Source organism: Roseibium sp. MB-4 (genome assembly GCF_053005265.1).
Window position 1 is genome coordinate 113,736 of the sequence record NZ_JBRKQB010000005.1, and the last position, 56,277, is coordinate 170,012.

Consider the following 56,277-nt stretch of genomic DNA (forward strand, 5'->3'; position numbering starts at 1 on the left):
ATTAATTTGACCTGTGAATTAAATGAGGTGGTTTTTATGAACTCAGCTGCCAGCCTGGATCAGTGAGCTCACATCAATGATTGTTCCTGATGGATCGCTCAAGATCATCCGGCGTTGTCCATATTGCATGTCGCGCGGCGCTTCGATGATGTTGGCACCCAACTCCAATGCTCTGTTGTGAACCGCATCGCAATCATCAACGACAAACGTCAAGATGATGCCTGCGGGTTGATGTCGAGCGGCCTCCGGCACAATCTCATGGCTTGTGAGAAGTATGCCGAGCTCCAAGCCCGTTTGATCAGGGGCCTCCAGGTTTACAAACCAGTCAGAAGAGAACTTCGCCGCGTAACCAAAGAGCTTCTGATAAAAGGCCGCGGTGACCGCGACCTCTTCTGTCAGGATGTTTGTGAAAGCACGTTGCATTTCAATCTCCCGAAGCGATGTAGATCAGCTCTCCAAAGCCTTGACGCCCGGCAGTTCCTTGCCTTCAAGCCACTCAAGGAATGCACCGCCTGCGGTCGATACATAAGAGAAATCGCTTGCAGCTCCTGCATGATTGAGGGCTGCCACCGTATCACCGCCACCGGCAACAGAATTCAGTTTGCCGGATTTGGTGTTCTCGGCAGCGTGTTTGGCAGCCTCCACAGTCGCAATATCAAACGGGGCGATTTCAAAAGCACCGAGGGGGCCATTCCAGACGAGGGTCTTGGCAGCGTCGATTTTCGACTTCACCACCTCAACGGACGCCGCGCCAACATCTAGGATCATGCCATCCGCTGGTATAGCGTCCACCGACACGGTTTCGTTGTTCGCGCCTGCCTTGAACTCCTTGGCGACAACGGCATCGACTGGCAGCACGATTTCGCAGCCAGCGGTCTCCGCAGCAGCCATAATCTTCTTTGCCGTGTCCGCGAGGTCATGTTCGCACAGCGACTTGCCGACATTTACGCCTTTGGCTGCCAGGAAAGTGTTGGCCATACCACCGCCAATCACCAGCATGTCCACTTTGGCAACGAGGTTCTCCAGAAGGTCGATTTTGGACGACACCTTAGCCCCGCCTACAACAGCCAGAACAGGGCGGACGGGTTCACCAAGCGCGGAGCCGAGTGCTACTAGCTCTGCCTGCATCGTGCGGCCTGCATATGCCGGAAGCAGCTGGGCGATGCCTTCCGTCGAACCATGCGCCCGGTGAGCGGCGGAAAACGCATCATTCACATAGATGTCGCCAATGGCGGCGAGCGCTTTTGCAAACTCCGGATCGTTCTTTTCTTCGCCTTTGTGGAAACGTGTGTTTTCCATCATAAGAACCTGGCCGTTTTGCATGACCGCAACCGCGCCGGCCGCCGAGGGGCCGATGCAGTCTTCCGCGAAGCCAACGGTCTTGCCAAGCAAATCAGAAACGGCTCGTGTGACCGGCGCAAGGGACATTTCCTTGACCTTTTCACCTTTCGGTCGGCCAAAATGCGCGAGCAGAATGACCTTGGCGCCTTTCTCGGAGAGTTCTTTGATTGTCGGTAGAACCCGTTCGATACGGGTTGTGTCGGTGACTTTGTAATTGTCCATCGGAACATTGAGGTCAACGCGAACAAGGACACGTTTGCCTGCAAGATCGGTGATGTCGTCGAGTGTCTTGAAAGTCATGAGATCCACCTAGTTGTCAGGGGCGGGTTGAACTGGTTGTAACAGCGATACCGATCCCGAAAAGGGTCAAGAGAACGCCGAAGGACCGTTCCATCCAGAGTTTTGCGCGGATGAATTGCTGGCGCACTGGCGGCAGCGTGAAGAAGAAAGTGACGAGCACGAACCAAAGGAATACGCCGCTTGCCATGATCACGCCATAGCTGACCTTGGTCCAAAGCGCTGTTTCCGGGGAGGTGACCTGCAGAAAGACGCTGAGAGCGAACATTGTCGCCTTGGGATTGGTCACGTTGGTGAAGAAACCCCAGCGCAGAGCCTTTAGCGGGGGCATACCAGCAAGCGCGCTGTCTGCCGGCATTTCCCTTGAAGCTGTCCGGTACATGGTGATACCTAGAAACACCAGATATGCTGCGCCGATGAGCTTGAGTGCATTAAAGAGAAAAATGGACTGCGAGACGATGAGGCCAATTCCGGCGAGGGCGTAGGTAACGTGAACGCCTAAGGCGAGGGCGATGCCAAGTGCGGTCATGATACCGGCCAAACGACCACCGATGAGCGCGTTGCGAAGAACAACGGCGAAGTCGGGGCCGGGAACAATGGCAACAACAATCGTCAGTGAAATTACAGTGAAAAGCTCGAGCAAGCGTGCCCCCAAGGTTGGATGTTTTAAGCAAACAAAAAGCGGATGCAGGAGACCTGCATCCGCCTATATGTCATAGCAGATGGCTGCCCATCCAGACCATGTTTTAAATCAGTTTTGCCATGGCGATGGCCGTGTCCGCCATCCGGTTGGAGAAGCCCCACTCGTTGTCATACCAGGACAGCACCGACACCATTGTCCCGTCCATGACCTTGGTCTGATCCATATGGAAGATCGACGAGTGCGGGTCGTGGTTGAAGTCGATGGAGACGTTCTTGTCTTCAGTGTAGCCGAGCACGCCTTTGAGTGCTCCGCCCGCTGCCGCTTTGACTGCAGCATTGATTTCTTCAACAGTAGTGTCGCGTTTGGCGATGAACTTGAGGTCAACCACAGAAACATTTGGGGTTGGAACGCGCATTGCGAAGCCGTCCAGCTTACCGTTCAGTTCTGGCAAGACGAGACCGACAGCTTTCGCTGCACCGGTTGATGTCGGGATCATGGACATGGCTGCAGCGCGGGCGCGGTAAAGATCCTTATGCATCGTATCCAATGTCGGCTGGTCACCGGTGTAGGAGTGAATGGTCGTCATCATGCCTTTTTCGATGCCGACGGAATCGTGCAGGACCTTGGCGACCGGTGCCAGACAGTTGGTGGTGCAGGATGCGTTGGAAACGACAAGGTCTTCAGCCGTCAGCGTGTCATGGTTGACGCCGTAAACAACCGTCTTGTCGGCGCCAGACGCCGGTGCAGATACGAGGACGCGCTTTGCGCCAGCATCGAGGTGTGCGGCAGCCTTGTCCTTCGAATTGAAAATGCCTGTGCATTCCATGGCGATGTCGACACCCAGTTCTCCCCAGGGAAGATCTTTCGGGTCGCGGATCGCGGTGACCTTGATCGGTTTGCCGCCGTCGATGGAAATCGTGTCACCGTCAACTGTGACCGTTGCCGGAAATTTGCCGTGGACGGAATCGTAGCGCAGCAGGTGAGCGTTGGTCTCGACCGGGCCGAGATCGTTGATGCCGACGACCTCAACGTCAGTGCGGCCAGATTCGACAATGGCGCGCAGAACGTTGCGGCCGATACGGCCAAAGCCGTTGATTGCTACCTTGGTTACCATAGTTTTCTCCCGCATTTGGGGCCAGTTTAGGCCCTGCGCCTATCCAAAGGCTACTATATCTAATCGATTTAAAGGCAAAATAAACGCCAAAAAAATCCCGGCAGGCTGCGGAGACGCTGCGCTGCCGGGAAACGTTACATCAAGCGTTGAGCTTTTCCTTGGCCGCAGCAACTACAGCATCCTTCGTGATGCCGAAGTGCTCGTACAATTCCTTGTAAGGCGCGCTGGCACCAAACCCGGTCATGCCAATGAACAGACCGTCATTGCCGATAAACCGGTCCCACCCCATACGGATGCCGGCCTCGACGGCAATCTTGACCGGACTGGAGCCGATGACGGCCTCTTTGTAATCTGCAGACTGTGCTTCGAAGAGCTCGAAGCTCGGCACGGAAACAACGCGAGCGGCAACACCTGAGTCCACCAGTTCCTTGTGGGCGTCGACGGCGATTTCGACTTCAGAGCCTGAAGCAAAGATCGTGACCGCAGCGTCATCTTCGCTTTCGATCAGAACGTAGGCGCCGTTTGCGCTCAGGTTCTTCTCTTCATAAGTTTTGCGCTGAGATGGCAGGTTTTGGCGTGTCAGGGCAAGAACGGACGGTCCATCCTTGTTCTCCAGCGACAATTGCCAGCATTCCAGTGTCTCGGTGATATCAGCGGGACGGAAGAACGTTAGGTTCGGGATCGCCCGAAGGGCTGCGAAGTGTTCAACCGGCTGGTGGGTCGGGCCGTCTTCACCCAGACCGATGGAGTCGTGCGTCATGACGTGAATGACGCGCTGGTTCATCAATGCTGCGAGGCGGATCGACGGACGGCAGTAGTCGGAGAAAATAAGGAACCCGCCGGAATAGGGGATCAGGCCGCCATGCAGGGCCATGCCGTTCATCGCGGCTGCCATGCCGTGTTCGCGAATGCCGTAGTGGATGTAGCGGCCTGAGAAGTCCTCCGGGGTGACCGGGTTGGTCTGGGCCGTTTTGGTGTTGTTGGACCCGGTCAGATCGGCAGAACCACCGATTGTTTCCGGGATAACGCCGTTGATGATTCCAAGAACAGCCTCGGACGCTTTGCGCGTTGCCATTGTCGGCTGTTCTTCGGCAAGCTTTTTCTTGTAGTCTAGGACCGCCTGCTCAAATCCTGCCGGAAGATCACCGCGATTGCGGCGTTCAAATTCGGCGCGGGTTTCGGTGTCCGCATCGTTGAAGCGTTTCTGCCAATCCTTGTGAGCGTGGGCTGAACGAAGGCCGGCAATTCGCCAGGCGTCCAGAATATCGCTTGGAACCTCAAACGGCTCATGCGGCCAGTTCAGTGTTTCGCGGGTACCTGCGATTTCCTCGGAGCCGAGGGGAGCGCCGTGTACCTTGGCCGTACCGGCCTTTGTCGGGGCGCCGAAGCCGATGGTTGTTTTCGCTGCGATCAGTGTTGGTTTGTCGCTGGCCTGTGCCTGCCGGATTGCAGCCGCGATGCCATCAGGGTCGTGCCCGTCGACATTCAGCGTGTTCCATCCAGAAGCAGCAAAACGGGCAACCTGATCCGTGGAGTCCGTGATGCTGACGGCCCCGTCGATCGAGATGCCGTTGTCATCCCAGATCACGATCAATTTGTTCAGTTTCAGGTGACCTGCGAGCGACAGGGCCTCCTGGCTGATGCCTTCCATCAAGCAACCGTCGCCGGCCAGAACGTAGGTATAGTGATTGACGAGATCCTTGCCGAAACGCTCTTCTTGCAAGCGCTCCGCGATCGCCATACCGACGGCATTGCCGAGCCCCTGACCCAGTGGGCCTGTGGTCGTTTCGATACCCGCACCATGACCAAACTCCGGGTGACCGGCGGTCTTTGCACCAAGCTGACGGAAGTTTTTCAACTCTTCGAGCGGGAAGTCTTCATAGCCGAGCAGATATAGCAGGCTGTAGAGTAACATGGATCCGTGACCAGCAGAAAGCACAAACCGGTCACGGTCAGCCCAGTTCGGCGCGGTCGGATCAAATTTCAGAAATTCTGTAAATAGGACAGTGGCGATATCGGCCGCGCCCATTGGCAATCCAGGGTGTCCGGATTTGGCCTGTTCCACGGCATCAATGGCAAGAAAGCGGATTGCACTTGCCATGCGCTGGTGTTTTTCAAGATCGCTCATCGTTGTCCCGTCGCTTGCGTTAGAGCCCCTATCGCCAGCGTGGACCGTCCGGCGTGGAGTTGTGAGGTGCGTTGTTTCTTTAAAGGCAACTGTTGTCAGTTCCGATCAGGCGCCAGACAAATATCAGGAACGGTCAGCGAGTCAATAAAGCCCTGAATAGCGAAAGAGGGAATAAATTCCGCATTTGGGGGTTATCGAATTGAGGAAACTAACAATGGTGCCATTGACGGGAAGAATATGGTGCACCTAATCTCAGCTGCCGGAGCCAGATTTACCTTTTTTGATTTATCAGGTTGCCAGGGAAAGCGCGAAACCCGCTGGTTGTTTGCGGACGCTGCTTTTTTTATGCGAAAAGCTACGCTGAGGGTAACGCATAACACAAAGCGGCAAAAACCGCTCCAAGAGGGATTGAGGTGACGCTTTATATGGCGGAAGTCGATGTCATGGAAAAGACGAGCCTGTCCGATGCCGTAAAGCGCCTTGAATCCGCCCTCGGCCAGTTGGAGACTGCCGTCCAGCGCCGCTTGGATGCAGACCGTTCTCTCAATTCCCTTCAGGATGACCTTCAGCGCATGGGAGAGGACAGGTCTCAGTTGGCTGCCTCTTTGGACGAAAGTGAAGCGCGCGCGTCCCGGCTTGAAGATGCCAACAAAGATGTTTCCCGCCGGTTGGTAACGGCCATGGAAACGATCCGCAGCGTTTTGGACACCCACGGAGGCTGATGCGGTTTGGCTCAGATTAGCGTAACCATCAATGGCAAGTCCTTTCGGATGGCGTGTGATGATGGCGAAGAGCAACGGCTCGAAGGGTTGGCTGCGCGGTTCGATGGCTGGATTGGCGAGCTCAAATCGGCCTTTGGTGAGATCGGTGATCAGCGCCTGACTGTGATGGCCGGCATCATGGCAACCGATCAGTTGTCGGAACTGGAACGTAAAGTTACACGGCTGGAACAGGAGTTGGCGGCAGCCAAAGATCAGCAAGTGGCTGCCCTCAATAACATGAGCCAGAATGAACAGGATCTTTCGAGAGCCGTAAACACTGCTGCGGCGCGCATCGAAAGCCTTGCCGACGGACTTACGAAGAGCCTGCGAACGGCCAATGACTGAGCGGCCAAATCCGCCTTGTCCAAGACTTCGTTTGTGATCAACGCGGCGCCGCACTGGTAATTGCGCAGGCGTGCCTCTATATGCGGTAATCGTGGCTGCCCGATTTGTCAGGACACTTATCCCCGGGGCCTTACGCATTCCTTAGGGAGCTGTCCCTGCTTTGGGCCGTGGTCCGTTGCATACGGCGCCCACCTACTTTGTAGGTTCTCCGGGATTGCACATCCAACGGTCGGGTGGCTACGCAGTTTGAGCATGTCTCGTTCAAGCCGGGCCGGTCAAAACAGATGATGTGAGCGCCCATGACTTCAAATCTTTCACTCGCAGACGAAAAACATCAGCTCCGCAAGGAAGCTTTGGCGCGCCGCAAGGCTATGGCCGAGGTCGTGCGGATCGAGAAAAGCTTGGCGCTTGCCGATCACGTTTCTGATCTCCCGATCCCGGAGGGGGCAATTGTCGCAGGCTTTTGGCCGATCCGGGACGAGATTGATCCGCGTCCGCTGCTAGACCGTCTTCGTCAAAACGGCCATACCTTGTGTTTGCCGGTTGTCGCAGACCCTCATTTGATTTTCAGGAAGCTGGACCGGGGCTGTGCAATGGAAGATGCCGGATTTGGCACAATGGCACCTGGATCAGATGCAGAGGAGCTGCGCCCGGATGTTCTGTTGATGCCGCTTGCGGGGTTTGACCGGGACGGCAATCGGATCGGGTACGGCAAAGGCCATTATGACACCGCGATCTCTGCTCTTGAGAAATCAGGGCCGCTTCTTTGCATTGGCCTTGCGTTTGCCTTGCAGGAGGTGGAGCTTGTCCCGGCAGAAGAGCACGACAAACCCCTCGCCGGGATATTAACGGAAGACGGCTACCGATCGTTCTGCTAATGGATGGCCGTTTGGCAAAGTCGGCGTTCTGTGAGGTTTGATGCGTATTCTTTTTCTGGGGGATTTGGTAGGCCGTGTCGGCCGAACGGCAGTCATTGAACAACTGCCGGACCTGGTAGAAGAACAGCAGCTCGATTTTGTCATCGTCAACGGTGAAAACTCAGCATCCGGTTTCGGCATAACCGAAGCGATCCTGCAAGATGTTCTGGATGCTGGTGCAGATGTTGTGACTACCGGCAACCATGTGTGGGACCAGCGGGATACACTTGTCTACATCGAACGTCAGGACCGATTGCTGCGGCCGGTCAACTATCCGGCCGGGACGCCTGGCCGCGGTGCGCATCTTTTTACGGCGCGAAATGGCGCCCAGGTCATGGTCGCGAACGTCATGGGACGTGTCTATATGGATGCACTCGATGATCCGTTTGCGGCAATAGACAAGGTCGTCAGCGACTGTCCGCTTGGGGATGTCGCTGATGCCATTATTATTGATGTTCATGCGGAAGCCACCAGCGAGAAACAGGCGATGGGCCATTTCCTGGACGGCCGGGTCAGCCTGGTGGTTGGCACGCATACACATGTTCCGACGGCAGATCATCAGATTTTGGAAAACGGCACGGCCTACATGTCGGATGCCGGCATGTGCGGTGCATATGACAGCGTGCTGGGCATGGATAAGGAAGAGCCGGTCAATCGCTTTCAGCGCAAGATCCCTGGCTCCAGATTCACGCCGGCGACAGGTGCCGCGACCATTTGTGGCGTAGCGATCGAAACAGATGATCGGACCGGACTGGCCCAAGCGATTGCGCCGGTCAGAATTGGCGGGCGTCTTGAGCCGGTCCTGCCGCCATTCTGGGCCGCAAGCTAGTTCCGAATTTTCAGGAACTGGATTTTCCGCGCCAACTTGCATATAAGCGGCGCAGTTTTCGTTAAAAGCAAATCCGACTGAGAGCCGAGAAGAGCCATGGCAGGCCATTCAAAATTCAAGAACATCATGCACCGCAAGGGACGTCAGGACGCCGTTCGTTCCAAGATGTTCTCCAAACTGTCCAAGGAAATTACTGTCGCAGCGAAGATGGGAGACCCTGATCCGGACTCCAATCCGCGTTTGCGCCTGGCGGTGAACAACGCCAAAGCTCAGTCCATGCCGAAAGACAACATTCAGCGCGCGATTAACAAGTCGCAAGCTGGTGATGCTGAAAGTTATGACGAAATCCGCTATGAGGGTTACGGTCCGGCTGGAGTTGCTGTTGTCGTTGAAGCCCTGACAGATAACCGCAATCGGTCGGCGTCCAACATTCGCTCTTACTTCACCAAGTGTGGCGGGTCTCTTGGCGAAACCGGGTCTGTGTCTTTCATGTTCGACCGTGTTGGCGAGATCATCTACAAGCCGGAAGCTGGCGAGGCGGATGCTGTTCTTGAAGCGGCCATCGAAGCTGGTGCTGAAGACGTTCAATCCGATGAAAACGGACACACGATCTACACAGCATTTGAAGATCTGAACGATGTCGCAAAGGCATTGGAAGAGGCGCTGGGCGAAGCAGACTCCACAAAAATCATTTGGAAGCCGCAGAACCTGACGCCGGTAGATGCCGACAAGGCCCAAACGCTGATGAAACTGATCGACATGTTGGAAGACGATGATGACGTTCAGAACGTCTACACCAACTTCGATGTTGATGAAGAAACCATGGCAGAACTGGCTTCTTAAGGCCGTCGAAGCACCGATTGTCAAACCCCGGATTTTCCGGGGTTTTTCTTTTTGATCACTGACCCCAAAGCTCAGCGATATGTTCCAGATTTTTGAACTCACTCAAGCGGATCCGAAGTCTCTCCTTCAGCGCACCTTGAAACTGTCCGAGGAGACCGGCGAGTTGGCCGAGGCCGTGCTTTCAGTCACCGATGCGCCCGGAAGTGCCTATAAGGCGCATACCCTTCAGGATGTGCGAGAGGAAGCGGCCGATGCGGCATTGGTTGCCTTAAGTGTTTTGGCTCAAACGTGCGAAACTTCAGAAGAGTTTTCGGCAGAACTAGACCGTTTGATGCGAGAAAAGTCTGCCAAGTGGCAGGCGAAACTAACGGAGTAGGGGGTCTAGTAGTGGCAGGCTGGTAATGGCTGCAATGGCGATGAGCAGGTTTGCGATCCATCTGTATGTCCGCTGATTTGAACCGGTAAAGCCCTTGGACCCGAGATAAAGCGCTATTCCGTATACCGGTATGGCGAGGACGAGAAGCCGGGCGACCTCAACCGTGAAAAATCCATTCAGTATGTAGGCGACAAATGTTCCTATGCTTGCCAGCGGGAAAAACATAATGAGGTTGGCGCGGATGACTGGTGTGTCGTTCCTGCCAGAAAGCCAGAAAGCAGCAACTGGCGGTGCTGAGACCTGTGAGACACCGCCCAGAACTCCGGACACTGCTCCAACGCCAAATGAAACCTGAGGTGTTGGGTTTTTCTGATAGCGCCAACCGGACACCACGAGCGCCAGGGTGCCTGCGACGACAGCACTTATTATCCAACGCAAGGTCAATACATCCATAGTCGCCAGAAGCCACGCTCCGGCATGGACAAATAGGACAGATCCAATCACTGCAGGAAGCACCGTCGACCAGTCACACAAATGGATCGCCCGGCGGACCAGAGGTAAGGAGACGATGCTGTCGATAAAGAGGAATGTGGCGGCCGCCGTTGAGGGGAGCATCACACTTGCGGCGACCGGCATGAAAATCATTCCTGCGCCAAATCCTGCAAAGCCTCGGATATACCCGGCAACAAACAGGATCACCGCCAGAAAAACCAGCAACTGCGGGGAAAAAGACGCCAGAATGTTGAACATGCAATCTCGCAATTTGCGGAAAGGCGCTGTGGGAAATGTTCGTAAGCAGCGCTTTAGCTGGCGTCAATGGGCAAGTTTTGTTACCGATTTGTTCCATGACACATGCGATTCGATTGCTGGGCATTGACCCCGGCCTCCGGCGGACCGGGTGGGGCATGATCGAGGCGGCTGGAAACCGGCTCTCCTTCATTGCCTCAGGGACGGTGACTTCCGATAACAAGAAGAGCCTTGCAGAGCGCCTGGTCGAGTTGCATGACGGGTTGACCGCTGTTGTGCGTCAGCACAATCCGGCAGAGGCCGCCGTCGAGCACACCTTTGTCAACAAGGATGCAGGGGCAACTCTGAAGCTCGGTCAAGCGCGCGGCGTTGCGCTTCTTGTTCCTTCGCTGGCCGGGCTATCGGTCGCGGAATATGCTCCGAACCTGGTGAAGAAAACCGTGGTTGGGACCGGGCACGCGGAAAAAGAACAGATCCGGGCCATGGTGAAGGTCTTGATGCCACGGGCGACTTTCAATTCAGATGACGCAGCAGATGCACTTGCGATTGCCATCTGTCATGCCCAGCACCGGGCGAGCACAGCTGCGCAACTCAAAGCCTTGGGGGCTGCATGATCGGGAAACTGAAGGGAACAATCGACAGCTATGGAGAGGATCACGTGATCCTTGATGTTCATGGCGTCGGGTACCAGGTGCATTGCCCGTCCCGGATTTTGCAAGCGCTGCCGCGGGCTGGGGAAGCAGCCGTTCTGTTTATCGACACAATCGTGCGCGAAGACATGATCCGCCTTTACGGATTTGCAGCGGAATCCGAACGGGAATGGTTCCGCATCCTGATGACGGTGCAAGGTGTCGGCGCGAAGGTTGCGCTGGGAATACTCGGGATCTTGAAAGCGAGTGAAGTTGCCAATGCCATCGCGCTGGGCGACAAGGCTACAATCTCACGTGCGCCAGGTGTGGGTAAACGGGTTGCAGAACGGATCCTGAGCGAGTTGAAAGACAAGGCGCCCGGCCTTGCGAACATTGATCATGATACGATTGCTGTCTCTCAAACGGTAGCGGACAATGTGGCGGCTCGTCCGGTGGCAGAGGCCGTATCGGCCTTGACAAATCTTGGTTATGGGCAACCTCAAGCAAGTGCCGCTGTTGCCAAGGCGATGCAGTCTGCAGGCGAAGATGCGACAACGGAAATCTTGATACGTCTTGGGCTGAAGGAGCTCGCGGGATGATTGTTTTTACCTATGCCGTTATTGCGATTTCTTTCGTCGTGCTCGGGATCGGCGGGATCATGTATCTGGATCATCGGTTTTCTCTGACGGTTGGTGACCGGCCGTTTGCGATCAAGGGGCGCCGGATCGAGACCGATGATCCTTTTGTCCGGAAACAGTTCCGGAAATTCTATGCTATCCGAGTCGCCTACTCTCTGTTCCTACTCGTCTTGTTGTTCGTGGTGGTCAGCCATGTCGGATGACCAGCGCATCGTCTCTCCGGAAATCCGGGGCGATGAGATCGACAGCACAATGCGCCCGCAAGCGCTTGATGACTTCGTCGGTCAGGCGCAAGCCCGTGCGAATCTGAAGGTCTTCATTGGTGCGGCCAAGGCGCGTGGGGAAGCGTTGGACCACGTCTTGTTCGTCGGGCCTCCCGGGCTCGGCAAAACAACCCTTGCCCAGATCATGGCGCGCGAACTTGGCGTGAACTTCCGGGCGACTTCCGGCCCGGTCATTGCCAAGGCGGGTGACCTGGCAGCTCTGCTGACAAATCTGGAAGAGCGCGACGTTCTCTTTATTGACGAGATCCATCGACTCAATCCGGCCGTTGAGGAAGTCCTTTATCCTGCAATGGAAGACTATCAGCTGGATCTGATCATCGGAGAGGGGCCAGCCGCACGCTCAGTAAAGATTGATCTTGCGAAATTCACACTGGTTGCAGCCACCACACGTCTGGGACTTCTCACAACGCCTCTGCGCGACCGGTTTGGTATTCCGGTGCGTCTGGAGTTCTACACGGTGCCGGAGCTGGAGCACATCGTCAAACGCGGTGCATCCATCCTCGGGATCGGAATGGCCGAAGACGGCGCCCATGAGATCGCAAAACGGTCCCGCGGAACGCCCCGGATCGCGGGTCGCCTGCTGCGCCGGGTTCGGGACTTTGCAGTTTTTGAAGGTGCTGAGAAGGTCGACCGAGCCTTGGCGGACAAGGCCTTGCGGCAGCTGGAGGTCGATGGCGCCGGGCTCGATAGCCTGGATCGGCGTTATCTCAATCAGATCGCCGTCAACTTCGGCGGTGGCCCGGTTGGGATCGAGACCATCGCAGCCGCCTTATCGGAGCCGCGCGACGCGATTGAAGAAATCGTGGAACCCTACCTAATACAAAACGGATTTTTGCAGCGGACACCGCGTGGACGCATATTGACGCCAACCGCATTCTCGCATCTTGGTCTTGCCGTGCCGTCGCGGCCGGATGGGCCGCAAATGGGTTTGTTCCTCGATTCTGATCCGTGACCCTTAAACTGAGCGTTCTTCGAGGTTTCGGCAGACATTTGCACTGGAGCAAATGCTTCTAAAGATGTCTGCAGTTTTAACGGTAGGGATTTTTACTAGTTAACCAATAATTTCCGATTCTTTCCTAGGGTTCGCTCGAATTCTGGGGGGACCTATGCGTAAGCGGCTTTCAACTAAACTTGCTGTTATGTTCTTGGCCGGTGCACTCACAATGTGCATCGCGATTGTCACAGTTACATCGACGCTTTCGCGTGATGTGGCCAATGGTCAGGCGGATGCCGCTTTGCAAAGCGGAACAAAGGCGAAATTGAAAGTCGCTGAACTCGCCTTGGGTCAGGCAGCTGACAGCGCCAAGTTCTTTGCATCGCTCGAAGATGCCAAGAACAGCCTGATGAAAACGCTGGTTGGCTGGAAGAACCTCAAAGAAGGCCAGAACGCGATCCTGCGCGGGATCTACGTCACCAACAACCCGCATTCTCCGGAAGAGCGGCACTTGCTGATCGAGCCTGCGGAAGGGAACCAGTACACAAACAACCACAAAGTGGTGCACCCGATCTTCCAGGATCTGGTCAGCCAGGGCGTGTTCTCGGATGTAGCGCTGGCAACTCCGGATGGTGTAATTACCTATACTTATGCCAAAGGCGATGAGTTCGCGTTTCACATCGGCGATGCTGAGATCTCCGGGCACCCTGTACAAATCGCATTCAGCCCACTGTTCGATGCGGTGGCGAATGAGACGATCGAAGCGGGTCAGATCTTTACATCAGGGTTCATGACCGGCGAAGACGGCAAAGTTTCCATGATCATCGCTACACCGGTTTTCTATCTCGACCGTTTTTTTGGTGCCGCGGCCTTCTCTGTGAACATGGCAAACTTCGCAAACCTGGTCAGCGGATCTGGTGAACTTGAAGATGGCGAAAAGGTATTCCTGATTGACACTGCCGGGCAGTTGGTCGGTCTGGACGCGGCAGGGGCTGCTGAAGTTGTCCACGACAAGCAAACGGTCTATGCGGGCAATGAAACACTTGTTTTGGATGGAAACGACTATCGGTATGCGGAAGCTGACGCCTCATTCGCAAACATGCCTTACGGGATTGTGGATGCTGTTCTCCAGACCAAGCTGTCTGCTGCTGCCGACCGGATTACCTATGGCGCGGTCATCTCCGGGTTCTTGTGCCTGGTCCCAATCGTTGGTGTCATCTGGTGGGTAACAGGCCGGATGTTTGCCCCGCTCCAAGGACTATCTGCGGCAGCGCGGCAAATTGCAGACGGTGATCTTGAAGTCCCTGTGCATGCGACCGAACGCTCGGATGAGATCGGCGAGATGGCGCGCTGTATTGAAGTCTTCAAAGACAACTCGGTGGAGCGCGAGAGGTTGGCTGCTGAACGGAAAGTCGGCCACATTGCTCGCGAAAAGCGCGAGAAACATATCGATGCGTTGATCAATGGTTTCCGCGCAGAAGCCCAAGGCGTTCTAGAGTTGGTGGAGTCCAATATCGGCCGGGTTGAGGCCGTCACAGCAGAATTGCGCGAGCGATCTGGAGCTGCAGCAGACGAAGGACAAACCGCTGTGGTGTCGTCCGAAAACGCGTCTGCAAATGTGCAGGCCGTTGCCTCTGCAACAGAAGAGCTCAATGCTTCGATTTCAGAAATTTCCCGCCAGGTCGAAACCACGGCTGGCATCGTGGCTCAAACAACCACTGCTGCGCAGGTGTCTAACGGTAAAATTTCTGGGTTGGCTGAAGCTGCCAACCGGATTGGTGACGTTGTCTCCCTGATCTCCGAGATTGCCGAACAGACCAATCTGCTGGCACTCAATGCGACGATTGAGGCCGCACGCGCTGGTGAGGCGGGCCGCGGGTTTGCTGTTGTTGCTTCTGAAGTGAAGTCGCTTGCGGGGCAAACGGCCAAGGCGACTGAAGAGATTTCAACGCAGATTGCAGCCATTCAGGCGTCGACCACAGAGGCGGTCGCAGAAATCGCGCGTGTTTCGGAGTCCGTTGGAGAAGTCAATGAGTACACATCCACCATCCAGGATGCGGTACAGCAACAGGGCGCTGCGACGAACGAAATTTCCAGAAACGTCGCCGAAGCTGCCGACGGGACCCGTTCTGTTGCCACCACGGTTGCGTCCCTCAACGATGGTGTGACCGAGAATTCTCGAGCAGTTGACGATATGTTGTCCGCGACGATCGAGATGAAACAGCAGGCAGATCGCTTGAGAGGATCTGTCGAAAAATTCCTCAATGAGGTTGCAGCGGCCTGACCGTCTTCCTAAATCAATAGAGTCATGGGCTTTCCGGTTTTTAGATCGGAGAGCCCTTTTTGGATTTGTGGAGACTAAATGGTGAGTGATTGGCCGGATCTCGCAGGCCGTTTGGACCAAAGCGGTCACGTTCTGCCCGTACGCGTCTACTATGAGGACACCGATTTCACAGGGATCGTCTACCACGGTGCCTATGTCCGTTTCTTTGAGCGGGCCCGATCCGACTTTTTGAGGCTGATCGGTATTCACCACAGTGAGTTGGCAGAAGGGGACGATGGCACATCGCTGGCTTTTGCCGTGCGCACAATGACCTTGGATTTCCAGAAACCTGCGAAGATCGATGATGTCCTGGAAGTGCAGACGTCTCTAGCCGAGTATAAGGGCGCCAGGATCAAGCTTGATCAACTCATTTACAGAGGTGATGAACTGCTTGTGTCGGCGGCAGTGACCGTTGCTGTCATTTCATCTGAAGGTCGGCCGACTCGTCTTCCGTCAGCCCTTTCGGAGAAGCTGCTAAAACACAGGCCTTCTGAGCAAGACTGACTTGGCTGTTCGCGGGCAAACGCTGACGCATAATTGAGCGCGCCAGCGGCAAAAATAAGCGGTTCGATCGGGTCGCGTTAATCTTGCAGTAACCTTAATTGATTCTTTTAGAAAAGCGCGCAATTGCGCGCAATAAGTCCCAGTTTTGACAAAATCAAACGTCAGAGAAGCGGTCGGCGAATAGGGGCGAATTCCCCCGTGATCGGTGCAATCGGGGCGCCGGTACTCTGAATGCAACACGCATCATTCGGCCGAGAGGTCATCGGGTTTATGGAAACACTAGTCGAAACGACATTGGCGGCGCCGAAAGGCGACCTTTCTTTCTATGGCTTGTTCTGGCAAGCGCACATTGTCGTACAGATCGTAATGTTGGGACTGCTTGCTGCATCGGTTTGGTGCTGGGCAATCATTGTCGACAAGATCATGATTTTCGGAAAGACAAAACGGCAAATGAACCGGTTCGAAACCGTGTTCTGGTCGGGTCAGTCCTTGGAAGAGCTTTACGGAACGCTGCACAATCGTGTGAACCATTCCATGGCAGCGCTGTTTGTTGCGGCCATGCGGGAATGGAAGCGCAGTCATGAGGGCGCGCGCCCGGCGATTGGAAGCCTTCAGCAACGGATCGACCGCGTTATGGATGTCACAATCCAGCGCGAGCAGGAGCGGCTGGAAAACCGGTTGCTGATCCTAGCGACCGTTGGGTCATCTGCTCCGTTCATCGGACTGTTCGGAACCGTTTGGGGCATCATGACTGCATTCCAGGCGATCGCGGCGTCTGAGAGCACGAACCTTGCGGTCGTGGCTCCCGGTATCGCGGAAGCTCTATTTGCGACGGCTCTGGGTCTTCTGGCCGCCATTCCTGCGGTTATCGCATACAACAAATTCTCCTCGGATGTCGGCCGGGCGGTTGCTCGTATGGAAGGCTTTGCTGACGAGTTCTCCGCGATCTTGTCGCGGCAGATCGACGAGAGGGCCTGATCCATGGGCATGCAGGCCGGTGGTGGACAAGCAGGTGGCGGCCGCCGTGGACGGCGCCGGCGGCGCAGTCTTCCGATAAGTGAGATCAACGTCACACCCTTCGTCGATGTGATGCTGGTGCTGCTCATCATTTTCATGGTCGCAGCACCTTTGTTGACAGTCGGTGTGCCGATTGACCTGCCGGAGACACGTGCGAAGGCCCTTGAAGGGGACACCGAGCCGATAACGATTTCCATCAATTCGGCAGGCGAAATTTTTATTCAGGATACTCCGATCCTCATTGATGAGGTCGTTCCCAAATTGGAGGCGATTGCGGCCAACGGGTACGAAGAACGCATCTACGTGCGTGGAGATCAGGATGCTGATTACGGCACCATGATGAAACTCATGGGCCGGATCAACGCGGCTGGCTTTAAACGGCTCGGCCTTGTCACTCTGGAAGAACGGGACTCGTAACGCAGAATGCGCGCAGGTCTCATTGCGTCTTTGACCGGTCACTCGGTCTTTTTGGTCTGGGGCTTGATAGCCTTTCCGGACGCAAAGAGTTTTTCCGTTCCTCAAGTCGAAACGCTGCCGGTGGATCTCGTTCCAATCGAGGAATTTACGCAGCTTCGCTTAGGTGAGAAAACGGCTGAAGTTCGGGACGTTGCGGCGCTGCAGCCGAGCGATACACCGGCTGACGACACCCCGCAACCGAACGACAAACCTGGTGACAGTCAAGTTCAGCAGCCGTCGCCTCCCACGCCGGCGCCAGCGCCAACTCCGACGCCGCCTGAACCGGAACCAGTCGCAGAGCCTGAAGATGCCCCGGAACCTGCACCTGCGCCCGAACCGGTACCAGCTGCTGAGCCAGAGCCGGCTCCTGAACCGGAGCCTGTACCTCAGCAGGAAGCCGCACCGGCTGTACAGCCGATTCTGACAAGCGTTGCACCAAGGACAAAACCGGCACCGCCACGGCCGCAGCGACAGGAGCCAAGGGATGAATCTATCGTCAACGACGTTGCGGCCCTTCTCAACAAGGTGGAGCCAGCCGGCCAGGCCGGGGGACAACCTGATACGCCTGCATCGCTGGGAACACGGCAAGGCGCGCCGAACATCCGCATGACCCAATCGGAGTTGGATGCGTTACGCTCCCAAGTTGCCATGTGTTGGAGCCCTCCTGTTGGGGCAGTGGGTGCGGAAGATCTGAATGTGCGGGTTCGTTTCAACCTGTCGCAGAACGGCGAAGTGTCCAATGGTCCGGAAGTCATGAATTCCAATGCAAATCCGGCCTTCCGCGCAGCAGCAAGCAGTGCGGTCCGTGCTGTGATGCGCTGCCAGCCATACAGCCTGCCAATTGCGAAATATGATGCGTGGCAGGAAGTGATTATCAATTTTGACCCGAGAGAGATGCTCGGGGGCTAAGCCGATTTCGCAGTCGGAACCCAAAGGTGAAGGAGCTGTATTGCTCATGCGTCAGATTTGGAAACATTTTTTAGGGTTCGTCGGGTCCTCGGCCCGCGTCCGCGGTGGGTTTGTTGCACTCCTAGCAGTACTCAGTCCGATCCCGGCCGCTGCGCTGGTTGAAATCGACATCACTCAAGGGAATGTCGAACCGCTGCCAATTGCCTTGCCGCAGTTCTCTGCAGAAGGTGGCGACAGCAAACTGGCCGCCGACATGACCGCGGTGATTGCGGCGGATCTCAAACGGTCCGGTCTCTTTAATCCTCTCGATCCAGCGAGCTTCATACAGAAGAACATGAGCGTGAATTCCACCCCGCGCTTTGGGGATTGGCGTACGATCAGTGCACAGGCGCTTGTGACGGGAACCGTGACAAAGCAGGCGGATGGCCGCTTGCGCGCTGAATTCCGGCTTTGGGATGTCTTTGCGGCAGAGCAGATGCTTGGGCAACAGTTCTATACGACACCGGAAAACTGGCGGCGGCTCGCCCATATCATTGCGGATGCCGTTTACGAGCGTCTCACCGGCGAAAAAGGCTATTTTGACACGCGCATCGTGTTTGTCGACGAGACGGGGCCGAAAGACAAGCGCGTAAAACGCTTGGCACTGATGGATCAGGACGGCGCGAATGTTCGGTACCTCACCCGGGGTGATGATTTGGTTTTGACACCGCGTTTTTCGCCGACGAGCCAGGAAATCACCTACATGTCTTATGCAGGTGCGGATCCAAGTGTGTACCTCTTGAACATCGAGACCGGGCAGCGCGAGATCGTGGGCAATTTTCCGGGGATGACCTTTGCGCCGCGGTTTTCACCCGATGGACAGAGCGTGGTCATGAGCTTGCAGCAGGGTGGCAACGCAAACATCTTCAAAATGGATTTGCGGTCGCGGCAGACGACCCGCTTGACCAACACAGCCGCCATTGATACCAGCCCGTCTTTCTCTCCGGATAGCGGCCGTATCGTTTTTGAATCCGATCGGGGGGGCTCACAGCAGCTTTATGTAATGAGTGCAGCTGGCGGCCAGGCTCAGCGGATTTCCTTCGGCCCGGGGCGCTACTCGACACCGGTCTGGTCTCCACGGGGCGACCTGATTGCTTTTACCAAGCAGCACCAGGGCCGGTTCATGATCGGTGTGATGCGGCCTGACGGAAAAGGCGAGCGGATTCTGACAGAGGGATATCACAACGAAGGACCAGCCTGGGCTCCGAATGGCCGGGTTCTGGTGTTCTTCCGTGATACGCCGGGCGCAAACGGAGGTCCGCAGGTCTGGACCGTCGATTTGACCGGCTACAATGAACAAAGGCTGGAAACACCGGCATTTGCATCAGATCCGTCTTGGTCGCCATTGATCGACTGAGACAACGAATAACGAAGTGTTTACCAGCCTTATTGAGAGCGCATTAACCGACTTTGGCTAGAAAGCGTTTACCAAAATGTGGGGGCGCATTTGGAAAGCCGGTTTAGCGGGCTGGGGTAAGGAGACAGGAATGTTCAATATGGTGAGTGCCTCCAACGGGGCACGGTGGATTGCAGTCTGTTTTGCAGTCCTATTTGCCGCAGCGTGCGCGCAAACCAAGCCGGACGGGCTGGCGACCAACGTCAAGCCGGGGACCGGGCAGGATTTCGTGGTGAATGTCGGGGACCGGGTGTTCTTCGAAGAAGACCAATCTACCCTGAATTCGCAGGGGCAGGCCACGCTTGCCAACCAGGCAAAGTGGCTTCAACGGTACTCGCAGTACACGATTACCGTGGAAGGCCATGCTGATGAGCGCGGTACGCGCCAATACAACATCGCACTTGGTGCAAGGCGTGCGCAGGCCGCCCGCGATTACCTGGTATCCCAGGGTGTTTCTGCCTCCCGGATCAAAACGATTTCGTATGGCAAAGAACGGCCAGTTGCCGTTTGTAACGACAACAGCTGCTGGTCTCAGAACAGGCGGGCAGTGACCGTGCTGAACAACGCGACCAACTGATCAGTGTCCGAATAACGCTAAAAACGCCGGGCTCAGCCCGGCGTTTTTAATTGCCCGGAGCAAAAACACGCCCTTTCCCGGTTTGTTTGTCAAAATTTGGCCGAACTCGGAGCGCCATTTGCGTTAGAATTCAGCGTGCGGCCATACGGGTGAGAACCTCCCCCTGCCAATCAGATGGCTTTCCATTTATCGGTATTGGTATATGACAAGTGGCTGCACAGCGGAGGGACGAATGAAACAATTTTACAGGCTGGTATGCCCTGTATTGGCCGTAATGCTCATCTCAGTGGCAACGCCATCTCATGCGCAGCTTTTCGGAAAACGGAATGACGATTCCAGCGTCCGTATCGGACAGTTGGAAGAGCAAATTCGGGTCTTGACCGGTCAACTCGAGCAAATGGCGTTTCAAATGCGTGAATTGCAAGATCAAATGCGCCGGATGCAGGAAGACAACGAATACCGTTTTCAGCAACTTGAAGGTGGGACCCCCGGCAAACGGTCGGACGCTTCTCCTGGGCTGGCGCCGGATGGCACACCTCAGTCTGGAAGCCTGGTCGCACCCGGCGGCGGATTTGCAACCCTTCCTGCCGATGGCTCTGGAGACGGAGATTGGTCCCAATCGGGCGGATATGAAGCCGGTACAGGCGTTCCTTCGAACGGACCGATTGATTTATCGTCTCTGGCACAAGGTCAAGTCGTACCACCCGGAGCCGCTTCAGACTCCACACCCAGCCCTGAGTTTTCGACAGACGATGACCAGATTGCCGGTATCATTGGAAGTGGAGACCCGCGGACGGACTACGACCGCGCGTATTCCATGGCAGTGAATGGAGATTATGCTGCGGCTGAGGCCGGATTTCGCACATTCCTGGAAAGTTATCCAAACAATCAGCTGGCGGCCAATGCGCAGTATTGGCTCGGCGAAAGCCTCCTGGCCCAGCAGAACTATCGCGAGGCTGCGGACGCGTTTTTGAAAACCTACCGGGATCATCCCGGCAATTCAAAAAGCCCGGACAGTTTGCTGAAACTCGGAGTTTCGCTGCGCGGGCTCGGTGAAACCGATGTTGCTTGCGCGACGTTTTCCGAACTCTTGAGCAAATTTCCAAATGCTGCGCCGGCGGTTTTGTCACAAGCGCGGGATGAACGCCAAAGTGCCCAGTGTTCGTAACCAGCCGGATCCCTATTCCGGGCTTACTGACCGGGAAATTGACCAACTATTTCATTCATTAAACAATTTTTCAAAGATTGCTCTTGCTGTCTCTGGCGGTGGAGACTCAGTTTGCCTGCTGATTGCCTTTTGTGAATGGCGATCGAGACAAAACTGGGAAGGTGCTTGCGAGGTGGTCGTTGTTGATCACGAGCTGCGTCCAGAAAGCTCTCAAGAAGCGTGCTTTGTTCGGGAATTGAGCGAACAACATGGTTTGCACTGCCATATTTTAAAATGGACGGATAACAAACCGGGAACAGGTGTCCAAGAGGCGGCGCGCGACGCGCGATACCAACTGATCGCAAAACAGACAACTCTGTCGGGTTTTGAAGCCGTTCTTCTCGCGCATCATCTCGATGACCAGGCTGAAACGTTTCTCGATCGTTTGACCCGTGGGAGCGGATTGAACGGGCTTGGCGCCATGGCATCAGATGAACCTGACGGACCCGCCGGTCTTCGTTTGCTACGCCCGTTTCTCGCTGTGCCCAAAAGCCGTCTTTTGGCGACCTTGGAAGACCGAGGTCAAAAATGGTGTGAAGATCCTTCAAATAAGAATTTGAAGTACAAGCGCAGCCGTTTGCGGTCGATTTCGAGCAGTCTCGCTGAAGAGGGTTTGTCGCCGAGCCGGATTGCCACAACAGCACGGCAACTAAGGCGTGCGCGCGAAGCTCTGGAAGCGGTCCTAGCGGAGCTTTTTCGTCAGTATGTCGAGGAACATTCGGCAGGACCGGTCAAGATTTCGACGCTGATGTTTCGCGCTCAGTCAGAAGAATTCAGGCTGCGTTTGCTCATACTCATGATCGAGCGGGTGACTGGCCGGGTGTATCAGCCGAAGTTGCGGAAGATCGAAGCCCTCGATCACTGGATTTTGAACAACAAGGTGGGGCGCCAAACATTGGGTGGAGCCGTTCTGGAAATGAAACGGGATACTCTATTTGTTTGGAAAGAAATCGGCCGATCACCGCCTGTGGTTCTTGAGAACCTCTGCGGAGAAGGGAAATGGGACGCCCGCTTTCTGTTCGATGTTCAAGCCGCCGAGGAGGCGCCGCCAAACGGTATGACAGTCAATCTGGGCCCGCTGTTCAATGCGCCGGTCGACCGGCGGCAAATCTCCTGGCCAAATGGGTGGCCCAAGGAGGCGTTTGAAAGCGCGCCCGTATTCTGGATCGGAAACGGGCCGGTGGGTGTTCGCTCTGCGGCCTCCTTGATTTGGCACGATACGCGGCGCGGCGGGTACGAAATTTCACTTCAGCGGATCCCCGTTCCGGCAAAATTGGCCGGTAACTATAGGACAGATCTTGAGGGGTCTTAGGATTTCCGCGGTTTTCGCGGGCGCAAACATCTGTTAGGGGTGTCTCTTAAGAAAATAGTCAGTGTGCATGCGCAATATGGCGCACCACCTTGGCATTGGGCTATGGGCGACCTATCTTCGCTGAAAGAAATGTAACCGCGCGCATTCTAATAAAGTCGCGTCGGGCGGTTAAGGGATAGAAATGAACGCACATTTTCGCAACTTCGCGCTCTGGGTGATAATCGCCCTCCTGCTGATCGCTTTGTTCCAGCTGTTTCAGAGCCCAACACAGAACAGCGCAACGGACGAGATCGCTTTCTCCGAGTTCATGAATAAAGTCGATCGCGGCGATGTGCGATCGGTGACAATTCAAGAACAGAAGATCTCGGGCAGCTCGACCACGGGTCCGTTTCAGACGTATGCGCCCGAAGGTGCGCAATATGTCGAAGAACTTCGCACCAAAGGCGTGTTGATCAATGCGCGTCCGCCGGCCGAAAGTTCACCGCTCCTCGGCGCGCTGTTCTCTTGGCTTCCGATGCTGATCATTCTTGGCATCTGGATTTTCGTGATGCGGCAGATGCAAGGCTCCGGTGGCAAAGCCATGGGCTTTGGCAAGTCCAAGGCTAAACTGCTGACCGAAGCGCACGGCCGGGTCACATTCGAAGACGTTGCCGGCATCGACGAAGCTAAGGAAGATCTGCAGGAAATCGTCGAGTTCTTGCGCGATCCGCAAAAATTCCAGCGGCTCGGTGGTCGTATTCCGCGCGGCGTGCTGCTGGTAGGCCCTCCAGGTACTGGTAAAACCCTGACCGCTCGAGCGGTTGCAGGTGAAGCAAACGTACCGTTCTTCACGATTTCCGGCTCTGACTTTGTGGAAATGTTTGTCGGCGTAGGTGCAAGCCGCGTCCGCGACATGTTCGAGCAAGCCAAGAAGAACGCACCTTGCATTATCTTTATCGATGAGATTGACGCCGTTGGCCGTCACCGCGGTGCAGGTCTTGGTGGTGGTAATGATGAGCGCGAGCAGACGCTCAACCAGCTTCTCGTCGAGATGGACGGCTTTGAGCCGAACGAGGGCATCATCATCATCGCGGCCACCAACCGTCCGGATGTTCTTGATCCTGCGCTTCTGCGCCCTGGTCGTTTCGACCGTCAGATTGTTGTTCCGAACCCGGACGTGACTGGCCGCGAAAAGATCCTCAAGGTTCACATGCGTAAAGTGCCACTGGCTCCGGATGTCGATGTACGCACACTGGCACGCGGCACACCAGGGTTCTCGGGTGCCGATCTCATGAACCTCGTAAACGAGGCTGCCCTCCTTGCGGCGCGCCGGTCCAAGCGCTTGGTCACGATGGCCGAGTTCGAGGACGCCAAGGATAAGGTCATGATGGGTGCAGAGCGCCGCACCTTGGTGATGACTGAGGAAGAGAAGAAGCTCACTGCCTACCATGAAGCTGGCCATGCTCTGGTTGCTCTTCATCAGGAAGCTTCTGATCCCATCCATAAGGCGACTATCATCCCGCGCGGTCGCGCCCTTGGCATGGTCATGCGGTTGCCGGAAAAAGATCAGGTGTCGTTGACGCGCGCCAAGTGTAAGGCCGACCTGGCCGTAGCGATGGGCGGACGCGTCGCCGAGGAAATGATCTTCGGATATGAGAAGGTGACTTCAGGTGCATCTGGCGACATCCAGATGGCCACCAAACTTGCCCGCGCAATGGCAACCCAATTCGGCATGTCCGACAAGCTCGGTCCGTTGCTCTACGGCGAAAACCAGGAAGAGGTTTTCCTCGGCCATTCCGTTGCGAAAAACCAGAGCGTTGCGGATGAGACCCAGAAGATCGTCGACGCTGAAATCAAATCCTTTGTTAACCAGGGATATGAGACAGCGAAGAAGATCCTTGGTGATCACGAGGACCAGTTGCACAGCATTGCGAAAGGTCTACTCGAATACGAGACGCTTTCAGGCGATGAAATCAAGGATCTTCTCGATGGCAAGCCGCCGGTGCGCGACACTGATGACGATCAGCCGATCGGTCGATCGTCTGCGGTGCCGAAAGCGGGCGCAAAGCGCGGCGGCGATGAGCCGAGCGGCGGCATGGAGCCTCAGCCTCAGGCCTAAGACGCCCCTCTATTAAACAATTAAAGTGCCCGGTGTCTCACCGGGCATTTTTCATGTGTTTGGATAGATATGAACTGGCCGCCGATGGTAACATTTGCTCATAAGATGTGACACGGCGACGGTAATCTCGGTTACAACGACAAAGATTCGAAAACGACAAGGTTTGGTTTATGCGCAAGTTCTTTGGCACCGACGGTATTCGCGGACAGGCGAATGCCTATCCTATGACCGCGGAAATGGCTCTTAAGATCGGCATGGCGGCGGGCCTGGTGTTTAAGAATGGCGGTCATCGCCATCGTGTTGTCATCGGAAAAGACACAAGACTGTCCGGTTACATGCTGGAAAATGCGCTGGTGGCAGGTTTTACATCGGTCGGTATGGATGTTTTCTTGCTCGGGCCTCTTCCAACCCCTGCCGTTGCGATGCTGACCCGTTCTTTACGTACCGATCTTGGTGTCATGATCTCCGCGTCTCACAATCCCTTCCAGGACAATGGCATCAAGTTCTTTGGGCCTGACGGATTCAAGCTGAGTGACGATATCGAGAAGTCCATCGAAGAACTCGTCGAAAGTGATCTGACACCACATCTAGCAAGCGCTCAGGAGCTTGGTCGGGCCAAACGAATTGACGGGGCTCAAGAGCGCTACATTGAAACGGCCAAGCGCACCTTGCCGCGTAAGATGAGCCTTGAAGGCCTGCGGGTCGTTGTCGATTGCGCCAATGGCGCTGCCTACAAAGTCGCGCCGGATGCCCTTTTTGAGCTCGGAGCCGATGTAATCCGGATGGGCGTGTCTCCGGACGGGTTCAACATCAACAAAGACTGCGGGTCGACCTCCACAGATGCGTTGTCCAAAAAGGTTCATGAAGTGCGCGCCGACATCGGCATCGCTCTTGATGGCGATGCGGACCGGGTGATCATCGTAGATGAAAACGGAAACGTCGTTGACGGTGACCAGTTGATGGCGGTGGTTGCCCAATCCTGGCAAGCCAATGGCCGCTTGGCAGGCAATGGCATCGTTGCAACTGTTATGTCCAACCTTGGCTTGGAACGGTATTTGGGGGATTTGGGGCTCGGTCTTGAGCGCACGAAAGTCGGCGACCGTTATGTGGTCGAACACATGCGCGCCAATGGCTTCAACGTGGGTGGGGAGCAGTCTGGCCATATTGTTTTGTCGGACTTCGCGACCACGGGTGACGGTCTGATCGCGGCACTTCAGATTATGGCTTGCATCAAGCAGCAGGATAAACCCGTGTCAGAAGTTTGCCGCCGGTTTGAACCTGTTCCGCAAATCCTGAAAAACGTCCGTTACAAAGGCGGCGCGCCGCTCCAGCATTCCGAGGTAAAATCTGCTATTGAGGACGGCGAAGCCCGTCTCGGAACATCCGGCCGTCTCGTGATCAGGGCTTCTGGGACAGAACCTTTGATTCGGGTTATGGCTGAAGGCGATGACGCGGATTTGGTTAAACAAGTTGTGAACGATATTGCCGGGGTTGTTGCGTCTTCCGCCGCGTAGCGCCTGCCCCCTCTGAGGTTCACTTACGTTCTTAACAATAAAGCCAGCTGATTCAGCTGGCTTTTTTAATGTTTGGTAAAAAGCGAGGCGTAGGATTTACCATTCATTTACGTAAAAAAACTCGGTTAAAGAACACAGTTAAGTCAACCTTAATGAATACGCGTCATTTTTGGCCTCGAGATTGGTGTGTCGGCAATGAAATGCAGACGCTACATCGAAAGAGGACGAAGACATGGATAAATTTTTTAAACGTTTGTCTTTGACCGGCTTTGCTGTTGTGCTGTCCACTGCGGGTTTTGCAGCAGACTTGCCGACGCCGGTCATAGAACACGTTCCAGTCGCCCCTGCGGCCGTTGGCGGTTTCTACTTGCGCGGTGATATCGGCTACAAGGTCTACGGCGACCCCAGTGGAAGCTTCAGCGACTCCGCGATCGGTGGACTGCGATATGAGCGCGAAAGCCTCGACAACACCTGGATGATTGGCGCAGGTGTCGGTTATCAGTTCAACCGCTACTTTAGAAGTGATGTCACGGTCGATTATGAAGCCAAGGCAACTGCAACCGGCTACGCGCCGTGTGGTGGCTGTGCGGCTGCAGGCCAGTTTTCGACGGAGAAAGCTGACATCGACGTCTGGACCGTCATGCTGAACGGTTATGTCGATCTTGCGACCTGGAACCGGATCACACCTTATGTCGGTGCCGGTATCGGTGCGTCATACGTGAGCGCCAGCAACAAAACGTCCCTCAACCCGGACGGCACGTTCTCCAGCTACGACGGCAGCAACGGCGATTGGAATTTTGCCTGGGCCTTGATGGCAGGTGCAGAATACGCTGTGACGCCGAATTGGAGCATCGATGCGGGTTACCGGTATAAGGACCTCGGCGAAGCGAAAACCGTGAAGCTTTATAACGTTGGCACAGGTGAATCCCGTGAAGTCTGGGAAGATCTGACCGCTCACGAGTTCCGCATTGGTGCGCGCTACACATTCAATGCACCTGCAGCGGCTCCGGCATATTATCCAGCCGGGCCGATCACGAGCAATTTCTGATTATCCAGCATACGTGTTGGCGAAAGGGCTGGTCATCGACCGGCCCTTTTTCTCCTCTTTTTCGCAATTGAATTGACGTAACTGCCGTTCGGCTTTATCCCCATAGGTGGGCCACCCCTCCCCAACGAGGGGCTCCTATCTGTGAGGGTAGACTTGAAATGAGCATAGTTATCTCCAAGCCGGACGTGCGTCCGGCCAATCCCAATTTTTCTTCTGGTCCCTGCTCCAAGCGTCCCGGCTGGTCGCTGGAAGCGCTTTCCGATGCACCGCTTGGACGGTCGCACCGCGCAAAGCCGGGCAAGGCCAAACTTGCGGAAGCCATTGAGCTGACACGCAAGGTGCTGAGCGTTCCAGCAGATTACCGCATTGGCATCGTTCCGGCTTCCGATACCGGCGCAGTTGAAATGGCCATGTGGTCATTGCTCGGTGCCCGGGACGTCGACATGCTCACCTGGGAAAGCTTCGGATCCGGTTGGGTGACCGATGTGGTCAAACAACTGAAGCTGGAAAATGCCCGCGAGATAGAAGCGCCATATGGCGAGCTGCCGGACCTTGCGACGGTCGACTTTTCGAATGATGTCGTCTTCACATGGAATGGGACCACATCGGGCGTCCGTGTGCCGAACGCAGATTGGATTCCAGCGAACCGCGAAGGTCTGACAATCTGCGATGCGACTTCGGCCGCATTCGCTCAAGAGCTGGATTTTGCCAAGCTCGATGTGGTGACGTTTTCCTGGCAAAAGGTGCTTGGCGGTGAAGCCGCCCATGGCATGCTGATTCTCAGCCCACGCGCTGTCGAACGCCTGGAAACCTATTCTCCGGCTTGGCCCTTGCCGAAGATTTTCCGCCTGACCAAAGGCGGGAAGTTGATTGAAGGGATATTCCGCGGCGAGACGATCAACACGCCGTCAATGCTGTGCGTTGAAGACTATCTCGATGCCCTGAAATGGGCTGACGATCTCGGCGGTTTGGCGGGTCTTGTTGCGCGCGCTGACGGTAACCTCAAGGTGCTGGCTGATTGGGTTGACCAGACGCCCTGGGTCGATTTCTTGCCCAAGGATCCCGCCACCCGGTCCAACACGTCCGTCTGTCTGACCGTGGTTGATCCTGACATTCTGGCATTGACCAACGAGCAGCAGGCCGCTTTCGCAAAGGGCATGGTTTCCCTGCTCGACAGTGAAGGCGTTGCGTATGACATCGGCGCTTACCGGGACGCACCATCCGGTCTTCGGATCTGGGCAGGGGCAACAGTTGAGGCCAGTGACCTTAAAACGCTGACATCCTGGCTGGATTGGGCCTTCCAAACCGAAAAAGCGAAACACGCTCAGGCCGCCTGAGCCTGTTCTTTGAACAGCTAAGTCCAATGCCGGGCGGTACGCTGCCCGGTCAGGTATTGATGTCAAGGAGAGGCTCATATGGCCCCGAAAGTATTGATTTCTGACAAGTTGTCTCCAGCTGCCGTGCAGATCTTCAAGGATCGCGGCGTGGAGGCGGATTTCCTGCCAGATGTTGGCAAGGACAAGGAAAAGCTGCGCGAGATCATCGGTCAGTATGATGGCCTGGCGATCCGCTCTGCCACGAAGGTGACCGAAAAAATCATCGCCGCGGCGGACAACCTGAAAGTTGTCGGCCGTGCAGGGATCGGCGTCGACAATGTCGACATTCCCAAGGCCACGGCACGCGGCATCATCGTGATGAACACGCCGTTCGGTAATGCCATCACGACGGCCGAACACGCGATTTCCATGATGATGGCGGTGGCCCGTCAAATACCGGCCGCAGATGCGTCGACTCAGGCCGGCAAATGGGAAAAGTCCCGGTTCATGGGACGCGAGATCACCGGCAAAACATTGGGCCTGATTGGCTGCGGAAACATTGGGTCGATCGTTGCCGAGCGGGGTATCGGTCTCAAGATGAAGGTAATCGCCTTTGACCCGTTCCTGACGCCGGAACGGGCGCTTGCGCTCGGCGTCGAGAAGGTGGAACTGGAAGGGCTTCTCTCCCGGTCTGACTTCATCACGTTGCACACACCGCTCACTGATAAGACGCGGAACATCATTGATGCGGCCGCGATCGCCCAAATGCGGGACGGGGCTTACCTCATCAACTGTGCCCGCGGTGGTCTTGCTGATGAACAGGCTGTCCGTGATGCACTTGATAGCGGGAAACTTGCGGGCGCCGCTTTCGACGTCTTTGTCGATGAACCGGCCAAGGAAAATGTGCTTTTCGGTGCGCCGAACTTCGTGTCCACACCGCATCTTGGAGCCTCAACGGAGGAAGCCCAAGAGAACGTTGCTCTGCAAGTTGCCGAGCAAATGTGCGACTACCTCTTGAGCGGTGCTGTCCGGAATGCACTCAACATGCCGTCAATCACGGCGGAAGAAGCGCCGAAACTGGCGCCATTTGTCCGGTTGGCCGAGCAGTTGGGGTCTTTCGCTGGACAGCTCACTGAAACCGGGATTGAACGCGTTCGCTTGGAGTATGCCGGTGCCGTCGCCGACATGAACGTTCAGGCGCTGACGTCGGCAGCACTCACCGGTTTGCTGACACCGCTTTTGCAGACCGTCAACATGGTCTCTGCACCTATCCTGGCGAAGGAAAGGGGCATGCAAATCGAAGAGGTCCGGCGGGACAAGCAAGGGGCGTATGAGACCTACATTCGCCTGACTGTGGAAACAGAACGTCAAAGCCGCTCCGTTGCCGGGACTGTGTTCGCCGACGGCAAGCCTCGGATCATCCAGGTGAAGGGCATCAATATGGAAGCTGAGCTCGGCGAGCACATGCTTTACATCACCAACGAAGACAAACCGGGTTTTATCGGCCATCTTGGAATGGAACTTGGCAACAACGAGGTAAATATTGCGACCTTCAACCTCGGCCGGACAGCGCCAGGAGAGGAAGCGATATGTCTTGTTGAAGTGGATGCCCCGGTCTCAAAAGAGGTCATGGCCCGATTGGAGACGGTCTCCCATGTGAAGCAAGTCAAGCCGCTTCGCTTTTGACACTAATGGCGCCCGGATGAGATGTCATCCGGGCGCTTGCTATTTGGTTGGTGTGGATACTGGTTTGAAACGGGCGAAGAGCCGCCCATCAAGAACGATCAGCCCACTCAACAAGAGTGCGAAGCCGCCCAGTTGGATTGCCGACAATTCTTCGCCCAACAATAACCATCCAAAAAACAAGGCGCTGGCGGGCACCAGAAGCGTAACCAGCGAAGCGTTGGTCGCGCCAGCTTCGGCCAGAAGCCGGAAGTACATTAGGTAAGCAAGGGCAGTCGCGAAGATCCCGAGCGCGAGAACGTTGAGCCAGGCAATTATGCTTGGATCCGCCACGCTCCAAGAACCGGATGCGAACAGAGCGATCGGGGCCATGATTAGGGTTGATCCGGACAGTTGACCAGTTGCCGAGATCAGGGGCGGGAGGCCTTTGAAGCGTTTAGCAAAGGTTGCTGCAAAGGCATAGGATAGCGCCGCTCCCAGACATGCCACCTGAGCCCATAAAGGGTCTGAGACTATGCCGGACAAACTGCCGGAGAGCATGGTTGCGACGCCAGCGATTCCGAGAGCAATACCGGTAATCTTGTGAATGCCGAGAGTTTCCTGGCGGAATAGGACTCCGGCGACCAAAACGGTGAAGACCGGTGTCGTTGCGTTGAGGATAGACGCAAGACCTGCCCCGATCACAGTTTGTCCTGCAAAGAGCAGCGAAAACGGAATAACGTTGTTCAAGAGGCCCATTGCTAGAAACGAGGCCGCCATCTTGATAGGAAACTGCTTCAAGGTGCCTTGGGCCCAGAGCACAAGCCAAAGGGCGAGGCAGGCGGATGCGACGCGGAAAAAAACCAGAGTCAGCGGAGGCATCTCGGCAACCGCAACCTTGGCAAAGATAAACGATCCGCCCCAAATCGCGCCGAGACACATCAGCAAGATCCAATGCTGCAATTTCATGTGGGAGCTCCAACCAGGTGAATGTCTCCCGGGTACCATGTGTTTTTGGTTCCCGACACCCGAAAACCGAGCGAATGTTGGACGTTCAGGCTTGTCTTGCACAGCGATAAAACGAACAAGAACCGGAATTGGGGAGAGTTTGTTCGGTAGCTTGCGCAATTCTTCAATTAAATGGCTGGGAAGACTCGCGCGGCAAACCAATCCTGTCTATAGTCCGCGCCGTTTGCCCCGGGGCCTTGTCCGGGGCTTGTTGTGTTGGCGTCAAGGACGTCACGAACCTGCTTTAGGAGAGCAAAAGCTAGATGGCGAATGTGGTTGTTGTCGGTTCGCAATGGGGTGACGAAGGCAAAGGCAAGATTGTCGACTGGTTGTCGGAACAAGCCGATGTCATTGTAAGGTTCCAGGGCGGACACAACGCTGGACATACACTCGTTATTGACGGTGTGAGCTACAAGCTCTCCTTGCTGCCATCCGGTGTGGCCCGTCCAGGCAAATTGTCTGTGATCGGCAATGGTGTTGTGCTGGATCCACATGCGTTGGCCGAAGAGGTCAAACGGCTCGGCGAGCAAGGCGTAGTTGTTACGCCTGAAAGCCTGCGGGTGGCTGAGAACGCAACCTTGATCCTGTCTTTGCACCGGGAACTGGACGCTCTTCGTGAAAACTCCAACACCGGCACCAAAATCGGCACAACAAAACGCGGTATTGGTCCGGCATACGAAGATAAGGTCGGCCGCCGTGCGATCCGTCTGATGGATCTGAAAAACCTTACAACGCTTCCGGCGAAAATCGACCGGCTCTTGACCCACCACAACGCTTTGCGCCGGGGGCTTGGGCAGGACGAAATCTCAGCGGATGTCATTTTCGAAGAGCTGTCCAGCGTCGCAGATCAGGTTCTGCCTTACATGGACAAGGTCTGGTACCTGCTCGACGAGCAACGCCGCCAAGGCAAACGGATCCTCTTTGAAGGGGCTCAAGGCGCACTTCTCGACATCGACCATGGGACATACCCGTTCGTGACATCTTCCAACACGGTCGCCGGGCAGGCTGCGACCGGCTGTGGCCTTGGACCAGGGTCGGTAGACTATGTTCTCGGTATTACGAAGGCGTACACCACGCGTGTGGGCGAGGGGCCTTTCCCGACCGAGCAGGAAAACGAGGTCGGTGAGTTTCTCGGGACGCGTGGTCACGAGTTCGGCACGGTGACCGGCCGCCGCCGCCGTTGTGGCTGGTTTGATGCGGTTCTTGTGCGCCAGACCGTTTGCACGTCCGGTATCAATGGTATCGCACTGACCAAGCTTGATGTTCTGGATGGTCTTGAGGAAATCAAGATTTGCGTTGGCTACGAACTCGACGGTGAGCGCATCGACTATCTTCCAGCGTCACAAGGCGCCCAGGAACGGGTCAAGCCGATCTATGAGAGCATGCCGGGTTGGAAAGAATCCACTGAAGGTGCGCGGACTTGGGCTGAGCTTCCGGCGCAAGCGATCAAATACGTACGGCATGTTGAAGAGCTGATCGGTGCACCGGTCGCGATCTTGTCGACCAGTCCGGAACGCGATGACACAATTCTTGTGCAGAATCCTTTCCAAGACTGAGCGAATTGACGTAAACAAGACAATATCAAAGATGCTTAGAGTGCGTTGCGAATCGCTGCGCACTCGGCAGCTTTTGAAGTCCGGGGTCTCCGGCATCAGAAGCAAGATGGAGCGACAATTGTGCGCGTCTCGCGCGATCTGATAGGCGAAAATCTCTTCGAAAGCTTAGTATAAGTCACGAAGAAGTCGCGAATCTGATCCAGGAGACGCAGGAGTGCAGTTGGCCGGTAGGCAGGAAGATGGCTGATTACTATTCGATACTAAAGAAAACGATCGCGTCCTTGCCCGAAAGCAACGGTGCAGCGCGGCGCAGCGTTTACAGCCGTGCGCGTAATGCCATCGTGAATCAGCTCAAGGCCTATGAGCCGCCACTGTCGCCATCGGAAATCACAGCAGAACAACTTCGTCTGGAAGAGGCAATCCGGAAGGTCGAGGCGGAAGCTGCCAGAGAAAGCCTGGGATTGCAGCCATCTACGCCGCCGGCGCCTGCCACCCCAGCTGCACCGCCGGTTCGCGAGCCGGAGCCGGCACCGTCTGTTCCTGCGGCCACCACGACTTCTCCAGTTGAGACCCCGGCGGCGCCTGCACCGCAGGTGACATCTCCGGAGCCGTCTGCCTATCCAGTCGAAGAGCCCGCAAGTGCTCCTTCGTCCGATGCTTCATATGACAGCCCGCCACAAGCCGCGCCTCTATCAGGAACGACTGGTTCAAGTCTGGCTGAGCCCGAAGGTCCAGTATCCTCACCTGAGACACCTCCGGCCTATGACCCTGTTTCAGTCGAACCGGCTCCAGTCTCGGATGATCAAGTCTCTCAAACAGAACCGCTCTTTGAAGATGAGGTGGTTCAGCCGCAGACCGGAACAGCAGGCTTAACAGACGCCCCAGTCTCGTCCCGCGCCAGCCGTTCAAGATCGTCTGCTTCAGCGGCGCTTCGCGGTTCGGAAGAAAAAAGCCGGACAGTGCCGATTGCAGCTGCTGCTGTGGTTGCCGTTCTGGTTCTTGGAGCCGCTGCCTATTTCTTCTTGTCCGGGCCGTCTGATGAGGCTGTGACCGACGCCGCACCGGCTGTTTCACAAGAGCCGGAAACAACGGCTGTTACCGAACCAGTGGCACCCGTCGAAGACACCGTGGCCGCATCCTCGGAAGATGCAGACGAGGCGAGCAAGAACACTGATCGTCTTTTGAATGAGACCGATGCAAATGTGGTTGCGCCTGACGCGCGCGCAGTGACAACTACAACCATCAACCCGCAAGAAACCGCACCGGGGACTGTTGCTCAGCCGTCGATCGTGACGAATGTGGAAAGCACCCCATCCGCCGATGTCGATACGCCAGCAACGGACAGCGCCGGGGTAAGCCAGGGCGTTCAACCGGACAGTCTTGCTGCAGTGAGCCCAGAGCAATCCGAGCCTACACCGGCAGCCCAGGTGCCGGCTTCCGGAGCGCAACGTTCCATCCTTTATGAGGAAGGGGCAGATGCCAGCTCTACCGGCACTGCGGCACAAGGAGCCGTCATCTGGACACTTGGCGAAGAGACCGATCTTGGCGGTGAAGCGCAGTCCGTCCTCTCCGCTGCCGTCGAAATTCCGGAGCGGGATATCAAAGTCGATATCCGTATCAAGCCCAACGACGATACCTCCCTGCCGGCAAGCCACTTGGTTGAAATCAAATATGAGCTGCCAGAAGGGTTTTCCGGTGGCGATATCGTCAATGTTCCCGGCTTGGTCATGAAGCCGACCGAGGAAGCGCGCGGCGATGCCTTGATCGGGGCATCCGTGAAGGTCTCTCCCGGCTTTTTTTGGATTGCGTTGTCCAGCTTGCCCAATGAGCAACAACGCAATTTGGCACTTCTGCGTGAGCGTGGCTGGATCGACATCCCGATGCTTTATGAGAATGGCAAACGCGGCATTCTTACGCTCGAGAAGGGCCCCATCGGCGAAGATGCCGTTGAAAAGGCAGTCACCGCCTGGCAAGCCGGCTAAGCAGATCCAGCATCTTGCGTTTTTAGCGGGTGCTCCGCAGTTTCTCTTGCAATTTGTAAATTGGCGGGGCATTGTCCCGCTTGGTCCGAGGGGTGTTCTGGTTTCCGGAACTGAGATGGCATCGCGCCGAACCCTTAGAACCTGATCCGGGTCATGCCGGCGAAGGGACGGAAACCTTAGCCTCTTCCCGGATCTCCAGTGTCATTTTCGGCTTTGCTGAAGGCAGGAGATCCTTATGTCTGCTTATGCGCTAATGCGCGGGGCACACGCTGTACAACAGCTGTCTGCCCTTTATAGATTCACAAAACCATATGCCATCCCGGTAGGGAGCGGCGATCTATGACGGTTTTGGTTTTCCTGCTGAAACGCTGTGCCGGCGTCGCGGTCGCCGTTTTTATTTGGGCGGCCTTGGTCCGTTTCTTTGAAATCCCGCCGTATATGCTGCCTGGTCCGGGGCGCGTTTTTGCTGCGTTTCAGAACCAGGGCCTGTTTCTCCTGCACCATGCAAGCATCACCTTTTCCGAGACACTTCTCGGCTTCGTCTTTGGGGTCGCTGCAGGGTGCCTTTTGGCGATCCTGATTTGGGTGTTTCCCGTGGCCAAACGGGCGATTATGCCGACAATCCTCGTCACCCAGGCCTTGCCCGTTTTTGCGATCGCGCCGATCCTCGTTTTGTGGCTCGGATTTGGCCTAGCCTCCAAAATTGTAATGGCGGTTTTGGTGATCTTCTTTGCCGTGACCTCCACGTTCTATGATGGGCTGCGCCGCCTTGATCCCGGGCTTTCGGACCTCAGCCGCCTTTATCGTCTATCCCGCCTCAAGGAACTTTGGGTGTTCCGGCTGCCGTCTGCCATGCCTGCCTTGGCCTCAGGCTTGAGGATCGCGGCTGTTTTCGCGCCAATCGGTGCGATTGTCGGAGAGTGGGTCGGCGCGAAGGGCGGGCTCGCTTTCATCATGCTTCAAAGCAACGCGCGGATGCAGACGGACGTGATGTTTGCCGCGCTGATCCTGCTCGCTCTCATGGTGCTGTTGTTGCGGTTCGCCGTAGACCACTTCACCCGGTTTCTTGTTCCTTGGCAGGTTGAAGACTGATCTGCTTTTCCTTGGAGGATTGAATGAAAAAAACACTGCTCTCTGCCGCTTTCGCAGCCGCTCTGTTTGCGTCGGCACCTGTACAAGCAGCCGAAAAACTGACGGTCTTGATGGATTGGTTCACCAATCCCGACCACGCACCGCTGATCACCGCCCAAGCGATGGGATTCTTTGAGGCAGAAGGTCTGGATGTCGAATTGATAGAACCTGCCGACCCCGCAATGCCGCCGAAACTGGTTGCAGCGGGACAGGGCGACATTGCCATTTCCTATCAGCCGACTTTGCACGCCCAGATCGAGGAAGGACTTCCGCTCAAGTGGATCGGAACGCTCGTAGAGACACCATTGAACTCTCTCATCGTCCTCAAAGACGGTCCGATCAAGGAATTGAAAGACCTGAAGGGGAAGAAGATCGGATTTTCGGTGTCCGGGTTTGAAGACGCCATGCTTGGCCAGATGCTGCGGTCAGTCGATCTCAGTGTCGACGATGTCGAGCTGATCAACGTCAACTTTGCTCTGTCACCGTCGCTGATGTCCGGCCAAGTCGACGCGGTCATTGGTGCTTACCGGAATTTCGAGCTCACTCAGATCGAGATTGAAGGCAAGGAAGGTAAGGCGTTCTATCCGGAAGAGAACGGTGTGCCGATTTTTGACGAGCTGATCTACGTTGTTCACAAGGACAAGACGGATGATCCGCGCTACGCAAAATTCATGGCGGCCATCGAAGCGGCCACGATTTTCCTGACGAACCATCCGGACGAAGCCTGGAACGCGTTTATCGAAGCCTACCCGAACCTGAATGACGAGCTGAACAAACGCGCCTGGGCCGATACGCTCCCGCGTTTCGCAAAACGCCCTGCAGCCCTTGATGAAGGCCGCTATCAGCGTTTTGCGGAGTTCATGGCTGAAAATGACCTGATCTCTAAAGTGGTTCCTGTCGATACCTATGCGGTCGAGATCCGCTGATCATCACTAACTTCTTGGAAATCAGCAGCGCGGTGTCTCAGGATGCCGCGCTGCTTTCGTCTTGCGCCAAGGGGAGGTCTGCAATCCGGGCGGCAAACGGGGCGTAAAAGCTGCTGAGCCGTGGGGCGGACTGCTGGGCGGTAGTGAGAGCACTATGTGCGGCAGTTACATTGCCTGCTTCGATCGCACTTATAAGTGAATTGTGATTTTGAGCGAGCCTCTGAAAGTCCTCGGATTTTGCGTAGTTCTCATCGCCTAACAGCGCAAACAGTGTGACGGTTTCGCTTTTGCCTTTGAGAGAAATCTCGCCGGCTTCCAGGTAGGCCAGCTCCGGTGCCTGCTTTCTTGTCTCTTCCGAGACGAGGAGATCTGCGCCCACTGCCTTGCAACTTGATTCAATCCTCGATGCCACGTTTACCGCATCGCCGATCACAGAATAATTGAACCGGTGCTCTGAGCCCATGTTGCCAACGCAGGCATCGCCGCTGTTCAGACCTATACCGATCTGAACCGTCTGTGCTTTTAATCCGCGCGCCTTGAAACCGAATGCGTCTTTCTCGTTCAGTTCATCGACAATCTTAAGCATAGCGAGACTGGCCCGGCCTGCTTTTTCTGCGTGGTCCGGCACGGGTATTGGGGCATTCCAGAACGCCATGATGCTGTCACCGATATACTTGTCGATCGTTCCCCCTTCGGCCTGGATGGCATCGGACAGAGGAGAGAGCAGAGTATTGAGGAAGGTAACGAGCTCTGTCGGCGTCAGTTGCTCGGAGATTGGCGTGAAGCCGCGAATGTCCATGAACAGTATGGTCATTGGCCGTATCTCACCGCCCAATGTCAGTTGTTCCGGCGCCTTCTCCAGCTGATTCACGAGATCCGGCGAGAGATATTGACTGAATGCCTGCCGGACAAAACGCTTTTCACGTTCAGTCAGAAAATAGAGCATGACCGTTGCTGCAGCGAAGACAAGAAAAACCGACAAGCTTGGGTATATCGGGTCGATGAGAAGCCCTTTCTCCAAAAAGAGGTAGAAAGAACCGCCGATCAGCACCGCGGCAACAATACCGCCAAGCAAGGCTGTTCCAAGGCTGCCAATGATGGGTAAGATGAGAATGAAAACCGCACCGACCAAAAAAGTCGTGAGTGTCTCTAGGCCACTTGCCCAATCAGGCCGGGTTAGAAACTGACCGTTGATGATTTGCTCAAGCGCCTGAGCATGCACTGCCACACCTGGAACCAGTTCACCGATCGCGGTTGCTCGGATATCCCGGAGGCCTGCCGCAGACGTGCCGACCAGCACAATTTGGCCTTCGATCAAAGGCGCAAGTTCGCCGTGTCTCTCTGGGTCAAAAAAGTCCATTGCTCGGAGATATCGATTTGATTGGTCCGGTGTGTAATGGACCCACATTTCCCCTGCAGCTGTTGTCGGAACTTCAAAAGCACCAATTTTGAGGTCTGTAATTGCTGGAGTGCCGCTGTCCACTTCGCCGCTGGCACTGGTCGTTCGAACTATCAAGCCGCTGGCTCCCTGGGCCACCCGAAGGGCCTCTGTGATCAGGCCTGGATAAACGTTGGTTCCGTCGCTCGCAATCAATGGAATGCGGCGGATGACGCCGTCTCGGTCATCGAGAGAGACGGATATCGATCCGATTCCGCTCGCATTTTGCTGAAGTGCGTCGAGGCTCGGGACTGCGGCTGGAAAGGGCGGCAGGATCGTAACTGGATCTGCTCCCCCATAGGCAATGCCGGCTTTTTTCAACGGCGTTCGGCCGGTTAACTGATCCGAGATAGCGAAGCCGAGAACAACCGGTGCGCTAGCTATCGTCGCGGCGAAACGTTCATCATTGTCCGGCAGCTGTTGCAAAGCTTCCTGAACACGCGCTGGCGTCTCGGGTGGAAGGGACGCACGGATTTGCGTTGGCGACGTTCGATCTGGTTCAGCGAAAACAACGTCGAATGCAATGGCGGCTGCGCCCATTTCAGTCAGGGTTTCAACCAGCTCGGCAACTTTGGTGCGTGGCCACGGCCATTGCCCTATTTCGGTGATGGAGGTCTCGTCAATGTCAACGATCCGAACTGGGGCGGGCATATACTCGCGCGGACTGAAACGTTGATAGTAATCGAATGTGAGCTCCCGAACGGCAACGAGAAAGTCCGGATTGGCAATCCGAAGCCCGGTCATGAGAATCAGGACGATGGTTGCGGTGAGCGCAACAAAACCGCGCCGTGAAAAAAAAGGGTCTATCCGAAACGCCATTGGTGCCTGATGTCTTGAAACTAACCAGCTGTGGTCTGACCCTAGGGTGGTAAGGCGCCAAGGAGCAAGCTCAGACGGACCCGCAAACAAAAAACGCCGGGCGTTTCGCCCGGCGTTTCAGTAAACCTATGTTCCAGACGCTCACGCGGCTGGTTGTTGGTCAAGCGTGCGAGCACTGTTCCGGACCGCTTTTTGAACCTTTTCAAAAGCACGGACCTCAATTTGCCGTACGCGCTCCCGGCTGACACCGAACTCTCCGGAAAGATCTTCTAGCGTCATTGGATCCTCCGACAAACGGCGGGCCTCGAAAATCCGGCGTTCCCGATCATTTAGAACGTCCATCGCGTCGCTGAGCATTTTGCGGCGCATGTCGAGTTCTTCCTGATTGGCAAGCAAGGTTTCCTGGCTATCGCTTTCGTCTACGAGCCAATCCTGCCACTCGCCAGCATCTGCTTCCGCCCGGATCGGTGCGTTCAGGCTTGCATCGCCGCCGAGGCGGCGGTTCATCGACACGACTTCTTCTTCCGAAACACCGAGACGGGTCGCGATTTCCTGTACCTGGTGCGGCTTCAGATCGCCCTCTTCCAGCGCTTGTATTTTGCCCTTTAGGCGGCGCAGATTGAAGAACAGGCGTTTCTGGTTGGCCGTCGTCCCCATTTTGACGAGTGACCAAGAACGGAGAATGTATTCCTGGATGGCAGCCTTGATCCACCACATGGCATAGGTCGCCAAACGGAACCCTTTGTCGGGCTCAAAACGTTTAACGGCTTGCATGAGGCCAACGTTGCCTTCGGACACGACCTCGCCAATCGGGAGACCATACCCGCGATAACCCATGGCGATCTTGGCAACGAGGCGCAGGTGTGAATTTACAAGGCGCTCTGCAGCTTCCGGATCTTCGTGCTCCTTGTACCGCTTGGCAAGCATGTACTCCTCCTGCGGCTGAAGCATCGGAAACTTGCGAATCTCATCAAGGTAGCGGCTAAGTCCGCCTTCCCCTGCAGTGAGTGTCGGTAAGTTCTGGGCCATTAAATGCACCCCCTCTCGTCGAAATCACCCGGTTCCCCACTTTGCCCCGCAGAGCGCAGGCGTTTGGCTGAGGCAACCAAGTTACAATGCGTTCCCTATCGGCACACGCGAACAGCTAATATAGGTTGAATTTTGCCGATTGCATGGCTTCAATGCGAATTGGCTTTCTAAAATTTTTGTAATCCGGATAAAAGATTTGCAAAATCATCGGGATATGGGCTTTCAAAGCGCAGTGTCTCGCCTGAAACCGGATGCTCAAATGCCAACAGTCCAGCATGCAAAGCTTGCCGGGTGAAACCGCCGACAAGGCTCTTTAATGGCTCTTCCAACCGGTTGATTTTCGTCTTGAAGCCGGAGCCATAATCATCGTCGCCAAGCAATGGATGGCCAATATGGGCCATGTGGACCCGTATCTGATGAGTTCGGCCCGTTTCAAGCCTGCATTCCATGAGTGAGGCAAGTGGAGGCTGGTCCGCGGCGCCGAAACGTTCCTTGACCTGCCAATGCGTAATTGCATGGCGCCCGCTCGTTTTCACAACCGCCATCTTCTGCCGGTTTGCCTGAGAACGGGCCAGATTGGCATCAATCGTACCCTTGAGGCTGGATGGCGCGCCCCACACAAGCGCGGAATATGCGCGCTCCAGTGGTCCGGTGCGGCCATGATCTGCAAATTGTGCTGCTAGCCCTTGATGTGCATGATCCGTTTTGGCGACAACCAGCAGACCTGACGTGTCTTTGTCAATCCGGTGAACAATGCCGGGACGTTTCACTCCGCCTATTCCCGACAGGCTGTCTCCGCAATGATGGATTAAGGCGTTGACAAGTGTGCCGGTCCAGTTGCCGGCACCAGGGTGAACGACCAACCCAGCCGGTTTGTCGATTACGATGACATGTGCATCTTCGAAAATCACACTCAGCGGAATGTCTTCGCCTTTGGGATCCGGATCCTCCGGTTCAGGAAGATGCAAAGTAATCTCGTCACCTTCATTGACCCGGTATTTCGGCTCCCCTATTTTCGCGCCTCCGATGGAAACGTCGCCCGCCTTGATCAGTGACTGAACTCTGTTCCGGCTCAATGTTTCCAAATGCGATGCAAGGACGGCGTCTATCCGCTTCCCGGCGTCCTCAGGATCAACCGTTAAAATGAAATCCGCGTCGAAGCTGGCCGGATCGTCTTGGGAATTGTCTGTCATGTCTCAACCTGATTTCCGGGATGAAGGTCCGGAAGATGCCCCTTTAGATCCTGCGACCGAACGCGTTCAGGCAAAACTGAAGCGCCTGTTGCTCGGGTCGTCCCTGATCATGTTTGCCGGGTTTATCGCTGTCTTTGCAGCAATCCTTTACAAGATCAACACTTATGAGGCGGATCCATCTGAGGCTGCAATCGTTGAAACCCTAAATGTCGGTGCTGATGCCGAAGTTCTGCAGGCAACGATATCAGAAGGGATTATGCTCGTTCTCGTGCGTGAAGGCACCACCACCGCCTTGCTCCGGTTTGATCCGCAAGATGGAAAATTATTGGGCCGGACGGTTTTCGTCGGCCGGTAGTGGATATAGACCGGTTGACTTCAAAAAAATGACCAAGGGGGCTTGCGTCCTGCTCTAACCCCCTTTATACGCACGGTCCTCGGCTTGAAACAAACAACTTTCAAGCCCCGCGCGCCCATCGTCTAGCGGTCTAGGACGCCGCCCTTTCACGGCGGAAACACGGGTTCGAGTCCCGTTGGGCGTGCCAACTTTCTCTCGATATCTAGTGCCTATTTTTCAACTGGTCAAAAGTGGCTGGTTTCGAAAAGCCTTACCACTTGGCCGCTTCTAGATGGCCGGCAGGTTTTCAGTTTCGATAAGCTGCGTATCTGAGTCTTTTGCAATCGTCGCGAATTCCGGGCTCGGGCAACGGTCGGTTACAAGCGTCGTAACTTGCGAGAGGTGGCCAACCCGGACGGGCGCGGTGCGCTCAAACTTGGTGCTGTCCGCTGCCAGGATCACATGCCGAGCATTTTCCATGATCGTTTTGGTGACTTTGACTTCGCGATAATCGTAGTCGAGCAAAGACCCGTCCGGATCAATGGCAGAGGCGCCTATCACTGCAAAATCCACCTTGAATTGGCGCATGAAATCAACTGCGGCTTCGCCGACAATTCCGCCGTCCGCATGCCTTAAAACCCCGCCGGCAACAACCACTTCAATCTGGGAATAACCCCGCATCAAGCTGGCGACATTCAGGTTGTTGGTGATCACCATCAGTCCGTGGTGTTGCAACAGCGCCTGTGCGACCGCCTCAGTTGTCGTGCCGATATTGATGAAAATAGACGCATTGTCGGGAATGAGTGCAGCGACACTGGAACCAATATCAGCCTTTTCCTTGCTGGAAATGATGCGCCTTGCTTCATAGCCGACGTTTTCAATACCAGATGAGAGCAAGGCTCCGCCGTGCGTGCGTGCGAGAAGGCGGCGCTCACACAGCTCATTCAAGTCTTTTCGAATGGTCTGTGGACTGACTTCGAATCTTTTCGCCAAGTCGTCCACGCTGACACGGCCCATCTGGCGGGCCAGTTCGAGAATGGCGTTATGGCGTTCGATAAGCATGAGGTGTTGGTCCGGTAGGAAGTAAGTTCAAAATTTCAAAACGCACACAAATTGACGCCTTCTGTCGCAGCAGAACTCTTGTCAGGCAGCCCCGGCGGTCCGTCGCTGTTTCGGCTTTTTTACAGTCGGCGGATCTGTCTTTTCAGGGGGCACTTGATCGTTGTCACTCGAGGGCTCTTTGTTTTTTCGGGTCGACGCAACAATCCGGCTAACAAGGGCTTCCGCCGCGTTGGCAATCTCTGTGGTTGACGAGCTTTCTGCGGCTTTGGGAGCCGGTGGAGGCGCTGTGTTTGGCTTTTCGGCACTAGTGCCAGCACGGCGTGTTCTTCTCTTGGGCTTCATGTCACCAGCGCTATTTGACACAGGTGCCGATTTGCCGGCTGCTTTGGGGGAGGGCTTGGAAGCGGCTTTCTTTTTATCGTTAGGGTCCGCTGACACTTGTTTGACCAGCTGCCGGAAGTCCTGACGGACTTGTGTGAGTGCAGATGTTGCTGCGAGATCCTGCCGAAGCTTCTTGATCTCCCCGGTTAGCCGATTGACCGTGCGGTCCTTGTTTTTTAGCTGAGAAAGTCTTTGCGCGTTTTCTGTTGCCAGCGCTTCCAACTGCTCGGTCAAATGCTTCTGAAGATCGCTGTCTTTGATGTCGGCTGCGTCCAGCTGCAGGGAAAGCCGGGTCACTTCCGCCTGAGCAGTTATGAACTTTGCCTCAGTATCCACAAGCTGGGCTTCCAGCTCTGCAAGTCGGGCCCGCGCCGTCTCTGTTCGTTCAGCGTCGAGTTCACCGGCAACAGACGGTTCCGCCTTGGCCAGGCGCGCTTTCAAGGTCGCAACTTCAGCTTCCAGCCCCGTGATGGTCGCAAGCGCCATCGTGTCTGTGGCAGGCAGCCAATCGGAAGTGTCTTCGCCTTGCGCGCCTTTTGCGGGCACATCTTCGCCGGATTCCGGTTTCTGGGACCAGCTTTCCGCTAGAGCCTTCTCAGCTTCGGCGAGTTTTTGCTTTAGTTGTGCGACTTCCGAGGACAGCATGTCAGCTGATTTCTCATCGGAGGCTTTCGCAGATAGCTCTTCTTTCAGTTTGGAAATCTCGCCTTCGTGGCGTTTTTCCAACGCAGCCATTTCTGTCTTCAGCCGTGTCACATCTACGTGCCACTTTGCAGCCTTTTCCCGCTCGGCGTTCAGAGACTGTTCAACGCGGCGTAGATCGACGGCATGTTGTGCGCGTGCCTGGTCCTGCGCAGCTCGGACCTCTGCGTAACTGGATGGATTGACAGCCCGCAGAGCCTCTTCGGTCAGTCTCGCGGCACGGCGATAGAAAGCTGGCAGGATCGCAAGGCAAATCAGCCCGGCCGTGCAAAACCCTAGTGCCACATACATCGCCGCTTCTATCACATCAGGCTCCCGGTGGCCGTTTAAAGCATCAAGACGTTACATCATCATTAGAGGACATCGGTTTAATAGCCAAGTCTGGGCTCCAGTTGAGGCTGGACCCTGATAGTTTTTGCAGGTCTCTAGAAAGGATTCCAAGTCGGTTCTCTTGTGAATTTCAAGTAACCGAGATTCAACCCGAGGCGTGCGCCGACCCCGGCCTTGATCGGGACCACGAAGACTGAGTCTTTTGCAAGGACTGTCATGCCGACGCCGCCAACCAGATAGGCGGACCCATTTACGCCGCTGAACCGGTCGTAAACCCGGTCAATGCTCGGCAAATTGTAGATCAGCATCATGACGCGTGCGCCGTCAGCTCCAAAGTCGAAACCGATAGACGGGCCTTGCCAGAATATTTTGTGGTTGCCTGCATTGCGGGTGTAAAGCTGCCCCTCTCCAAACCGGGCACCTGCAACGAATGCACCAGAGCCTTCTTCCCCAAGGATGTAGCCATTTGGTTCGCCATAACTTGCAAAAGCCCTCTCCACAACGGAGGCCAGCCCACCAGACACAGATCCGAAAAACTGATGCCCCGTTTGCAGGATCTGATCTTGGTCATAAGTGTTGACGGGGGGCGACTGCGTGTTGGTCGTGGTCTGTGCGAACGCAGCTTTGGGTCCAACGGACAAAAGCAGAATGACTGCGGCGGCTGGAAGAATTGAAAATATGAGCCGTGACATATGTGCCATCCAGTAAACTCCTTGGCGCCAGACAGGCGACGTCTTTCTCGCTGCGTTGCGTCTCTTCGATGTTAAACTTAACGAATACAGTGATGATTCGCAGTTCAATTGATGAAAGACGTGTCCGCCGAATCAATGAAACGTTGGCCCCCAAAAAAGACCTGGATGTGTCTTTCTGCAATCCTTGCAGCGGTTATTTGTATGTGGAGTGTCGACGGAAAGGCACGTCCGAGGAGCTTTGTGCCGGATCCGATTACTGGGTATGCAATTGGTGGGCACGACCCAGTCAGCTATTTTGTTGATGGATACCCGCGGAAGGGAAGCCGGGAATACACATATAAATGGGGCAACACCGAGTGGGTTTTCGTCAACAAGGGCAATATGGAAGCCTTCAAGCTGCACCCCAATGCCTATGCCCCGATGTTTGCGGCTTGCGGCGGATATGGCCTGTCGGAAGGCTTCGCGACGGCCGGAAATCCGTTTATCTATGCGATCGTCGAGGGGCGGCTGATGTTCTTCTATTCGGTGGTCAACCGGTTTCTATTCATTGTGAATGGCACCCAAAGGCTCACCGAAGCTCGGTCGCATGCTGAAACTGTCGGCTGCCTGCCGGAATGACGGTTGATGTGGCCGTTGGGACGGATTTGAGTTTGGTTTGCCGGTTTCGGCGGACGTATCTCCAAAAATAGCTTGGATGACCGGGAAATCGGCTGATTTGCAGCCTTGGCAGGGCCTTTGCGGATGTGTAACGCTGGCATATCGGCTTGCGAATCAGGTCGTTTTGGCAGGTTTTTTACAAAGAGCAGCGTCGAGCAATGTCCGCACTTAAAGAGCTTTCATCCATGGATCTTGCAGCCCTGGTGGCAAGCCGGGTCTGTCATGACATCATCAGTCCGGTTGGTGCGATCACCAATGGACTGGAAGTGCTGGATGAAGAAGGGTCTGAGGACATGCGCGAATTCGCCATGGATCTGATCCGGAAAAGTGCGCGACAGGCGTCTGCAAAGCTGCAGTTTGCACGACTTGCCTTTGGTGCTGCCGGATCCGCCGGCGCAGAGATTGATCTTGGCGATGCCCAAGTGGTTGCCACCGGGTTTATGGAAAATGAAAAATCCAACCTGAATTGGCAACTGGACCGGCATTTGATGCCGAAAAATTTTGTGAAGTTGCTTCTCAATCTCATCCTGATCGCCAATCAGTGCGTTCCGCGTGGGGGCGAGATCAAGGTTGAAATGAGTGGGACACCACAATCTCCGTCCTTTACTTTGAATGCGGCTGGTTTGAACCCGCGAATTCCCCTTGGAATGAAGGAAACCTTGAGCGGAGAAGAGCCTGAGCGCGTTGATGCACACTCTGTTCAGCCGATTTACTCGTTGCTTCTGGCGCGTGAGTGCGGGATGGAGTTAACAATAGATAAAGACGAAGACTGCGTAAAAATAACAGCTCTTCCGACCGAATAACTTAGGCCCGAAAAGAATCTTTTTGCTTCAGCGTATCTTAACGCTTTGACGCCAATCTACTCTCATGGACTTCCCGGTCCAGACATCCTTTTCAGGGTGCGGAACCAGTAACAAGTCGGGTGAGAGCAGGCCATGGACGACCTCCTCAGGGAATTTATTACCGAGACCAATGAGAGTCTCGACGTTGTAGACGTGGAGCTCGTAAAATTCGAGCAAGAACCGAACAACGCTACGATTCTAGACAACATATTCCGTCTGGTACATACGATTAAGGGTACCTGTGGGTTCTTGGGCCTTCCCCGGCTTGAAGGAATTGCACACGCGGCTGAAACCCTTATGGGCAAGTTCCGCGACGGTGCGCCGGTCACCCAAGACGCGGTGTCATTGATCTTGGTTTCCATTGACCAGATCAAGGACATTCTTGGTGAGTTGGAAGCTGCTGAAGGCGAAGAACCGCAAGGCGATGACAGCGAGCTGATCGGCAAGCTGGAAGAGATGTCTGCAGCGGCTGATGCCGCGATGGCCGGCGGCGGCGCAGCCGATGAACCGGCGGCGGATGCTGAGCCGGAAGCCGAAGCTGCGACCGACAGCGACGACTTTACACTGCCTGAGCAAACCATTGAACGGCCGTTGCGGCCAGGCGAAGTTTCGCTCGATGAGCTTGAGCGTGCCTTCCGTGAGACCGAGATTGAAGTCGAGGTTGCCGAAAGCGCTGAAGATGAGGCTCCGGACGAGCAGCCGGAAGAAATTGAGGCGCCGGCCCCGGCTCCAGCGGCAGCAAAAGCCCCTGAAAAGCCTGCAGAGGCGCAGCCAGCGGCAAAAGCCAAGCCTTCTGGTGAGGGCGGCGAGAAGAAAGCATCCGGCGGTGGTGTTTCCAACCAGAGCATCCGTGTTGCGGTCGATACGCTTGAACACCTCATGACGATGGTGTCCGAGTTGGTACTGACCCGGAACCAGCTTCTGGAAATTGTACGCCGCCATGAAGACAGTGAATTCAAGGTTCCGCTTCAGCGCTTGTCAAACGTGACTGCCGAGTTGCAAGAGGGCGTGATGGCGACCCGCATGCAGCCGATTGGCAATGCTTGGCAGAAACTGCCTCGGATCGTTCGCGATTTGAGCCAGGATCTGGAGAAGCCGATCGAACTGGAAATGATCGGCGCTGACACCGAACTTGACCGTCAGGTTCTTGAGATGATCAAGGATCCGCTGACGCACATGGTTCGGAACTCCGCCGACCACGGATTGGAGCGTCCGGAAGAACGCCGCGCAGCGGGCAAACCGGAGAAGGGCATCATCACCCTTGCGGCCTATCACGAAGGTGGCCACATCATCATCGAAGTCCGTGATGATGGTAAGGGTATCGACGTTGAGCGTGTAAAGGCCAAGATCATCGAGCGTGGTCTTGCGACCGAGGCTGAAGTCGAGAAGATGACGGATGCTCAGGTTCAGAAGTTCATCTTCCATGCAGGCTTCTCGACAGCGGCGGCAGTGACAAGCGTTTCTGGCCGTGGTGTCGGGATGGACGTTGTCCGCAACAATATCGAATTGATCGGCGGAACCGTTGATCTGCGGTCTGTTACGGGCAAGGGTTCGAGCTTCATTATCAAGATCCCGCTGACCCTCGCGATCGTTTCCACGTTGATCGTTGAGGCCGGTGGTGACCGGTTTGCAATTCCGCAGCTTTCTGTCGTGGAGTTGGTGCGTGTTCAGAAGAACTCCGAGCATCGGATTGAACGCATCAAGGACACGCCGGTCCTTCGGTTGCGCAACAAGCTGCTTCCTCTCGTCCACTTGTCCCAGCTTTTGGGTATCTATGAGGGTGAGAACGCAGACGAGGCGATTGATGCTGACAACGGCTTCATCGTTGTGATGCAGGTCGGCAGCCAGACATTCGGTGTTGTCGTAGACGGTGTCTTCCACACGGAAGAAATCGTGGTCAAGCCGATGTCCACCATGCTGCGAAATCTCGACATGTTCTCGGGCAACACCATTCTCGGCGATGGTTCGGTGATCATGATCATCGACCCGAACGGCATTGCGGGTGCAATGGCAAGCCATGCATCCAGCGCTGTCGCCGAAAACAGCGAAGACGAACAAGAGGATTTGCAGCAAAAGGCAATGACCGGACAGAACGCGATTTCGTTGCTTCTCTTCCGCGCCGGTGCACCAGAACCGAAGGCAGTTCCGCTGTCGCTGGTCACGCGTTTGGAAGAGTTCGACATTTCCAAGATCGAACGTTCCAATGGTCGCGATCTGGTGCAATACCGTGGTGCGCTCATGCCGCTCGTTTACGTCAACGACGGCGACAGCCACAAGACCGAAGGCACCCAGCCGATGCTGGTGTTCTCCGATGCGGGTCGATCCATGGGCCTTGTGGTCGACGAAATCGTCGACATCGTCGAGGACCGGATGAACATCGAAGTCGGTTCGGAGCGTCCGGGCGTTCTCGGCTCCGCGATTGTCAAAGAACGTGCGACCGAGATCATCGACCTTGGCTTCTATCTGCCGCAGGCGTTCGAAGACTGGTTCATGCGGAAAGAAATGGACATTGAGGCGCTGACGAAGAAAGTTCTCTTTGTCGACGACTCTTCTTTCTTCCGCAATATGCTGACACCCGTTCTGAAAGCGGCCGGTTACGATGTAACCACTTGTGTTGGTGTATCGCAGGCGTTCGAACTGTTGGAAAACGGTGACAAGTTCCACGCGATTGTCAGCGATATCGAGATGCCTGAAATCAACGGCTTCGAGTTCTGCGAGGCAATCCGTCGTGATCCGCGTTTCCGACAGATGCCAATCCTAGCACTGTCTTCGCTCGTGACGCCCGCGTCCATCGAGCGTGGCCGTCAGGCTGGATTTGATGATTACGTCGCAAAATTCGACCGTCCAGGTCTGATCGCAGCGTTGAAAGATATCTTTGCCGGTGATTTGGGAGCTGCCGCATGAGTATGTTGGAGAACAAGGTTGCCGGAGATAAAAATGCCGGCAACGACATGATCCAATATGTGACCGTAGTGATTGGCGGTCAGTTGTTTGGATTGCCGATCTCTCAGGTTCACGATGTGTTTGTTCCTGAGAGCGTGACGCGGGTTCCGATGTCAGCGCCGGAAGTACAAGGCGTATTGAACCTTCGCGGACGTATTGTCACTGCGATCAATATGCGGCGCCGGCTGCATCTGCCGCCGCTTCAGGATGAGCAGATGATGGCTGTCGGTATCGAATACAAACATGAGAGCTATGGACTGGTTATCGACACGGTCGGTGAGGTTTTGACCCTGCCGTCCAGTTCAGCTGAACCAAACCCATCGAACCTGGACCGCCGCTGGGCAGAAATCGCAGGCGGTGTCCATCGGCTTGATGGTCAATTGATGGTAATTTTGGACGTGGACCGCTTGCTTGGCGCAATGTTCACCGAACCCATGGCAGCAGCATAAAAAGACCTGCAAGAAGGTCGATAGTGGAGTTACGCCCGATGAAACAGTGCCTTGTCGTCGATGACTCTAGCGTCATTCGAAAGGTCGCACGCCGGATCCTTGAAGATATGAACTTCGAGATTGTCGAGGCAGAGGACGGTCAGAAGGCGCTTGAAGAATGCCGGAAGACAATGCCGGATGCCATCCTTCTGGACTGGAACATGCCGGTCATGGATGGGCTGGAGTTCTTGACCAGCCTGCGCGCAGAGGAAGGCGGCGAAAGTCCTGTGGTCGTGTTTTGTACGACGGAAAATGATGTCGCTCATATCGCCCGGGCAATTCGCGCGGGTGCAAACGAATACATCATGAAGCCGTTTGATCGTGAGATCGTGGAAGCCAAGTTTCAAGAAGTTGGGCTTATCTAAGTACAGAGTTGGTCGATCAATATGGCATTTGCTCAACGAAATGTGACGGCTGGGGTCACGCCGGGTGCAGACCCGATTAAGGTCATGGTGGTGGATGATGCCGTCGTGATCCGTGGGCTTTTGACCAGGTGGCTCGGTGAGGACAAGGCGCTTAAAGTTGTCGGCTCTCACCGAAACGGCAGGTTGGCCGTGGAGGATATCGAGAAAAGCAACCCTGATGTTGTGGTTCTCGATATTGAAATGCCGGAAATGGATGGGATGACTGCTTTGCCGCTCATGCTGGCAAAGAAACGGGACCTGGTTGTCATCATGGCATCCACACTGACACGTCGTAACGCGGAAGTCAGTCTTAAGGCCCTATCATTGGGCGCCGCCGATTACGTCCCTAAGCCGGAGTCGACTTCTGAAGTCACTACATCTGTCGATTTCCGCCGGGAACTGATCGACAAGGTCAAAGCCCTTGGCGCCCGTGCTATTCGGATGCGCGCACCAGTGCGGACGATGCGTGCGGAGACGCGTGCTGGCCAGACATCACGGCCATCCGCACCAACGTCGCCGGCTGCTCGCCCAGCTGTTGATACGCGTGCAAGCTTTCGCGGAGCTGGTCCGCAAGCGGCAGCCGCAGCGCCGAAGTTCAAACTCCGGCCATATTCCTCAGCGCGTCCGCGGATCTTGGCAATCGGGTCTTCGACCGGTGGACCTCAGGCTTTGCAGGAAGTCATGAAGGAAATTGGCACGGCAATGAATGATGTGCCGGTGGTGATCACACAGCACATGCCGCCGACGTTTACGGCGATCCTCGCTGAACATATGGGGAAGGCCGCGCTGCGCCCGTCAAAAGAAGGCGAGGATGGCGAGGTTTTGAAACCCGGAAACATCTATGTCGCTCCGGGTGGCAAGCATATGACAGTCGAAAAAGAGGGTGGAGCTGTAAAAATACGGCTCAATGACGGACCGCCTGTCAATTTCTGTAAGCCAGCAGTTGATCCGCTTTTTGACAGTGTGTCGAAGGCCTATGGGTCGGCGTGCCTTGGTTTGATTTTGACCGGCATGGGCTCCGATGGGGCCAATGGCGTCCGGACAATTGCCGCAGGAGGCGGTAGCATTATCACTCAGGATGAAGAAACAAGTGTTGTTTGGGGTATGCCTGGAGCAGCCGCCAACACTGGCATGTGCTCTGAAGTTCTGCCATTGAAGGCAATCGGACCGAAAGTGTCCCGCGTCTTGAAGGGGAGCACACGATGACCCCTATGGAATTTGATTTCCTCAAGACATTCTTGAAAACGCGCTCCGGTCTCGTTCTGTCAAACGACAAGCAATATCTGGTGGAAAGTCGGCTGTTGCCGATCGCCCGTAGTTCCAAGTTGGAAACCTTGAGTGCGCTGATTCAGTCACTGCAAAAAGGTGGCAACCGGGCTTTGGAAACGGAAGTTGTCGAAGCCATGACGACCAATGAGTCGTTCTTCTTCCGCGACAAGACCCCGTTTGAGCATTTCAAAGAGACGATGCTTCCGGCAATGTTGCAAAACCGTGCAACACGTAAACAGATTAAAATCTGGTGCGCGGCGGCATCGACCGGCCAAGAACCGTATTCGCTTGCGATTTGCCTGAAAGAGGCGGCCGCAAAAGTTGGTGGTTGGCGCATTCGCATCCTGGGCACAGACCTCTCGCAGGAAGTTCTGGAAAAGGCGAAAACCGGGCTTTATAGCCAGTTCGAGGTTCAACGCGGACTGCCGATCCAGCTGCTGTTGAAATACTTCGATCAAAAGGGCGACATGTGGCAGATCAATGCCGGATTGCGTGCCATGATCGAATGGAAGAAACTAAATCTTCTGGAGCAGTTTTCTCATATCGGAGAGTTCGATATCGTTTTCTGCCGGAACGTCTTGATCTACTTTGATCAACCGACGAAGACCGAGATCCTAGAGCGGATCGCCAAGGCTCTCCCAGATGATGGTTTCTTAGTTCTGGGCGCAGCTGAAACGGTGGTTGGCTTGACTGATGCCTTCAAACCGGTTCCTGGGAAACGCGGCCTTTTTCAGAAAAAGCAGTCTGCTCAGACGGCGACACGTCCTGCTTTGGCAGGGGCAACATCACGGCTGGCAGTTGGTGCAACAACGCTCCGTTAAGTGGACACTCCAAATTTCTGTAAAGCCCGCTGGTTTTCCCGAAAAGTCAGCGGGCTTTTTGTTTTGATCTGGAACGATGCAAGTGCCGGCGGAGGTCCGTGCCAGTTCGTCCTGACGGCGTAAGGTTCTATTTATCGATTTGAGATCCACCATCAGCTGACGGTTGTCGCAGATTTTGCTCCGCCCAAGCTCTTACCGTGCTGACATAGCGTCGGCTAACCGGGATTTGAGTTCCGTCGTTCAACACGAGCCGCGTATTGTTGCCCTCTTTCTGGACCTGCTGAATGGCCTCGTGGGCTATCCAATGGCTCCGGTGAACCTGCATGCCAGTGTTTTCCGGAAGCTCCCGGAGAATATCACTGAACCTGTAGAGCACCATTTGTGTGTCATTCGGGCCGACCAGTTTCACATAATGCTCTTGAGCTTCTGCGCGGAGAATGCGGTCAGTAAATGGTGGTGACAGGCTTTCCAGCAAAGATGATTTTGTCGAGGTGTTCTCTGGTTCTGTAATTGCCGGGCCGGATGGTTCTGCAGCGGACATCTGCGTTGAGCCAGTCTTTTTGCCGCTGAGTGGCTGAAGCTGTGCCGGTATCCAACACGCCTGGAGTACCATGGGAATGCTCAGCAACGCGCACAAAGCGACATGGTTGTCCAAGAGATAGACAAGCTCTTGCAGAAATGCCCCAAGCCGAATTGCGGATCCCGCTTTGCCCAATGCAGGCGCGTCGAGCTCAGGGAGTCCGAGAACAATATCCAGTGCGGTTACAGAAAGGACAAAGGGAATGTAGCTTGCGAGTGCAGCGAGGCTGATTGCCCAAAGGGTATGCTTGGCAATTCTGGGCAACAAGCTGAGCAGCTGCAAAAAGGCTATAAACAGTGTGGATTCAATTCCGATCCGTACCAACCAATAGCCATAGACGCCGATGACTGGCCATCCCTCTGGCCGCGTCTGTTGGTTCGCAGCCAGCAATCCCGCTGCGGCGAGGGTCAGCCCAAACAGTGTTAGCGACCCGTGCCGCGTCATTCAGAATTCCTTCCATCGGACGGGATCCATCATACCATTGATGATGCATGAATGGAAAACTTCAATAAGTATATGAAAAGGTTGAAATTATTTTTACGCTTAAGAATTCACGAATTAATGAGGGTTCAATTGGCCTAAGGCGGTTTCCCGTCAGCTATTGTGTCCCAGTTATCCAAATGTGTTCGTTCACGGCTTCGTTGTATGACGAGTTAAAAAAAGCCTTGGACCCAGTTTGATCAATCAGGGGAAATACACATGAGTGATATCCAAGTCCAACTGACGCGGCGCGCTGCGCTTCTCGGGGCAGGGGCTGCTGCAGTAGGAGCTGGAGTGGTGTCTTCTGGAGCAGTGCATGCTGCTGCCGACAAGCAAGGCCCTATGGCTGCACCCGTCGCGCGCTACAATGTTGGCTCTTTTGAGGTCAATACGTTGCTGGATGGTGCCGTGACCGTTGGTGAGCCACAAAAGACTTTCGGCATGAACGTCGATGCGGACACATTTGCGGCAAAATCGTCAGAGTCCTTTATCCCTGCGGATACTTTTAAAGCGTTCTTCACACCCACTCTGGTCAACACAGGCACTGAGCTGGTTCTCTTTGACACCGGCGTTGGCGAAGGTGGACGCCCAGCGCGGGGCAACATGCGTGCTGCCCTGGAAAGCGCGGGCTACACTCCGGAACAGGTCGACGTCGTGGTCATCACCCATATGCATCCTGACCACATCGGTGGCCTGATGGAGGGCGGTGCGCCAGCTTTCCCGAATGCGCGTTACGTGATCGCTCAAAAAGAATATGATTTCTGGGCAGGAATGGATCCGGAAGCGAACGGTGTCACAAAACTGATGACCAAAAACGTCAAGCCGCTCGCGGACAAGATGACTTTCCTGGATGAAGGTGGCAGCGTTGCCGGTGGGATCACCGCAATGGCTGCCTACGGTCATACACCGGGGCATACACTTTATATGTTGGAAGATGGCGGTCAGCAGCTTCTTCTCGCTGCTGACCTTGCAAACCACTATGTCTGGTCGTTAGCGCGCCCTGACTGGGAAGTTCGGTTTGATATGGACAAGGAAGCTGCGGCAGCAACCCGTAAATCTGTCCTGGGCATGCTCGCATCCGACCGTATCCCATTTGTCGGCTACCATATGCCATTCCCAGCCGTCGGATATGTTGCAACGGACGGTGACGGCTTCCGTTACGTACCAGCGTCCTATCAGCTTAGCCTCTAGTGCACAGGCCCCATCCCTGAAACTAGAGAGGCGGAAGCGGCTGGAGCTCGATCCAGCCGCTTCTATTTTGAGCAATAAAAAACCCGGCCATTTCAGCCGGGTTTTTCTCGATCTTATTAAACCGCGTGTTTATGCGGCGGCCTCAACATCCGGTTCGCGGAGAACATATCCACGGCCCCAAACCGTTTCGATGTAGTTCTTTCCAGACGTCGCAGCGGCCAATTTCTTGCGCAGCTTACAAATAAAGACGTCGATGATCTTCAGCTCGGGTTCGTCCATGCCGCCATACAGGTGGTTCAGGAACATCTCCTTGGTCAGGGTCGTGCCCTTCCGAAGAGAGAGAAGTTCAAGCATCTGATATTCTTTGCCGGTCAGATGCACACGCTGTCCCCCGACCTCAACGGTCTTGGTGTCCAGATTGACCTTCAGATCGCCAGTGACGATGACGGACTGTGCATGACCTTTCGAGCGGCGCACGATCGCGTGGATGCGGGCCACAAGCTCGTCCTTGTGGAACGGCTTGGTCATGTAGTCGTCAGCGCCAAAGCCCAAGCCACGGACCTTGTCCTCGATGCCGGCGTTACCGGACAAGATCAAGATCGGTGTCTTAACTTTAGAGACCCGAAGTGTGCGGAGAACCTCGTACCCGGACATGTCCGGCAGGTTCAGATCCAGCATAATGATGTCGTAATCGTACAGCTTGCCAAGGTCGATACCTTCCTCGCCAAGATCTGTCGTGTAGACGTTGAAGTTCTCGGACTTCAGCATCAATTCGATGCTTTGCGCTGTCGCGTTATCATCCTCAATCAACAATACACGCATGCCAATCCCCTTATTCTGCCTTTCCTGGGCAAGTCGCAACGGCTGTGTCGGCGCCTGCTACGAAGGACTGCTGTTAACCCCGACTCATTTGTTATCGGTTAATGGTTAACAAATTCTCTTTCATAGCGGCAAGGCTCGTTGGAACGTTTCTGTGAACAACACCCAACTAATTGAATCCCCGGAAAGAATCCCGATTCATCTTTCTTAAAGTGGTGCGTTAAGAAACCGGCGTAACCGATTCCGTTCAGATTCCTTTCAACAAAGCCAGATTAACTTAGAAATGACCCTCGCTCGTCTGCCTTTCAAAGGTTAAGATTAACCAGACTCGTAAACGATCGGTTACCAAAACCATTAATGGTTAGAGGATTCTTAGGTGAAGGCGCTTTTTGCGGAAATTGATTCGCTTATGGCTACGGAAATTTATGGCCGTGTAGCCGCCGTTCAGGGGCTGCTTGTCGAGATTGCCGGACCCATTCACGAAATGAGTGTCGGATCCCGTTTGTTGATCGACAGTGGTGAGGATAACCCGCAGGTTCCTGCAGAAGTTGTAGGTTTCCGGGAAGGGCACGCGCTGTGTATGCCTTTCTCCGGTCTTGAAGGAGTGCGGATGGGATGCAAGGCCGTAATCACCTCCCGGGAGAGCGTTGTTCATCCGAGTAATGCCTGGCTTGGCCGAGTGATTAATGCTCTTGGTGAACCGATTGATGGTAAAGGACCTCTTCCAAATGGCGGTCTGCCTCGCAAATTGCGAAGTGCACCTCCGCCGGCCTCTGAACGGGCCCGGGTGGGGCCACCGCTGGATCTTGGTGTCCGGGCACTCAATACCTTCGTTACGTGCTGTGAAGGTCAGCGTATGGGTATCTTCGCCGGTTCGGGCGTTGGTAAATCCGTGCTTATGTCGATGCTGGCCCGAAACACCCAGTGCGACACGGCTGTGATCGGGTTGATCGGTGAACGTGGCCGGGAAGTACAAGAGTTCATTGAAGACGATCT

Annotated in this window: 53 protein-coding genes, 1 tRNA gene, 1 other RNA gene and 1 riboswitch (1 of these 56 cut by a window edge); of the genes, 40 read left to right on the forward strand and 15 right to left on the reverse strand. The window is 55.3% G+C overall.

The features are described from left to right. Window positions 1-42 precede the first annotated feature (42 nt). The 5 genes from ACVDG4_RS22985 to tkt all read right to left on the reverse strand — a co-directional run bounded on the left by ACVDG4_RS22985 (window position 43) and on the right by tkt (window position 5,523). On the reverse strand, window positions 43-423 hold the full coding sequence (locus ACVDG4_RS22985) for a VOC family protein (protein WP_447236809.1): 381 nt from the start codon (window positions 421-423) through the stop codon (window positions 43-45). A gap of 24 nt (window positions 424-447) precedes the next feature. Beyond that, entirely contained in the window at window positions 448-1,641 is a 1,194-nt protein-coding gene (locus ACVDG4_RS22990; RefSeq protein ID WP_447236810.1) for a phosphoglycerate kinase, read from the reverse strand. Window positions 1,642-1,657: 16 nt separating this feature from the next. After that, a complete protein-coding gene (locus tag ACVDG4_RS22995) occupies window positions 1,658-2,281 on the reverse strand; it encodes a LysE family translocator (protein WP_447236811.1) in 624 nt (207 codons plus the stop codon). Between the two features lie 103 nt (window positions 2,282-2,384). After that, window positions 2,385-3,395, reverse strand: coding sequence for a type I glyceraldehyde-3-phosphate dehydrogenase (gene gap, locus ACVDG4_RS23000; protein ID WP_447236812.1), 1,011 nt, complete (start codon window positions 3,393-3,395; stop codon window positions 2,385-2,387). Between the two features lie 139 nt (window positions 3,396-3,534). Further along, window positions 3,535-5,523 (reverse strand): transketolase, encoded by a 1,989-nt coding sequence (tkt, locus tag ACVDG4_RS23005; protein ID WP_447236813.1) that lies wholly within the window; start codon window positions 5,521-5,523, stop codon window positions 3,535-3,537. A 443-nt stretch (window positions 5,524-5,966) separates the two neighbouring features. Here tkt and ACVDG4_RS23010 point away from each other — a divergent pair, with 443 nt between their 5' ends. The 7 genes from ACVDG4_RS23010 (at window position 5,967) to ACVDG4_RS23040 (ending at window position 9,594) form a co-directional block, all read left to right on the forward strand. Further along, the gene (locus ACVDG4_RS23010) at window positions 5,967-6,245 is read left to right on the forward strand and encodes a DUF4164 domain-containing protein (protein WP_447236839.1); all 279 of its coding nucleotides are present in this window, start codon (window positions 5,967-5,969) and stop codon (window positions 6,243-6,245) included. 6 nt (window positions 6,246-6,251) lie between these two features. Then, a complete protein-coding gene (locus tag ACVDG4_RS23015; RefSeq protein WP_409694358.1) occupies window positions 6,252-6,629 on the forward strand; it encodes a cell division protein ZapA in 378 nt (125 codons plus the stop codon). Between the two features lie 89 nt (window positions 6,630-6,718). Then, window positions 6,719-6,873: non-coding RNA, 6S RNA (gene ssrS, locus ACVDG4_RS23020), on the forward strand. 55 nt (window positions 6,874-6,928) lie between these two features. Beyond that, window positions 6,929-7,507, forward strand: coding sequence for a 5-formyltetrahydrofolate cyclo-ligase (locus ACVDG4_RS23025; RefSeq protein WP_447236814.1), 579 nt, complete (start codon window positions 6,929-6,931; stop codon window positions 7,505-7,507). 40 nt (window positions 7,508-7,547) lie between these two features. Then, entirely contained in the window at window positions 7,548-8,375 is an 828-nt protein-coding gene (locus ACVDG4_RS23030; RefSeq protein ID WP_447236815.1) for a TIGR00282 family metallophosphoesterase, read from the forward strand. A 96-nt stretch (window positions 8,376-8,471) separates the two neighbouring features. Continuing rightward, window positions 8,472-9,218 (forward strand): YebC/PmpR family DNA-binding transcriptional regulator, encoded by a 747-nt coding sequence (locus tag ACVDG4_RS23035; RefSeq protein WP_040451022.1) that lies wholly within the window; start codon window positions 8,472-8,474, stop codon window positions 9,216-9,218. Window positions 9,219-9,297: 79 nt separating this feature from the next. Beyond that, a complete protein-coding gene (locus tag ACVDG4_RS23040; RefSeq protein ID WP_447236816.1) occupies window positions 9,298-9,594 on the forward strand; it encodes a MazG-like family protein in 297 nt (98 codons plus the stop codon). On the opposite strand, the gene ACVDG4_RS23045 is transcribed toward ACVDG4_RS23040, so the two are convergent. Then, the gene (locus tag ACVDG4_RS23045; RefSeq protein ID WP_447236817.1) at window positions 9,583-10,344 is read right to left on the reverse strand and encodes a sulfite exporter TauE/SafE family protein; all 762 of its coding nucleotides are present in this window, start codon (window positions 10,342-10,344) and stop codon (window positions 9,583-9,585) included. The genes ACVDG4_RS23040 and ACVDG4_RS23045 overlap by 12 nt on opposite strands. A 95-nt stretch (window positions 10,345-10,439) precedes the next feature. Here ACVDG4_RS23045 and ruvC point away from each other — a divergent pair, with 95 nt between their 5' ends. The 18 genes from ruvC (at window position 10,440) to serA (ending at window position 30,228) form a co-directional block, all read left to right on the forward strand. Next, window positions 10,440-10,955, forward strand: coding sequence for a crossover junction endodeoxyribonuclease RuvC (gene ruvC / locus ACVDG4_RS23050; RefSeq protein ID WP_133951439.1), 516 nt, complete (start codon window positions 10,440-10,442; stop codon window positions 10,953-10,955). Next, complete coding sequence (ruvA, locus tag ACVDG4_RS23055; protein WP_447236818.1) at window positions 10,952-11,569, forward strand: Holliday junction branch migration protein RuvA; 618 nt, start codon at window positions 10,952-10,954, stop codon at window positions 11,567-11,569. Before ruvC ends, ruvA begins: the two co-directional genes overlap by 4 nt. Further along, window positions 11,566-11,811, forward strand: coding sequence for a hypothetical protein (locus tag ACVDG4_RS23060; protein WP_008196106.1), 246 nt, complete (start codon window positions 11,566-11,568; stop codon window positions 11,809-11,811). The genes ruvA and ACVDG4_RS23060 overlap by 4 nt, the downstream gene beginning before the upstream one ends. Continuing rightward, on the forward strand, window positions 11,801-12,844 hold the full coding sequence (gene ruvB / locus ACVDG4_RS23065; RefSeq protein ID WP_306147788.1) for a Holliday junction branch migration DNA helicase RuvB: 1,044 nt from the start codon (window positions 11,801-11,803) through the stop codon (window positions 12,842-12,844). The genes ACVDG4_RS23060 and ruvB overlap by 11 nt, the downstream gene beginning before the upstream one ends. A 154-nt stretch (window positions 12,845-12,998) precedes the next feature. Continuing rightward, window positions 12,999-15,110: a methyl-accepting chemotaxis protein gene (locus tag ACVDG4_RS23070; RefSeq protein ID WP_447236819.1), complete on the forward strand. Its 2,112-nt coding sequence runs from the start codon at window positions 12,999-13,001 to the stop codon at window positions 15,108-15,110. 81 nt (window positions 15,111-15,191) lie between these two features. Continuing rightward, window positions 15,192-15,653, forward strand: coding sequence for a tol-pal system-associated acyl-CoA thioesterase (gene ybgC / locus ACVDG4_RS23075; protein ID WP_209179836.1), 462 nt, complete (start codon window positions 15,192-15,194; stop codon window positions 15,651-15,653). Window positions 15,654-15,923: 270 nt separating this feature from the next. After that, window positions 15,924-16,631 carry a protein TolQ gene (tolQ, locus tag ACVDG4_RS23080; RefSeq protein WP_133952038.1) on the forward strand — a complete coding sequence of 236 codons (708 nt, stop codon included), beginning with the start codon at window positions 15,924-15,926 and terminating at the stop codon, window positions 16,629-16,631. A 3-nt stretch (window positions 16,632-16,634) separates the two neighbouring features. Then, on the forward strand, window positions 16,635-17,087 hold the full coding sequence (locus ACVDG4_RS23085) for an ExbD/TolR family protein (RefSeq protein ID WP_040451020.1): 453 nt from the start codon (window positions 16,635-16,637) through the stop codon (window positions 17,085-17,087). A gap of 6 nt (window positions 17,088-17,093) precedes the next feature. Further along, window positions 17,094-18,035: a cell envelope integrity protein TolA gene (gene tolA, locus ACVDG4_RS23090; protein ID WP_447236820.1), complete on the forward strand. Its 942-nt coding sequence runs from the start codon at window positions 17,094-17,096 to the stop codon at window positions 18,033-18,035. Window positions 18,036-18,081: 46 nt separating this feature from the next. Then, on the forward strand, window positions 18,082-19,431 hold the full coding sequence (tolB, locus tag ACVDG4_RS23095) for a Tol-Pal system beta propeller repeat protein TolB (RefSeq protein ID WP_209174800.1): 1,350 nt from the start codon (window positions 18,082-18,084) through the stop codon (window positions 19,429-19,431). Between the two features lie 130 nt (window positions 19,432-19,561). Beyond that, complete coding sequence (pal, locus tag ACVDG4_RS23100; RefSeq protein ID WP_209174799.1) at window positions 19,562-20,047, forward strand: peptidoglycan-associated lipoprotein Pal; 486 nt, start codon at window positions 19,562-19,564, stop codon at window positions 20,045-20,047. A gap of 232 nt (window positions 20,048-20,279) precedes the next feature. Next, the gene (ybgF, locus tag ACVDG4_RS23105) at window positions 20,280-21,215 is read left to right on the forward strand and encodes a tol-pal system protein YbgF (RefSeq protein ID WP_447236821.1); all 936 of its coding nucleotides are present in this window, start codon (window positions 20,280-20,282) and stop codon (window positions 21,213-21,215) included. Further along, entirely contained in the window at window positions 21,187-22,566 is a 1,380-nt protein-coding gene (gene tilS, locus ACVDG4_RS23110) for a tRNA lysidine(34) synthetase TilS (protein ID WP_447236822.1), read from the forward strand. The genes ybgF and tilS overlap by 29 nt, the downstream gene beginning before the upstream one ends. A gap of 181 nt (window positions 22,567-22,747) precedes the next feature. After that, window positions 22,748-24,664 carry an ATP-dependent zinc metalloprotease FtsH gene (gene ftsH, locus ACVDG4_RS23115; RefSeq protein WP_133951456.1) on the forward strand — a complete coding sequence of 639 codons (1,917 nt, stop codon included), beginning with the start codon at window positions 22,748-22,750 and terminating at the stop codon, window positions 24,662-24,664. A 170-nt stretch (window positions 24,665-24,834) separates the two neighbouring features. After that, the gene (gene glmM / locus ACVDG4_RS23120) at window positions 24,835-26,178 is read left to right on the forward strand and encodes a phosphoglucosamine mutase (RefSeq protein ID WP_422021085.1); all 1,344 of its coding nucleotides are present in this window, start codon (window positions 24,835-24,837) and stop codon (window positions 26,176-26,178) included. Between the two features lie 232 nt (window positions 26,179-26,410). After that, complete coding sequence (locus ACVDG4_RS23125; protein WP_166672791.1) at window positions 26,411-27,226, forward strand: outer membrane protein; 816 nt, start codon at window positions 26,411-26,413, stop codon at window positions 27,224-27,226. A 158-nt stretch (window positions 27,227-27,384) separates the two neighbouring features. Beyond that, complete coding sequence (locus ACVDG4_RS23130; protein WP_447236823.1) at window positions 27,385-28,563, forward strand: phosphoserine transaminase; 1,179 nt, start codon at window positions 27,385-27,387, stop codon at window positions 28,561-28,563. A gap of 78 nt (window positions 28,564-28,641) precedes the next feature. After that, window positions 28,642-30,228: a phosphoglycerate dehydrogenase gene (serA, locus tag ACVDG4_RS23135; RefSeq protein WP_133951462.1), complete on the forward strand. Its 1,587-nt coding sequence runs from the start codon at window positions 28,642-28,644 to the stop codon at window positions 30,226-30,228. A gap of 39 nt (window positions 30,229-30,267) precedes the next feature. On the opposite strand, the gene ACVDG4_RS23140 is transcribed toward serA, so the two are convergent. After that, window positions 30,268-31,173, reverse strand: a complete 906-nt coding sequence (locus ACVDG4_RS23140) for a DMT family transporter (RefSeq protein ID WP_447236824.1) — start codon at window positions 31,171-31,173, stop codon at window positions 30,268-30,270. Between the two features lie 302 nt (window positions 31,174-31,475). On the opposite strand from ACVDG4_RS23140, the gene ACVDG4_RS23145 reads away from it, so the two are divergent. The 4 genes from ACVDG4_RS23145 to ACVDG4_RS23160 all read left to right on the forward strand — a co-directional run bounded on the left by ACVDG4_RS23145 (window position 31,476) and on the right by ACVDG4_RS23160 (window position 36,807). After that, the gene (locus ACVDG4_RS23145) at window positions 31,476-32,768 is read left to right on the forward strand and encodes an adenylosuccinate synthase (protein WP_133951466.1); all 1,293 of its coding nucleotides are present in this window, start codon (window positions 31,476-31,478) and stop codon (window positions 32,766-32,768) included. A 239-nt stretch (window positions 32,769-33,007) separates the two neighbouring features. Continuing rightward, entirely contained in the window at window positions 33,008-34,750 is a 1,743-nt protein-coding gene (locus ACVDG4_RS23150; RefSeq protein WP_447236825.1) for a hypothetical protein, read from the forward strand. A gap of 78 nt (window positions 34,751-34,828) precedes the next feature. Beyond that, a riboswitch (TPP riboswitch) is annotated at window positions 34,829-34,935 on the forward strand. Window positions 34,936-35,089: 154 nt separating this feature from the next. Continuing rightward, on the forward strand, window positions 35,090-35,842 hold the full coding sequence (locus ACVDG4_RS23155) for an ABC transporter permease (RefSeq protein ID WP_447236826.1): 753 nt from the start codon (window positions 35,090-35,092) through the stop codon (window positions 35,840-35,842). Between the two features lie 23 nt (window positions 35,843-35,865). After that, window positions 35,866-36,807: an ABC transporter substrate-binding protein gene (locus ACVDG4_RS23160; RefSeq protein WP_133951472.1), complete on the forward strand. Its 942-nt coding sequence runs from the start codon at window positions 35,866-35,868 to the stop codon at window positions 36,805-36,807. Window positions 36,808-36,844: 37 nt separating this feature from the next. Here the strand turns inward: ACVDG4_RS23160 and ACVDG4_RS23165 are convergent, their stop codons facing one another. The 3 genes from ACVDG4_RS23165 to ACVDG4_RS23175 all read right to left on the reverse strand — a co-directional run bounded on the left by ACVDG4_RS23165 (window position 36,845) and on the right by ACVDG4_RS23175 (window position 41,286). Beyond that, window positions 36,845-39,064 (reverse strand): CHASE2 domain-containing protein, encoded by a 2,220-nt coding sequence (locus ACVDG4_RS23165; RefSeq protein ID WP_447236827.1) that lies wholly within the window; start codon window positions 39,062-39,064, stop codon window positions 36,845-36,847. Window positions 39,065-39,205: 141 nt separating this feature from the next. Further along, entirely contained in the window at window positions 39,206-40,093 is an 888-nt protein-coding gene (rpoH, locus tag ACVDG4_RS23170) for an RNA polymerase sigma factor RpoH (protein ID WP_040451015.1), read from the reverse strand. A 167-nt stretch (window positions 40,094-40,260) separates the two neighbouring features. After that, window positions 40,261-41,286, reverse strand: coding sequence for an RluA family pseudouridine synthase (locus tag ACVDG4_RS23175; protein ID WP_447236828.1), 1,026 nt, complete (start codon window positions 41,284-41,286; stop codon window positions 40,261-40,263). On the opposite strand from ACVDG4_RS23175, the gene ACVDG4_RS23180 reads away from it, so the two are divergent. Both ACVDG4_RS23180 and ACVDG4_RS23185 read left to right on the forward strand, forming a co-directional pair. Continuing rightward, the gene (locus tag ACVDG4_RS23180; protein ID WP_040451014.1) at window positions 41,285-41,641 is read left to right on the forward strand and encodes a hypothetical protein; all 357 of its coding nucleotides are present in this window, start codon (window positions 41,285-41,287) and stop codon (window positions 41,639-41,641) included. The two genes, ACVDG4_RS23175 and ACVDG4_RS23180, sit on opposite strands and share 2 nt — an antisense overlap. 111 nt (window positions 41,642-41,752) lie before the next feature. Then, window positions 41,753-41,828: transfer RNA gene (locus tag ACVDG4_RS23185), tRNA-Glu, on the forward strand. 80 nt (window positions 41,829-41,908) lie between these two features. Here the strand turns inward: ACVDG4_RS23185 and ACVDG4_RS23190 are convergent. The 3 genes from ACVDG4_RS23190 to ACVDG4_RS23200 form a co-directional block, all read right to left on the reverse strand. After that, window positions 41,909-42,682: a DeoR/GlpR family DNA-binding transcription regulator gene (locus tag ACVDG4_RS23190; protein ID WP_008194524.1), complete on the reverse strand. Its 774-nt coding sequence runs from the start codon at window positions 42,680-42,682 to the stop codon at window positions 41,909-41,911. Window positions 42,683-42,763: 81 nt separating this feature from the next. Continuing rightward, on the reverse strand, window positions 42,764-44,071 hold the full coding sequence (locus ACVDG4_RS23195; protein ID WP_447236829.1) for a coiled-coil domain-containing protein: 1,308 nt from the start codon (window positions 44,069-44,071) through the stop codon (window positions 42,764-42,766). Between the two features lie 119 nt (window positions 44,072-44,190). Next, window positions 44,191-44,796 (reverse strand): DUF1134 domain-containing protein, encoded by a 606-nt coding sequence (locus tag ACVDG4_RS23200; protein WP_306147773.1) that lies wholly within the window; start codon window positions 44,794-44,796, stop codon window positions 44,191-44,193. Between the two features lie 231 nt (window positions 44,797-45,027). On the opposite strand from ACVDG4_RS23200, the gene ACVDG4_RS23205 reads away from it, so the two are divergent. The 7 genes from ACVDG4_RS23205 to ACVDG4_RS23235 all read left to right on the forward strand — a co-directional run bounded on the left by ACVDG4_RS23205 (window position 45,028) and on the right by ACVDG4_RS23235 (window position 52,211). Beyond that, entirely contained in the window at window positions 45,028-45,405 is a 378-nt protein-coding gene (locus ACVDG4_RS23205; RefSeq protein ID WP_447236830.1) for a YHS domain-containing (seleno)protein, read from the forward strand. A 197-nt stretch (window positions 45,406-45,602) separates the two neighbouring features. Next, the gene (gene chpT, locus ACVDG4_RS23210) at window positions 45,603-46,247 is read left to right on the forward strand and encodes a histidine phosphotransferase ChpT (RefSeq protein ID WP_133951483.1); all 645 of its coding nucleotides are present in this window, start codon (window positions 45,603-45,605) and stop codon (window positions 46,245-46,247) included. Between the two features lie 132 nt (window positions 46,248-46,379). Further along, the gene (locus ACVDG4_RS23215; protein WP_209174783.1) at window positions 46,380-49,190 is read left to right on the forward strand and encodes a hybrid sensor histidine kinase/response regulator; all 2,811 of its coding nucleotides are present in this window, start codon (window positions 46,380-46,382) and stop codon (window positions 49,188-49,190) included. Further along, complete coding sequence (locus tag ACVDG4_RS23220; RefSeq protein ID WP_133951487.1) at window positions 49,187-49,678, forward strand: chemotaxis protein CheW; 492 nt, start codon at window positions 49,187-49,189, stop codon at window positions 49,676-49,678. The genes ACVDG4_RS23215 and ACVDG4_RS23220 overlap by 4 nt, the downstream gene beginning before the upstream one ends. Before the next feature lie 38 nt (window positions 49,679-49,716). Continuing rightward, window positions 49,717-50,082, forward strand: coding sequence for a response regulator (locus ACVDG4_RS23225; protein ID WP_133951489.1), 366 nt, complete (start codon window positions 49,717-49,719; stop codon window positions 50,080-50,082). 15 nt (window positions 50,083-50,097) lie between these two features. After that, the gene (locus tag ACVDG4_RS23230) at window positions 50,098-51,327 is read left to right on the forward strand and encodes a protein-glutamate methylesterase/protein-glutamine glutaminase (protein ID WP_447236840.1); all 1,230 of its coding nucleotides are present in this window, start codon (window positions 50,098-50,100) and stop codon (window positions 51,325-51,327) included. Beyond that, window positions 51,324-52,211, forward strand: a complete 888-nt coding sequence (locus ACVDG4_RS23235) for a CheR family methyltransferase (RefSeq protein WP_447236831.1) — start codon at window positions 51,324-51,326, stop codon at window positions 52,209-52,211. The genes ACVDG4_RS23230 and ACVDG4_RS23235 overlap by 4 nt, the downstream gene beginning before the upstream one ends. Window positions 52,212-52,338: 127 nt before the next feature. Here the strand turns inward: ACVDG4_RS23235 and ACVDG4_RS23240 are convergent, their stop codons facing one another. After that, on the reverse strand, window positions 52,339-53,235 hold the full coding sequence (locus ACVDG4_RS23240) for a LytTR family DNA-binding domain-containing protein (protein WP_447236832.1): 897 nt from the start codon (window positions 53,233-53,235) through the stop codon (window positions 52,339-52,341). A 255-nt stretch (window positions 53,236-53,490) separates the two neighbouring features. On the opposite strand from ACVDG4_RS23240, the gene ACVDG4_RS23245 reads away from it, so the two are divergent. Further along, a complete protein-coding gene (locus tag ACVDG4_RS23245) occupies window positions 53,491-54,462 on the forward strand; it encodes an MBL fold metallo-hydrolase (RefSeq protein WP_447236833.1) in 972 nt (323 codons plus the stop codon). Between the two features lie 129 nt (window positions 54,463-54,591). On the opposite strand, the gene ctrA is transcribed toward ACVDG4_RS23245, so the two are convergent. Beyond that, complete coding sequence (gene ctrA, locus ACVDG4_RS23250; RefSeq protein WP_008194123.1) at window positions 54,592-55,284, reverse strand: response regulator transcription factor CtrA; 693 nt, start codon at window positions 55,282-55,284, stop codon at window positions 54,592-54,594. Between the two features lie 373 nt (window positions 55,285-55,657). Between ctrA and fliI the strand changes: the two genes are divergently transcribed. After that, window positions 55,658-56,277: the 5' end (the start) of a flagellar protein export ATPase FliI gene (gene fliI, locus ACVDG4_RS23255; RefSeq protein WP_209179816.1), read on the forward strand. It continues 706 nt past the right edge of the window; the window shows 620 of its 1,326 coding nt (coding positions 1-620); the start codon lies at window positions 55,658-55,660; its stop codon lies off the right edge, out of view.

What these genes read in the sequence shown, in the direction of transcription:
- tolQ (WP_133952038.1), top strand. Translation starts at nt 15,924, where the DNA reads ATGGAAACACTAGTCGAAACGACATTGGCGGCGCCGAAAGGCGACCTT.
- rpoH (WP_040451015.1), bottom strand. Translation starts at nt 40,093, where the DNA reads ATGGCCCAGAACTTACCGACACTCACTGCAGGGGAAGGCGGACTTAGC.
- pal (WP_209174799.1), top strand. Translation starts at nt 19,562, where the DNA reads ATGTTCAATATGGTGAGTGCCTCCAACGGGGCACGGTGGATTGCAGTC.
- tilS (WP_447236822.1), top strand. Translation starts at nt 21,187, where the DNA reads ATGAACGCCAAAGTGCCCAGTGTTCGTAACCAGCCGGATCCCTATTCC.
- ACVDG4_RS23045 (WP_447236817.1), bottom strand. Translation starts at nt 10,344, where the DNA reads ATGTTCAACATTCTGGCGTCTTTTTCCCCGCAGTTGCTGGTTTTTCTG.
- ACVDG4_RS23145 (WP_133951466.1), top strand. Translation starts at nt 31,476, where the DNA reads ATGGCGAATGTGGTTGTTGTCGGTTCGCAATGGGGTGACGAAGGCAAA.
- ACVDG4_RS23200 (WP_306147773.1), bottom strand. Translation starts at nt 44,796, where the DNA reads ATGGCACATATGTCACGGCTCATATTTTCAATTCTTCCAGCCGCCGCA.
- ACVDG4_RS23235 (WP_447236831.1), top strand. Translation starts at nt 51,324, where the DNA reads ATGACCCCTATGGAATTTGATTTCCTCAAGACATTCTTGAAAACGCGC.
- chpT (WP_133951483.1), top strand. Translation starts at nt 45,603, where the DNA reads ATGTCCGCACTTAAAGAGCTTTCATCCATGGATCTTGCAGCCCTGGTG.
- ACVDG4_RS23060 (WP_008196106.1), top strand. Translation starts at nt 11,566, where the DNA reads ATGATTGTTTTTACCTATGCCGTTATTGCGATTTCTTTCGTCGTGCTC.
- ACVDG4_RS23215 (WP_209174783.1), top strand. Translation starts at nt 46,380, where the DNA reads ATGGACGACCTCCTCAGGGAATTTATTACCGAGACCAATGAGAGTCTC.
- tolA (WP_447236820.1), top strand. Translation starts at nt 17,094, where the DNA reads ATGCGCGCAGGTCTCATTGCGTCTTTGACCGGTCACTCGGTCTTTTTG.
- ruvB (WP_306147788.1), top strand. Translation starts at nt 11,801, where the DNA reads ATGTCGGATGACCAGCGCATCGTCTCTCCGGAAATCCGGGGCGATGAG.
- ACVDG4_RS23245 (WP_447236833.1), top strand. Translation starts at nt 53,491, where the DNA reads ATGAGTGATATCCAAGTCCAACTGACGCGGCGCGCTGCGCTTCTCGGG.
- ACVDG4_RS22985 (WP_447236809.1), bottom strand. Translation starts at nt 423, where the DNA reads ATGCAACGTGCTTTCACAAACATCCTGACAGAAGAGGTCGCGGTCACC.
- ACVDG4_RS23035 (WP_040451022.1), top strand. Translation starts at nt 8,472, where the DNA reads ATGGCAGGCCATTCAAAATTCAAGAACATCATGCACCGCAAGGGACGT.
- ACVDG4_RS23220 (WP_133951487.1), top strand. Translation starts at nt 49,187, where the DNA reads ATGAGTATGTTGGAGAACAAGGTTGCCGGAGATAAAAATGCCGGCAAC.
- ACVDG4_RS23125 (WP_166672791.1), top strand. Translation starts at nt 26,411, where the DNA reads ATGGATAAATTTTTTAAACGTTTGTCTTTGACCGGCTTTGCTGTTGTG.
- ctrA (WP_008194123.1), bottom strand. Translation starts at nt 55,284, where the DNA reads ATGCGTGTATTGTTGATTGAGGATGATAACGCGACAGCGCAAAGCATC.
- ACVDG4_RS23180 (WP_040451014.1), top strand. Translation starts at nt 41,285, where the DNA reads ATGTCTCAACCTGATTTCCGGGATGAAGGTCCGGAAGATGCCCCTTTA.
- ACVDG4_RS23160 (WP_133951472.1), top strand. Translation starts at nt 35,866, where the DNA reads ATGAAAAAAACACTGCTCTCTGCCGCTTTCGCAGCCGCTCTGTTTGCG.
- ACVDG4_RS23165 (WP_447236827.1), bottom strand. Translation starts at nt 39,064, where the DNA reads ATGGCGTTTCGGATAGACCCTTTTTTTTCACGGCGCGGTTTTGTTGCG.
- ACVDG4_RS23025 (WP_447236814.1), top strand. Translation starts at nt 6,929, where the DNA reads ATGACTTCAAATCTTTCACTCGCAGACGAAAAACATCAGCTCCGCAAG.
- ACVDG4_RS22990 (WP_447236810.1), bottom strand. Translation starts at nt 1,641, where the DNA reads ATGACTTTCAAGACACTCGACGACATCACCGATCTTGCAGGCAAACGT.
- glmM (WP_422021085.1), top strand. Translation starts at nt 24,835, where the DNA reads ATGCGCAAGTTCTTTGGCACCGACGGTATTCGCGGACAGGCGAATGCC.
- ACVDG4_RS23225 (WP_133951489.1), top strand. Translation starts at nt 49,717, where the DNA reads ATGAAACAGTGCCTTGTCGTCGATGACTCTAGCGTCATTCGAAAGGTC.
- ruvA (WP_447236818.1), top strand. Translation starts at nt 10,952, where the DNA reads ATGATCGGGAAACTGAAGGGAACAATCGACAGCTATGGAGAGGATCAC.
- ruvC (WP_133951439.1), top strand. Translation starts at nt 10,440, where the DNA reads ATGACACATGCGATTCGATTGCTGGGCATTGACCCCGGCCTCCGGCGG.
- tolB (WP_209174800.1), top strand. Translation starts at nt 18,082, where the DNA reads ATGCGTCAGATTTGGAAACATTTTTTAGGGTTCGTCGGGTCCTCGGCC.
- ACVDG4_RS23030 (WP_447236815.1), top strand. Translation starts at nt 7,548, where the DNA reads ATGCGTATTCTTTTTCTGGGGGATTTGGTAGGCCGTGTCGGCCGAACG.
- gap (WP_447236812.1), bottom strand. Translation starts at nt 3,395, where the DNA reads ATGGTAACCAAGGTAGCAATCAACGGCTTTGGCCGTATCGGCCGCAAC.
- ACVDG4_RS23150 (WP_447236825.1), top strand. Translation starts at nt 33,008, where the DNA reads ATGGCTGATTACTATTCGATACTAAAGAAAACGATCGCGTCCTTGCCC.
- ACVDG4_RS23040 (WP_447236816.1), top strand. Translation starts at nt 9,298, where the DNA reads ATGTTCCAGATTTTTGAACTCACTCAAGCGGATCCGAAGTCTCTCCTT.
- ACVDG4_RS23175 (WP_447236828.1), bottom strand. Translation starts at nt 41,286, where the DNA reads ATGACAGACAATTCCCAAGACGATCCGGCCAGCTTCGACGCGGATTTC.
- ACVDG4_RS23240 (WP_447236832.1), bottom strand. Translation starts at nt 53,235, where the DNA reads ATGACGCGGCACGGGTCGCTAACACTGTTTGGGCTGACCCTCGCCGCA.
- ACVDG4_RS23140 (WP_447236824.1), bottom strand. Translation starts at nt 31,173, where the DNA reads ATGAAATTGCAGCATTGGATCTTGCTGATGTGTCTCGGCGCGATTTGG.
- ftsH (WP_133951456.1), top strand. Translation starts at nt 22,748, where the DNA reads ATGAACGCACATTTTCGCAACTTCGCGCTCTGGGTGATAATCGCCCTC.
- tkt (WP_447236813.1), bottom strand. Translation starts at nt 5,523, where the DNA reads ATGAGCGATCTTGAAAAACACCAGCGCATGGCAAGTGCAATCCGCTTT.
- ACVDG4_RS23130 (WP_447236823.1), top strand. Translation starts at nt 27,385, where the DNA reads ATGAGCATAGTTATCTCCAAGCCGGACGTGCGTCCGGCCAATCCCAAT.
- ACVDG4_RS23190 (WP_008194524.1), bottom strand. Translation starts at nt 42,682, where the DNA reads ATGCTTATCGAACGCCATAACGCCATTCTCGAACTGGCCCGCCAGATG.
- ACVDG4_RS23085 (WP_040451020.1), top strand. Translation starts at nt 16,635, where the DNA reads ATGGGCATGCAGGCCGGTGGTGGACAAGCAGGTGGCGGCCGCCGTGGA.
- ACVDG4_RS23070 (WP_447236819.1), top strand. Translation starts at nt 12,999, where the DNA reads ATGCGTAAGCGGCTTTCAACTAAACTTGCTGTTATGTTCTTGGCCGGT.
- ACVDG4_RS23155 (WP_447236826.1), top strand. Translation starts at nt 35,090, where the DNA reads ATGACGGTTTTGGTTTTCCTGCTGAAACGCTGTGCCGGCGTCGCGGTC.
- ACVDG4_RS23010 (WP_447236839.1), top strand. Translation starts at nt 5,967, where the DNA reads ATGGAAAAGACGAGCCTGTCCGATGCCGTAAAGCGCCTTGAATCCGCC.
- serA (WP_133951462.1), top strand. Translation starts at nt 28,642, where the DNA reads ATGGCCCCGAAAGTATTGATTTCTGACAAGTTGTCTCCAGCTGCCGTG.
- ybgF (WP_447236821.1), top strand. Translation starts at nt 20,280, where the DNA reads ATGAAACAATTTTACAGGCTGGTATGCCCTGTATTGGCCGTAATGCTC.